This window comes from Wolbachia endosymbiont of Wiebesia pumilae (genome assembly GCF_017869285.1).
Classification (GTDB): Bacteria; Pseudomonadota; Alphaproteobacteria; order Rickettsiales; family Anaplasmataceae; genus Wolbachia; species Wolbachia pipientis.
This window is the reverse complement of the sequence record NZ_CP054557.1, coordinates 1,211,103-1,268,773: the sequence shown is the minus strand read 5'-3', so window position 1 is coordinate 1,268,773 and position 57,671 is coordinate 1,211,103. Positions and strand designations below refer to the sequence as shown.

General features: G+C 35.5%; 46 protein-coding genes and 6 pseudogenes (2 of these 52 cut by a window edge). 24 read left to right on the top strand and 28 right to left on the bottom strand.

Annotated features, from left to right (window positions below; translation table 11 throughout):
• The 3 genes from glmS to HUB92_RS06580 form a co-directional block, all read left to right on the top strand.
• On the top strand, positions 1–648 hold the final stretch of the coding sequence (gene glmS, locus HUB92_RS06590; protein ID WP_209472778.1) for a glutamine--fructose-6-phosphate transaminase (isomerizing). It extends 1,173 nt beyond the left edge of the window; the window shows 648 of its 1,821 coding nt (coding positions 1,174–1,821); its start codon lies beyond the left edge, outside the window; it ends in the stop codon at positions 646–648.
• Positions 649–955: 307 nt separating this feature from the next.
• On the top strand, positions 956–1,888 hold the full coding sequence (locus HUB92_RS06585; RefSeq protein ID WP_015589057.1) for an Rpn family recombination-promoting nuclease/putative transposase: 933 nt from the start codon (positions 956–958) through the stop codon (positions 1,886–1,888).
• A 314-nt stretch (positions 1,889–2,202) separates the two neighbouring features.
• Positions 2,203–3,035 (top strand): IS5-like element ISWpi1 family transposase gene (locus HUB92_RS06580; protein ID WP_209472412.1). Its coding sequence is split into 2 segments (ribosomal slippage): positions 2,203–2,572 and positions 2,572–3,035, totalling 834 coding nucleotides; the frame shifts between segments, so codons are not numbered across the junction.
• 174 nt (positions 3,036–3,209) lie between these two features.
• Here HUB92_RS06580 and murB read toward each other — a convergent pair.
• On the bottom strand, positions 3,210–4,097 hold the full coding sequence (gene murB, locus HUB92_RS06575) for a UDP-N-acetylmuramate dehydrogenase (RefSeq protein ID WP_209472776.1): 888 nt from the start codon (positions 4,095–4,097) through the stop codon (positions 3,210–3,212).
• On the bottom strand, positions 4,088–4,966 hold the full coding sequence (hemC, locus tag HUB92_RS06570) for a hydroxymethylbilane synthase (protein WP_010962666.1): 879 nt from the start codon (positions 4,964–4,966) through the stop codon (positions 4,088–4,090). The genes murB and hemC overlap by 10 nt, the downstream gene beginning before the upstream one ends.
• Positions 4,967–5,858: 892 nt before the next feature.
• Between hemC and odhB the strand changes: the two genes are divergently transcribed.
• Positions 5,859–7,031, top strand: coding sequence for a 2-oxoglutarate dehydrogenase complex dihydrolipoyllysine-residue succinyltransferase (odhB, locus tag HUB92_RS06565; protein ID WP_010962667.1), 1,173 nt, complete (start codon positions 5,859–5,861; stop codon positions 7,029–7,031).
• Positions 7,032–7,069: 38 nt separating this feature from the next.
• Here odhB and HUB92_RS06560 read toward each other — a convergent pair whose 3' ends face one another.
• From HUB92_RS06560 to HUB92_RS06550, 3 genes are read right to left on the bottom strand one after another with little or no spacing between them, the layout of a single operon-like run.
• Positions 7,070–8,668 (bottom strand): tetratricopeptide repeat protein, encoded by a 1,599-nt coding sequence (locus tag HUB92_RS06560; protein ID WP_209472774.1) that lies wholly within the window; start codon positions 8,666–8,668, stop codon positions 7,070–7,072.
• Entirely contained in the window at positions 8,656–10,122 is a 1,467-nt protein-coding gene (locus HUB92_RS06555; protein WP_209472772.1) for a tetratricopeptide repeat protein, read from the bottom strand. The genes HUB92_RS06560 and HUB92_RS06555 overlap by 13 nt, the downstream gene beginning before the upstream one ends.
• 9 nt (positions 10,123–10,131) lie before the next feature.
• Positions 10,132–11,325 carry a hypothetical protein gene (locus HUB92_RS06550; RefSeq protein ID WP_209472770.1) on the bottom strand — a complete coding sequence of 398 codons (1,194 nt, stop codon included), beginning with the start codon at positions 11,323–11,325 and terminating at the stop codon, positions 10,132–10,134.
• Between the two features lie 219 nt (positions 11,326–11,544).
• On the opposite strand from HUB92_RS06550, the gene secA reads away from it, so the two are divergent.
• Complete coding sequence (gene secA / locus HUB92_RS06545) at positions 11,545–14,205, top strand: preprotein translocase subunit SecA (RefSeq protein WP_244663065.1); 2,661 nt, start codon at positions 11,545–11,547, stop codon at positions 14,203–14,205.
• Between the two features lie 9 nt (positions 14,206–14,214).
• On the opposite strand, the gene HUB92_RS06540 is transcribed toward secA, so the two are convergent.
• From HUB92_RS06540 to HUB92_RS07030, 3 genes are all read right to left on the bottom strand, one after another.
• A complete protein-coding gene (locus HUB92_RS06540; RefSeq protein WP_209472768.1) occupies positions 14,215–15,324 on the bottom strand; it encodes an ankyrin repeat domain-containing protein in 1,110 nt (369 codons plus the stop codon).
• Positions 15,325–15,660: 336 nt separating this feature from the next.
• Positions 15,661–16,302 carry a fructose-6-phosphate aldolase gene (fsa, locus tag HUB92_RS06535; protein ID WP_007552982.1) on the bottom strand — a complete coding sequence of 214 codons (642 nt, stop codon included), beginning with the start codon at positions 16,300–16,302 and terminating at the stop codon, positions 15,661–15,663.
• 730 nt (positions 16,303–17,032) lie between these two features.
• Positions 17,033–17,167, bottom strand: coding sequence for a hypothetical protein (locus tag HUB92_RS07030; protein ID WP_256437785.1), 135 nt, complete (start codon positions 17,165–17,167; stop codon positions 17,033–17,035).
• Here HUB92_RS07030 and HUB92_RS06530 point away from each other — a divergent pair.
• A protein-coding gene (locus tag HUB92_RS06530; protein WP_410543339.1) for an IS5 family transposase occupies positions 17,142–17,908 on the top strand; the annotation gives its coding sequence in 2 pieces (ribosomal slippage) (positions 17,142–17,469 and positions 17,469–17,908; 768 coding nt in all). The two genes, HUB92_RS07030 and HUB92_RS06530, sit on opposite strands and share 26 nt — an antisense overlap.
• Positions 17,909–17,927: 19 nt before the next feature.
• A pseudogene (locus HUB92_RS07335) lies at positions 17,928–18,902 on the top strand (IS3 family transposase); the annotation flags it as partial.
• 480 nt (positions 18,903–19,382) lie between these two features.
• On the opposite strand, the gene folD reads toward HUB92_RS07335, so the two are convergent.
• The 5 genes from folD to HUB92_RS06490 all read right to left on the bottom strand — a co-directional run bounded on the left by folD (position 19,383) and on the right by HUB92_RS06490 (position 23,643).
• A complete protein-coding gene (gene folD, locus HUB92_RS06510) occupies positions 19,383–20,261 on the bottom strand; it encodes a bifunctional methylenetetrahydrofolate dehydrogenase/methenyltetrahydrofolate cyclohydrolase FolD (RefSeq protein WP_209472766.1) in 879 nt (292 codons plus the stop codon).
• Positions 20,245–20,820, bottom strand: a complete 576-nt coding sequence (locus HUB92_RS06505) for a UbiX family flavin prenyltransferase (protein WP_010082294.1) — start codon at positions 20,818–20,820, stop codon at positions 20,245–20,247. The genes folD and HUB92_RS06505 overlap by 17 nt, the downstream gene beginning before the upstream one ends.
• Positions 20,813–21,079 carry a DUF2312 domain-containing protein gene (locus tag HUB92_RS06500; protein WP_010082293.1) on the bottom strand — a complete coding sequence of 89 codons (267 nt, stop codon included), beginning with the start codon at positions 21,077–21,079 and terminating at the stop codon, positions 20,813–20,815. The genes HUB92_RS06505 and HUB92_RS06500 overlap by 8 nt, the downstream gene beginning before the upstream one ends.
• Before the next feature lie 13 nt (positions 21,080–21,092).
• The gene (locus tag HUB92_RS06495; RefSeq protein ID WP_209472764.1) at positions 21,093–22,376 is read right to left on the bottom strand and encodes an HlyC/CorC family transporter; all 1,284 of its coding nucleotides are present in this window, start codon (positions 22,374–22,376) and stop codon (positions 21,093–21,095) included.
• Positions 22,377–22,464: 88 nt separating this feature from the next.
• Positions 22,465–23,643, bottom strand: a complete 1,179-nt coding sequence (locus HUB92_RS06490; RefSeq protein WP_209472762.1) for an aspartate aminotransferase family protein — start codon at positions 23,641–23,643, stop codon at positions 22,465–22,467.
• Between the two features lie 275 nt (positions 23,644–23,918).
• Here HUB92_RS06490 and HUB92_RS06485 point away from each other — a divergent pair, with 275 nt between their 5' ends.
• Positions 23,919–25,091 carry an NADH-quinone oxidoreductase subunit D gene (locus HUB92_RS06485; RefSeq protein ID WP_010962676.1) on the top strand — a complete coding sequence of 391 codons (1,173 nt, stop codon included), beginning with the start codon at positions 23,919–23,921 and terminating at the stop codon, positions 25,089–25,091.
• Between the two features lie 27 nt (positions 25,092–25,118).
• Here the strand turns inward: HUB92_RS06485 and HUB92_RS06480 are convergent, their stop codons facing one another.
• Positions 25,119–25,262 carry a hypothetical protein gene (locus HUB92_RS06480; protein WP_153296793.1) on the bottom strand — a complete coding sequence of 48 codons (144 nt, stop codon included), beginning with the start codon at positions 25,260–25,262 and terminating at the stop codon, positions 25,119–25,121.
• Between the two features lie 353 nt (positions 25,263–25,615).
• Here HUB92_RS06480 and HUB92_RS06475 point away from each other — a divergent pair.
• Positions 25,616–26,382, top strand: a protein-coding gene (locus tag HUB92_RS06475; RefSeq protein WP_410543338.1) for an IS5 family transposase whose coding sequence is annotated in 2 segments (ribosomal slippage) — positions 25,616–25,943 and positions 25,943–26,382 — 768 coding nt in all. Because the reading frame shifts where the segments join, the coding sequence is not laid out codon by codon here.
• Between the two features lie 323 nt (positions 26,383–26,705).
• Here the strand turns inward: HUB92_RS06475 and HUB92_RS06470 are convergent.
• The 5 genes and pseudogenes from HUB92_RS06470 to HUB92_RS07325 all read right to left on the bottom strand — a co-directional run.
• A pseudogene (locus HUB92_RS06470) lies at positions 26,706–26,900 on the bottom strand (IS256 family transposase); the annotation flags it as partial.
• Positions 26,901–26,984: 84 nt separating this feature from the next.
• Positions 26,985–28,316 carry a DNA recombination protein RmuC gene (locus HUB92_RS06465; protein ID WP_038199773.1) on the bottom strand — a complete coding sequence of 444 codons (1,332 nt, stop codon included), beginning with the start codon at positions 28,314–28,316 and terminating at the stop codon, positions 26,985–26,987.
• Positions 28,317–28,489: 173 nt separating this feature from the next.
• Positions 28,490–29,470: pseudogene (locus tag HUB92_RS07330) on the bottom strand (IS3 family transposase).
• A 209-nt stretch (positions 29,471–29,679) separates the two neighbouring features.
• On the bottom strand, positions 29,680–30,609 hold the full coding sequence (locus HUB92_RS06445) for an AEC family transporter (protein WP_209472760.1): 930 nt from the start codon (positions 30,607–30,609) through the stop codon (positions 29,680–29,682).
• A gap of 304 nt (positions 30,610–30,913) precedes the next feature.
• Positions 30,914–31,056: pseudogene (locus tag HUB92_RS07325) on the bottom strand (N-acetyltransferase); the annotation flags it as partial.
• Between the two features lie 16 nt (positions 31,057–31,072).
• On the opposite strand from HUB92_RS07325, the pseudogene HUB92_RS06440 reads away from it, so the two are divergent.
• Positions 31,073–32,232, top strand: a pseudogene (locus HUB92_RS06440) (multidrug effflux MFS transporter).
• Between the two features lie 27 nt (positions 32,233–32,259).
• Here HUB92_RS06440 and prfA read toward each other — a convergent pair.
• Positions 32,260–33,339 carry a peptide chain release factor 1 gene (gene prfA / locus HUB92_RS06435; RefSeq protein WP_209472758.1) on the bottom strand — a complete coding sequence of 360 codons (1,080 nt, stop codon included), beginning with the start codon at positions 33,337–33,339 and terminating at the stop codon, positions 32,260–32,262.
• A 98-nt stretch (positions 33,340–33,437) separates the two neighbouring features.
• On the opposite strand from prfA, the gene yihA reads away from it, so the two are divergent.
• From yihA to HUB92_RS06415, 4 genes are all read left to right on the top strand, one after another.
• Positions 33,438–34,031, top strand: a complete 594-nt coding sequence (gene yihA / locus HUB92_RS06430) for a ribosome biogenesis GTP-binding protein YihA/YsxC (RefSeq protein WP_010962460.1) — start codon at positions 33,438–33,440, stop codon at positions 34,029–34,031.
• A 4-nt stretch (positions 34,032–34,035) separates the two neighbouring features.
• Positions 34,036–34,947, top strand: coding sequence for an acetylglutamate kinase (gene argB, locus HUB92_RS06425; protein WP_209473400.1), 912 nt, complete (start codon positions 34,036–34,038; stop codon positions 34,945–34,947).
• A 414-nt stretch (positions 34,948–35,361) separates the two neighbouring features.
• Complete coding sequence (dut, locus tag HUB92_RS06420) at positions 35,362–35,823, top strand: dUTP diphosphatase (RefSeq protein WP_006279458.1); 462 nt, start codon at positions 35,362–35,364, stop codon at positions 35,821–35,823.
• A 63-nt stretch (positions 35,824–35,886) separates the two neighbouring features.
• Positions 35,887–36,540 carry a hypothetical protein gene (locus HUB92_RS06415; protein WP_182282568.1) on the top strand — a complete coding sequence of 218 codons (654 nt, stop codon included), beginning with the start codon at positions 35,887–35,889 and terminating at the stop codon, positions 36,538–36,540.
• 121 nt (positions 36,541–36,661) lie between these two features.
• Here the strand turns inward: HUB92_RS06415 and HUB92_RS06410 are convergent, their stop codons facing one another.
• From HUB92_RS06410 to yidC, 5 genes are all read right to left on the bottom strand, one after another.
• Complete coding sequence (locus HUB92_RS06410; protein ID WP_167471207.1) at positions 36,662–36,829, bottom strand: hypothetical protein; 168 nt, start codon at positions 36,827–36,829, stop codon at positions 36,662–36,664.
• A 40-nt stretch (positions 36,830–36,869) separates the two neighbouring features.
• On the bottom strand, positions 36,870–37,811 hold the full coding sequence (locus tag HUB92_RS06405; protein ID WP_208571731.1) for an IS5 family transposase: 942 nt from the start codon (positions 37,809–37,811) through the stop codon (positions 36,870–36,872).
• Between the two features lie 172 nt (positions 37,812–37,983).
• Positions 37,984–38,466 carry a transcription antitermination factor NusB gene (gene nusB, locus HUB92_RS06400; RefSeq protein ID WP_007549265.1) on the bottom strand — a complete coding sequence of 161 codons (483 nt, stop codon included), beginning with the start codon at positions 38,464–38,466 and terminating at the stop codon, positions 37,984–37,986.
• The gene (locus HUB92_RS06395) at positions 38,466–38,894 is read right to left on the bottom strand and encodes a 6,7-dimethyl-8-ribityllumazine synthase (protein ID WP_006279647.1); all 429 of its coding nucleotides are present in this window, start codon (positions 38,892–38,894) and stop codon (positions 38,466–38,468) included. Before HUB92_RS06395 ends, nusB begins: the two co-directional genes overlap by 1 nt.
• Positions 38,872–40,581: a membrane protein insertase YidC gene (gene yidC / locus HUB92_RS06390; protein ID WP_095742636.1), complete on the bottom strand. Its 1,710-nt coding sequence runs from the start codon at positions 40,579–40,581 to the stop codon at positions 38,872–38,874. The genes HUB92_RS06395 and yidC overlap by 23 nt, the downstream gene beginning before the upstream one ends.
• Before the next feature lie 134 nt (positions 40,582–40,715).
• On the opposite strand from yidC, the gene HUB92_RS06385 reads away from it, so the two are divergent.
• Positions 40,716–41,231 carry a TIGR02281 family clan AA aspartic protease gene (locus HUB92_RS06385; protein WP_006279648.1) on the top strand — a complete coding sequence of 172 codons (516 nt, stop codon included), beginning with the start codon at positions 40,716–40,718 and terminating at the stop codon, positions 41,229–41,231.
• 6 nt (positions 41,232–41,237) lie between these two features.
• Here the strand turns inward: HUB92_RS06385 and secF are convergent, their stop codons facing one another.
• The 3 genes from secF to ccsA form a co-directional block, all read right to left on the bottom strand.
• Complete coding sequence (secF, locus tag HUB92_RS06380) at positions 41,238–42,113, bottom strand: protein translocase subunit SecF (protein ID WP_209472756.1); 876 nt, start codon at positions 42,111–42,113, stop codon at positions 41,238–41,240.
• A gap of 200 nt (positions 42,114–42,313) precedes the next feature.
• A complete protein-coding gene (locus HUB92_RS06375; RefSeq protein WP_209472755.1) occupies positions 42,314–44,524 on the bottom strand; it encodes a hypothetical protein in 2,211 nt (736 codons plus the stop codon).
• Positions 44,525–44,698: 174 nt separating this feature from the next.
• Entirely contained in the window at positions 44,699–46,768 is a 2,070-nt protein-coding gene (ccsA, locus tag HUB92_RS06370; protein ID WP_458695331.1) for a cytochrome c biogenesis protein CcsA, read from the bottom strand.
• Between ccsA and HUB92_RS06860 the strand changes: the two genes are divergently transcribed.
• The 9 genes and pseudogenes from HUB92_RS06860 to clpB all read left to right on the top strand — a co-directional run.
• The gene (locus HUB92_RS06860) at positions 46,725–46,913 is read left to right on the top strand and encodes a hypothetical protein (protein WP_022626229.1); all 189 of its coding nucleotides are present in this window, start codon (positions 46,725–46,727) and stop codon (positions 46,911–46,913) included. The two genes, ccsA and HUB92_RS06860, sit on opposite strands and share 44 nt — an antisense overlap.
• Positions 46,914–46,993: 80 nt before the next feature.
• The gene (locus HUB92_RS06365; RefSeq protein WP_209472751.1) at positions 46,994–48,256 is read left to right on the top strand and encodes a hypothetical protein; all 1,263 of its coding nucleotides are present in this window, start codon (positions 46,994–46,996) and stop codon (positions 48,254–48,256) included.
• 37 nt (positions 48,257–48,293) lie between these two features.
• Entirely contained in the window at positions 48,294–49,244 is a 951-nt protein-coding gene (locus HUB92_RS06360) for an IS481 family transposase (RefSeq protein ID WP_209472749.1), read from the top strand.
• Positions 49,245–49,315: 71 nt separating this feature from the next.
• The gene (locus tag HUB92_RS06355; RefSeq protein WP_022626228.1) at positions 49,316–50,641 is read left to right on the top strand and encodes a dihydroorotase; all 1,326 of its coding nucleotides are present in this window, start codon (positions 49,316–49,318) and stop codon (positions 50,639–50,641) included.
• A 198-nt stretch (positions 50,642–50,839) separates the two neighbouring features.
• Positions 50,840–52,024 (top strand): dicarboxylate/amino acid:cation symporter, encoded by a 1,185-nt coding sequence (locus HUB92_RS06350; protein ID WP_209472747.1) that lies wholly within the window; start codon positions 50,840–50,842, stop codon positions 52,022–52,024.
• Positions 52,025–52,027: 3 nt separating this feature from the next.
• Entirely contained in the window at positions 52,028–52,624 is a 597-nt protein-coding gene (gene pyrE, locus HUB92_RS06345) for an orotate phosphoribosyltransferase (protein WP_209472745.1), read from the top strand.
• A gap of 105 nt (positions 52,625–52,729) precedes the next feature.
• The gene (typA, locus tag HUB92_RS06340) at positions 52,730–54,559 is read left to right on the top strand and encodes a translational GTPase TypA (protein ID WP_209472743.1); all 1,830 of its coding nucleotides are present in this window, start codon (positions 52,730–52,732) and stop codon (positions 54,557–54,559) included.
• A 62-nt stretch (positions 54,560–54,621) separates the two neighbouring features.
• A pseudogene (locus HUB92_RS07055) lies at positions 54,622–54,867 on the top strand (PD-(D/E)XK nuclease family transposase); the annotation flags it as partial.
• 969 nt (positions 54,868–55,836) lie between these two features.
• Positions 55,837–57,671 carry the 5' portion of an ATP-dependent chaperone ClpB gene (gene clpB, locus HUB92_RS06330; RefSeq protein WP_209473398.1) on the top strand. 727 nt of this gene lie beyond the right edge of the window, so only the first 1,835 of its 2,562 coding nucleotides appear in the window; its start codon is at positions 55,837–55,839; the stop codon falls past the right edge of the window.

Genomic DNA, 57,671 nt, shown 5'->3' with positions numbered 1-57,671 from the left:
CCAGAAATTGGTGTTGCTTCAACAAAAACCTTTTCTGCGCAACTTGCAACTTTAGCATGCTTTGCCGTGGAGCTTGGGAAAATAAAAGGTGTACTGGGTGGAGAAAGAATAAAACAGCTAAGCAACGCTATTAACTCTATTCCCGAGTATGTTGAGCACGTTTTGAATGTGATGAAAATACAACATATATCGGGCAGTATATTAGAACACAATAACGTTATTTTAATCGGCAGAGGAAGTTCATACGGAGTTGCAATGGAAGGCGCATTGAAAATAAAAGAGCTTTCATATATCAATACAACTGGTATTGCAGCGGGAGAAATGAAGCATGGTTCTATTGCTTTAATAGACTCTACTGTGCTTGTTATAGCAATTATCCCTTATGATGATTTATTCTTTAAAACGCTATCTAATATACAAGAGATTATTGCAAGAAAAGGCAAAGTAATTGCCTTCAGTGATAAACAAGGAGCGCCATTCCTAAGGGGAGTTTGCGCAGATGTGGTGCAACTTCCAGACACTGATAATTTTATCTCTCCAATCATCTACAGTGTTGCTATGCAATTCCTTGCTTACTTTACTGCAGCAAAAAAAGGGTTAGATGCAGATTGTCCAAGAAATTTAGCTAAGTCTGTCACGGTTGAGTAGTTCATTTAAAGTTAAAGCTAAACTTCTAATTAAGGTAACCAGACTGCATTCTGTGATTTTTAGCAAAACACGATACACAATCGTCATTCCGCTACTTGTTAGCGGAATCTATGCCGAGATACCGCGGCGGTATGACGGTTCGCGGTGGTATGACGGTTAAGTAATTCGTCATCCCGCTGCTTGTTAGCGGGATCTAGAGATACCGCGGCGGTATGACGGTTCGCGGCGGCATAGCTATCTTCAAAAATATGGTTGAATAATTGTTAATAATAGTGTATAATTATTAATATTTTTAAGCACTTTGGCTATGGCTTTATCTAAGTTTCTCGACCCTAAGCTGGATTTAACCTTCAAAAAAATATTTGGCACTGAAAAAAATAAGAATATTCTCATACATTTTTTGAATGATATTTTAGGGTTTACCGAGATAAATACTATACAAGAAGTGGAATTCCTCAGTACTATAATGGATCCTGAAATTGCCTCTGATAAGCAAAGTATAGTTGATGTTCTTTGCAGGGACTCTAGTGGGGCTAGGTATGTGATTGAAATGCAGCTCACTCGCGATAAAGGCTTCGAAAAACGAGCTCAACTATATGCTGCTAAGGCTTACTCAAGGCAAGCTGATAAATCTGGTAAGTACATTGATTTAAAGAAGGTTTTCTTTATTGCTATCTCTAATTGTAATTTATTTCCTGATAAGCTTGATTATATATCCAGCCACACTATAAGAGATGAGAAAACCAATGAGCATGACTTAAAAGATTTTCAATTTGTATTTATTGAACTACCTAAATTTCCTAAGAATAAGGAAGAACAGCTAGAAAGCATAGTGGATCGTTGGTTATTTTTCTTCAAATATGCAGATGAAACTACGGAAGAAGACTTAAGGAAAATAGCAGAAAAAGCACCAATAATAAAGTTAGCCTACGATGAATTAGACAGGTTTAGCTGGAATGAAAAAGATTTAGTAGCTTATGAAGAAAGAATAATGGATCTACGGAAAGAAGAAGCCATTCTTGAATACAGACTTGACCTTGCTACTGAAAAAGGCATCCAAATTGGCGAAGAAAGAGGCATCAAAATCGGTAAAGAGGAAGGGAAAATTGAAGGAAAAATCGAAGGAAAAATCGAAGTCGCAAAAGCAATGCTGGCTAACAATGTTGATGTCAACACTATTGTCAAATTTACTGGCCTTTCTATTAGTGAGATTGAAGAATTAAGTGTGAACGGTTACTAATTAAGAACTTTAATTATCAATCATAAATCACTGAATTTCGCTAGTAAATTTGTTGCCATTGTCCATATTGCACAATTGTATATAAGATATAGTATAACAATAGTGTCCGTTCAGCTAATACCAATTCCCACTGCACAATAAACGGATAGATAACAATGGAAAAAAAGCCATACTATTGCCTTTCTTTCTCACTCCACAATTAAATAACTCTACAATATCGCTTATTTGATTCACTAATAATGAGAATTGGTATAAGAGGTTGTCCGGAAACAAGTAAAAGGCTATAATATCTGAAATTTTAGTACGGGGTAAGGATGAGAAAAAAGTATCCAACAGATCTAAGCGAAAGGGAATGGGCAAGAATAGAAAAACACTTCAGAGTATCATACAAGAAAGGAGGAAGGCCGCCAAAGTATAGCAAAAAAGAAATATTAGAAGCAATTTTCTATGTATTGCGTACAGGGTGTCAATGGCGGTATTTACCAAATGATTTTCCGCTATGGAAGACTGTGTATGAGCAGTTCAGGCAATGGAAGAAGCAGGGAATTTTTGAGAAAATGAATTATGAAATTACAAAATATAGTAGAAGAAAAATAGGAAGGAATGAGCAGCCGAGTGCCTGTATAGTAGATAGTCAATCTGTAAAGACTACAGAAAAGGGGGGATCAAAGGCTATGATGGAAGTAAAAAAGTAAAGGGTAGAAAAAGGCATATAATTACAGACACTCAGGGTTTTATACTAGGTTGTTACGTAGGCGCTGCTAACGAAAATGATAGAGATGGTATTAAAATAGCATTAAACAATATGAGAACAAAATATACTAAAGTTAAAAAAATGTGGGCTGACATGGGATACCAAGGAAGAAATTTAAAGAATCACATAAAGGAAGAATATGACATAGATATTGAAATTGTTAAAAGGCCTCCATGTAGATTTTGGGTGCACAAAGATACGCCACCTGAGCTACTACCAACAAGAGAACAAGGGTTTAAAGTACAGCCAAGAAGATGGGTTGTAGAAAGGACTTTTGCTTGGGTTAATAGGAATAGAAGGCTATCGAAGGAGTATGATTTACTCACAACATCCACTGAGAATTTCATATACCTAGCTATGAGTAGGGTTATGTTAAAGAGGGAATATGCTTGAATTTACTAGTTTCCGGACAACCTCTAACTTTGCTATTTTTCTCTCTAGATTCTTGCAAAGTTCTACAAGATTAACCACATTACCTCACGGTTTCTCTATGATTATTTTTTTAGATTACTTGTTTACCTTATTTGCCGTTCTCCTGAACGAATATACATAAGCTATAAAAACTATCTAATAGCTACCCAAAACCCTTATTTCCCACTCAAGTTCAACATTAAATTTATCCTTTACTGCATCTTTTACTTTGTTGCCAAGGTTTTCCAAGTCAGATGCAGTTGCATTATCGTAATTGAGCAAGAAGTTACAATGTTTCTTAGAGATTCTAGCTCCACCAATATTTAACCCTAGGCAGCCAGATTTATCAATTAACTCCCATGCTCGGTAGTTTTTTGGATTTTTGAATATGCACCCAGCAGTTTTTCCTCTTATTGGCTGGCTTTTATTTTTCCTCTCAATAACTTCCTTTAACCTTTGCAGTATAAGCTCATACTCTGAGTTTACTCCTTTAAACTCAGCTTCAACAAAAATCCAATTTCCTTTTAGGCTATGTCCACGGTAAAAATACCCCATTTCTTCGTTGGAGAACTCATATAGGTTTCCATCCTCTAGATTCACTGCTTTTATGGATTGTACAACACTTGCGATATCACTACCATATGCACCTGCATTCATTTCTATTCCGCCACCAACTGTTCCTGGAATTCCAACTAGAAACTCCAACCCACTAATCTGCTGATTTCCCGCAAAGTGAGCAAGGTTGCTGAGCAGCACAGCTCCCCCAGCTACAATAGAGTTGTTACCCTTACTTTTAATATATGCAAACTCCTTACCTAATTTTACTGTTATTCCTCGAATGCCACTATCTCGCACTATTATGTTGGATGTTGCACCAATAACGCTAACTGGCAGTTCAGTATTTTTAATCAAGTATGTTAAATCTTCAATATCACATGGTTTAAATAATACATCAGCTCGTCCACCAACATTTAACCACGTCGCTTTAGACATTAAGACATCATAACGATAGATTCCACGTACTTTAGGTAAGCTTATAAGCATTTTGATTTCAACTCTAATCCTGCATCCATACCCATTTTCTCCGCATCTTCTATAAATGAAGTGCGCTCAGTGAAGTATATATTTTTTCCACTTGCTAACATACAACGAAGGTGTAGCATATTTTCGCTCACATATTCAGCCAAAGCTGCAAGTGGTGTAAAACATGAACCATTCACTGTCTTCATAAAACTGCGCTCTGATTTCACTCCTATAAAAGACATATTATTATTAATTTTCTCTAAAAGATCGATAATTTTTACATCATTCCTTCTACATTGAATACAAACCGCCCCCTGCCCCACTGCACTTAACATAACTTTTGGTGGCAATACCTCTGTAATCAAGTGATGTTTTTCTAATCTTATGAGTCCTGCTTCAGCTAGAATTATTCCATCAAAACTTTGATTTTGCAATCTGGTTGTTACATTTCCACGTAGCGGTACTATATTTAAATCTGGTCTAACATTTAACAACTGAACTTTTCTTCTTATTGAAGAAGTGGCAATAGTAGCCTGCTGTGGCAAAGACTCAAGGCTATTGTGTTTATGAGAAATAAACGCATCGCATGAACTTAGCCTTTCTAAAACACAAGGAATTGTTAAACCCCCTGAGAAAAACGCAGGCATATCTTTTAGCGAATGAACTGCCATATCTATATTATTTTCGAGCAATTCAGTCTCAATTTCTTTAATGAATAATCCTTTGCCTCCTATTTCAGCAAGATTTGCGTTTGCATACTTATCTCCAGAAGTTTTTATTTTAACAATTTCAATAGATAAGTTAGGAAAAGAATCCAGCAACTTTTGTTTTGCTTCCAAAGCCTGGGCAACTGCAAGCTTGCTTCCTCTGGTACCTATTTTGACTAGCATGTGTACGATTGTTTGTCTGATGTCATTCAAGTAGCTGACTACTTGGATCCAGTTTAATTCATTATATAAACCTTTGCATTTATTGTACTTTAACTTAAAACCAAAAGCAACTTTGACTTTACAAAATAATAACCTTTTATATGCATAAATAAGCTTACTGGATTCTAGTACTTGCATGACAAGGTATAAACCTTATCGTCATACCACCGCGAACCGTCATACCGTCACGGTATCTCTAGATCCCGCTAACAAGCAGCGGGATGACGGTTGTCGTTTAGCTATAAATATTAAAAAATTTACCAAGCGAAAAAAAAGGCAAAAGAAGCCCCGTGGTGGTTGGCTATTTACTATGTACTAAAATATCGGCGTTTTTTTTATTCTAAAACGCTTGATTAAGAGCGATTTAGCTGCTTTTAACTTGCAACTAACCTACATCGCAAGTGTTTAAGAAATTTACTAAGCAGGAAAAAAGGCAAAGAAACCCCGTAGTAGCTAGCATTCAAATTCTCCCTTGTCAATTTGACGTTTTTTGCTGTCTTAAACGCTTTGTAAGCGCGTTTCGGCTTATATAGGTAAAAACCTAAAAATTTTTAAAGACATGCGATGCACGTAGTGCGAAAAATTAAACATGAGACGCCAAATACCCTAAGTTTTTTGTCATTAACCTGCACAGATTGCGAAGATAAATAAATAGCTTCAGTTTCATGATAGGGGGGATGGCAAAGCTTGTCAAGGAATTTTTATGGCCTAGCGTCACGTGCTGGAATGACATTTGGGAATATGTTATCCGTTTGTCACTTCTAAATGATAAGAGCCTCAATGAATTTATTAGTTTATTACATGTCTCTTTTCATGTATAAATCTATAGAAAGTTTTATACGGAAGTTGTTTTATGAGCAAAATTATAGAAATCAGAGCACCAAAAACTCTTGGTGGTGAATCAGTTACAGAAGGTATAGTAAAAATAAAGAAGGGTATTGGAGAAGCAGTAAAAGTAGATGACTTGATCTTTGAAATTGAAACTGACAAAACAGCACTCGAATTAACTGCAGAAGCTTCAGGGCAAATAACTGAATTTCTTATAAAAGAAGATGATGTAATAAGTCCTGATCAATTGTTAGCGAAGCTTTCCATGGGAGAAGTAAAAGAGGAAGCGAGAAAAGAAGATAAAAGCGAAAGTGCTGCTAAAAAAGATGCTCCATCAGCTCGTAAAATTATGGAAGAAAATGCAATCAGTGCAGAAAGCGTCAAAGGAACTGGCATGGGAGGCAGAATAACAAAAGCAGATGTGATAGGCCATATGAACAAAGCTGAACAACCTGCAATAAAACAATATGAATTGCCAAAAAGTGTAGTAAATGGAGAGCAAAGAGAGGAACGAGTAAAAATGAGCAAAATAAGGCAAGTAATTGCCGCTCGTTTGAAAGCATCGCAAAATACTGCTGCAATACTGACCACGTTCAATGAAATTGACATGAAGAATGTCATGGATCTAAGAGCAAAATATAAGGACGCCTTTGAAAAAAAATATGGAATAAAACTTGGTTTTATGTCGTTTTTTATAAAGGCAGCGGTGCAAGCATTGAAAGAAATTGCTGAAATTAACGCTGAAATCTCAGGCGATGAAATCATATATAAACATTACTATGACGTAGGTGTTGCTGTTGGCACCGATAAAGGTCTTGTTGTACCAGTTATTCGGGGTGCCGATCAGATGTCATTTGCAGAAATTGAGTTGACTTTAGTTGCTCTTGGCAAAAAAGCTCGTGAGGGTAAATTACAAGTATCAGAAATGGAAGGTGCAACATTTACCATCTCAAACGGTGGAGTATACGGTTCACTTCTTTCCACTCCGATAATAAACCCTCCGCAATCTGGAATACTTGGAATGCATTCAATACAAAACAGGCCAGTTGCTGTTGGTAATGCAGTAGAAATCAGACCTATGATGTACATTGCTCTCTCTTACGATCACAGAATAGTTGACGGCAAAGGAGCAGTAACTTTCCTCGTTAAAATAAAAAATTATATAGAAGATCCAAATAGATTAGTTTTGGAAGTGTAGCTCAAATGAATTGTTGTTAATCCAGTATTGCTAAAAACCTAAATGTCATCTAGTTCTGCCAGCAGTTTAGCAACTTCCGGATGATCAGGGCCATAATGTTTCTCAAAAATAGGCAAGGCCTGTTCAAGCAATTCCTCTTGTTTCTTGTGATCGCCCAAAGCGCCATAGGCAATACCAAGATTTGCCAGTAGTTTGGCAACTTGAACATGACCAGAGCCATAATGTTTCTCAAAAATAGGTAAAGCTCGTTCAAACAACTCTTTTGCTTTCTGATGATCGCCAAAAGTGCCATAAACGATACCGAGGGTTGCCAGTAATTTAACAACTTCAAAATGGTCGAGGCCGTAATGTTTCTTTCGAATTGCTAGAGCCTGCTCAAGCAACTCTTTTGCCTTCTGGGGATTACCTAAAACCCTATAAGAATTACCGAGGTTTGCCAGTGTTCTAGCAACTTCAAAATGGTCAGGCCTGTAATGTTTCTTTTTGATTGCTAAAGCCCGTTCAAGTAACTCCTTTTGTTTTTTATAGTCACCTAAATCCACATGAGAGATACCAAGGTTTGTCAGAGTAATAGCGACTTCAAAATAATCGGGGCCATAATGTTTCTCTTGAATTACTAAGGCTCGTTCAAGCAACTCTTTTGCTTTCTGAGGATTACCCAAATCCCTGTAAGCGTTACCTAGATTCACTAGTGTCCTAGCAACTTCGAAATGGTCGGGGCCATAATGTTGTTCATTAATTGCTAAAGCCCGTTCAAGTAACCCCTTCTGTTTCTCGTAGTCATCTAAATCCCCATGAAAGACACCAAGGTTTGTTAGTGTAATAGCAACTTCAAAATAATTGGGGCCATAATGTTTCTCTTGAATTACTAAGGCTCGTTCAAGCAACTCTTTTGCCTTCTGAGGATCACTTAAATTCCTGTAAGCATTACCTAGATTCACTAGTGTCCTAGCAACCTCAAAATGATTAGGTTTATAATATTTCTCTTGAATTACTAAAGCTCGTTCAAGCAACTCTTTTGCCTTTTGAGGATCACCTAAAGTACCATAAACGATACCCAGGTTTGCCAGTGGTTTAACAATTTCAAAATGGTCAGAATCGTAATGTTTCTTAAAGATAACTAAAGCCCGTTCAAACAACTCTTTTGCTTTCTGAGGATCACCTAAAGCATAATGAGCGGTGCCGAGATTTGTTAGTATGGCAGTAACTTCGAAATGGTCAGGGCCATAACGTTTTTCATTAATTGCTAAAGCCCGTTCAAGCAATTCCTTTTGTTTCTTATGATCACCCAAATCCCCATAAGCGATACCGAGGTTTGTTAGTGCTATAGCAATTGTGAAATGATCGGGGCCATAATGTTTCTCAGAAATAGGTAAAGCCCGTTCAAGCAACTCCTTTTTTTTCTTGTGATCACCTAAATCTCCATAAGCATTACCTAGATTTATCAGTGTTTTAACAACTCCAGAATGACCAAAGCTATAATGTTTCTCTTGAATTATTAAAGCTCGTGCAAGCAGCGTTTTTGCTTTCTTGGGATCGCCTAAAACTATGTAAACGCCACCTAAGTTTGTCAGTAGTTTAGCAACTATAAAATGATCAGGGCCATAATGTTTCTCTTGAATTATTAAAGCCCGCACAAGCAACTCCTTTTTTTTTCATGATTACCTGACGCACCATAGGCAATACCAAGATTTGCAAGTGGTATAGCAACTTCAGGATGATCAGGACTGTAGTGTTTCTTAAGGACGGGTAAAGCCCGTTCAAGCAACTCTTTTGCTTTTTGAGGAGTACCTAAAGCCCTATAAGAGTTACCAAGGTTTGCCAGTGTCCTAGCAACTTCGAAATGGTCAGGGCCATAATGTTTCTCTTTAATTGTTAAAGTCCGTTCAAGAAGCTCCTTTTGTTTATCATGATTGCCTAAAGTCCCGTAGGAACTACTTAGGTTTGTCAGTATGGCAGCAACTTCGAAATGGTCAGGGCCATAATGTTTCTCAGAAATAGGTAAAGCCCGTTCAAGCAACGTCTTTTTTTTCTTGTGATCACCTAAATCCCCGCAAGCGATACCGAGGTTTGTCAGTGCCGTGGCGACTATAAAATGATCAGATCCATAATGTTTTCTAAAGATAGGTAAAACCCGTTCAAGCGACTCCTTTTGTCTTCTAGGATTACCCAAGTAATAATATCCATCACTCATTCGTATTAACAAATCCACAAGATAATCCTTCTCTATTGTTTGCTTTTCTAAAGGATTTTTTCCTAGCCAATCATCTATATGTGATAAGAACGTTTCTAAATGTGGTAACAACTGTCGTTTCTTAGCATAATCTTCTAATTTGTCACTGTCGTCAGGGAAGCTTTCTTTTAATAATTGAAAAACGGTTTTTATATCTTTTTTAATTTTTCCACTTTCCTTTGACTTTAGCCTAATTACATCTTGTACTAAACAGTAAATAGAAACACTACTACTCTGCTCATTGGACACTAGCATCGAATATCTCAATAATATACCTAATACTTCTTCAAAAGGTTTTTCTTCAGAATTGTTCTCTACAATCTCAGGAAATATTCTTAACAAATCTTTAGGAATATCATTGTCTAAATATGCACAAGCTACTAACAACTTGCTTGCTAGTTTAGACTCATTACGAATTGCGTCCATTGTAATATCCCAAGTAATAAACACAGGCTCATGGTTAGAATCCTTAGGTAGTGTTTTATGAGATAATAAATAAAGCTTCCTTTCTGCATAAATTTCTAAGTAACGTGAGATAGTCATTTTGTTTTCTTTGATGTAAGCGCAAGCCTGAGCTAATGCCAAAGGTAATCTACCTAACTTTTCTGCCAATATACCTATATTTGGCCTATCGCTTTCTGAAACCTGGCCTAGAATTTTCTTAACATATAATTCTGATTCTGGGGGAGTAAAAACGTCTACACCTATACTCCCTTGTGGCCATTCAGTATTACGAGACGTAACTATTATTTTGCCGCCTTTTGTAGGTCTGAGCTTAGAAATGACTTCATAATTTGATACATTATCATAAATCAACAACCAGCCTTCACGTTTAGAATCTTCTAGCCAGTTTTTCACATAATAAGCTCACTGTGCAATAGAAATGTTGTCTTCATCGTGAATAATATTTAATTTTCTTCCTAAATTAACATATTCACTGAGTAGTTGATCTTCATCTTTTGCATTAAACCAACATATTGCCTTGTATTCTTTCCCATGTTTTTGAATAAAATCTAGCACTGACTGTGTTTTACCTACTCCACCTAACCCGTACAAAGCAGTTAATATAACTGGCTCATTTTTTGTCTTTAGATGATTTACTATTTCTTCATTGAGATATTCTCGTTCAATGAAATTTCCACTAGCTATTTTAGGTGGAATGTTCCACCGTTCAAATAGATCTTCTCTAGGTTTGAGACTATAAAGATGTTCTATAACTTCCCTAAAATAATCGTCTTTTCTTGTTAGATAAGAAACTTTGCTACCCTGTTGTGCCCACCATTTCCCTACCTTGTCATATACACGGACAAAAACTGTATCAATATCTTCTTCCCCTGATATTTTGTATATATTCCCTATTTCTTTCTTAATAATATCATCTAATTTTGAATGATTAGGTTGATCAACTACAAACCTTATTCTAAGTAAAAAATCTTCTATTTCATCGTCACTACCACAACTGAAGTATTTTTTCAGTTCAGTATGATTTTTTATTTTGTAGCACGTTCCTTTTTGACCTTCATAAATATTTAAAGTGTTATCATTTGTTAACTTTGACTCTTCCAGATACTTCTCTAATGTTTCTACGCTTCCTTGTTTCTCTGCACCTTTTTTTAGGTTCACATTGACATTAGTATGAATGACAAGCGTAATATCACTGTTCTTACACTCAGGGTTTTGCTTAATCTCAGGATGAGATTCAAAATATTTGTTTAACCCGAAATCTTCTTTCTGTTGCTTTCTATCATTTCCATCAATAAACAAATCTTCAAAAGTAATATTCTTCGAAGAGCGATGTGTATTGCAGTACTTAGCTTGAACCAAGATAATTCTCGATTTGTTCTTCTGATCTTTATACTCAAAAAAAATATCATCAAAGGCTCCAAAACCTTCTATGTTTGATGCTAACCAAAAGTCAATTTTACTACTTAACCCATGAAGTAGATACAGCATTAATAATTTTACTTCATACTTGCGACCATGATCACCTGTTGATGTGCCATCTCTCTTCTTAAATGTACGATTACTAAGTACTTCAGACTGTTTGTTTTCTACATTCATACCCTACTAAACCTACGAATAACTTCTTTCTATAAAAAATTAAAGTCACCAAGTGCCTAAGATAATGCAACAGATTCTTTAACATTGTAATAACAGTGCCGAACAGGGTCAATTTTGTTTGCTGTCTTAAGCATAAAGATTCCCTGAATCTAATATGTCATTGCTGTAGGCTGCATTTAGTAATATAATCTCATATTAAATAAGACTTTACTTAAGTTTATGCTAGATTCTCCGCTAATTTTGACAGCCATTCTTATATTTTTTATTTTTACGTTGTCATTCTTTTTTATAAGAAAGATATTTGGATCAACAAACAAGAAGATAATAAAATCCTTTAGGAAAATTGTTCAGCAAATAAATGCATTAGAAACAGAAATGCAGAGCTTATCTGATGAGGAGCTTGCTGGTAAAACTGAAGAATTCAATCGAGAATTGAAAAATGGGAAAACGTTAAATGATCTTCTCGTACCTGCATTTGCAGTTGTGCGTGAAGCCTCTCGAAGATTTCTTAACATGAGGCACTTTGATGTTCAACTGATTGGTGGAATGGTGCTCCACAATGGCATGATATCAGAAATGAAAACAGGAGAGGGAAAGACACTCGTTGCAACTTTAGCAGCATATCTAAATTCCTTAGAAGGGAAAGGCGTACATGTCGTAACTGTTAACGACTATCTTGCAAAACGAGACACAGAGTGGATGAGCAAATTATATAATTCTCTTGGGGTTTCTGTTGCGTTTATTACGAATAACTTGACAGACGAAGAGAGGAAAGAGGCTTACAGTGCAGATATCGTGTATTCCACAAATAACGAGCTTGCCTTTGATTACCTGCGAGACAATATGAAATTTTCTCAAGAAGACATGGTTCAGAGAGGCTTTCACTACGGAATAGTTGATGAAGTGGACTCAATACTCATTGATGAAGCTCGCACTCCGCTTATTATTTCTGGCCCGGTTGAGGAAAACAATCAGATATATAAGCATATCAATAAAATAGTAACCAAATTAGTTGACTCCGATTATGAAGTAGATGAAAAAGGTAGAACGGTATTCTTGACTGAAGATGGTATTTCACGAGTGGAGGAACTACTAAGGTCATACAATCTCATTCCTGAAAATTCCTCGCTCTATGATACTGACAGCATGATAATGACTCATTATATAGACCAAGCATTACGTGCATATAAGCTGTTTACTGCTGATAAAGATTATATAGTAAAGGATGGCAAGGTAGTGATTATTGATGAATTTACTGGGCGTATGATGGAGGGCAGAAGATATTCCGATGGTCTTCATCAGGCACTTGAAGCGAAGGAGAATCTTGAAATTCAGCATGAAAACCAAACTTTAGCATCGGTCACATTTCAGAATTACTTTCGTATGTACAATAAACTTTCCGGAATGACGGGAACAGCAGCAACAGAGGCAGAAGAGTTTCGTGATATATACAGATTAAATGTAGTAAAAATTCCAACCAATGTACCTGTAAAAAGAGTTGATATTGATGATGAAATTTACGGTACAGAAAAGGAAAAATTTAATGCTGTGTTGAAGTTTATAGAAGAATGCTACAAACGCCTTCAACCGGTCCTTGTTGGCACGGTGAGCATCGAAAACTCTGAGAAGCTTTCTGCGCTTTTGCAAAGCCATTCTCTTAAGCATTCAGTATTAAATGCTCGTTATCATGAACAAGAGGCGTACATAATAGCGCAAGCTGGAGTGCCAGGTAGTATCACTATAGCAACTAACATGGCAGGACGTGGAACTGATATTCAGCTTGGTGGAAATGCTGAAATGATTGCAAAGGTGGAGCTAAAGAAGATAAAAAATGCTGATGAAAGAGAAAAAAAATACCAAGAAATAGTTGAAAGAGTAAAAAAAGATAAGGAAATTGCTATAAAAGCTGGTGGTTTATGTGTGGTTGGAACCGAAAGACATGAAAGCAGGAGAATAGATGATCAATTACGCGGCCGTTCTGGTCGTCAGGGGGATCCTGGACTTTCTAAGTTCTTTTTATCGCTCGAAGATGACCTAATGAGAATATTTGGCTCTGATAGAATGAGAAGCTTTTTACAAAAAGTAGGGTTAAAGAATAACGAAGCTATTCATCATCCATGGATCAATAAGGCACTCGAGAAAGCGCAAAAGAAAGTTGAAGCTAGAAACTATGACGTGCGGAAATCTCTACTTAAGTTTGATGACGTAATCAATAACCAACGTAAAGTTATTTTTAAGCAGAGAAACAATATCTTAGGCAACGAAATTAATGATATATTTGAAGTGTATAGCGAAGTAAATGAGAGCGTAGTAGAAGGTATAATCCAAAGTGGCTATTACGAAGATTATGTTGAAGATATAGCCAAAGAATTCCATACAAGGTATGGAATAACGCTTGATAAAGAAGACTTGGCAAAGTTTTTGAATAAACAAGAAGCTTTGAATTATATAAATGATAAGATACAAGAATTTTTTACTGAGAAAGAAAAATATTTCAACAGTCAGCACACTACAGATTTGTGGAATACGATCGTGAAGCAAATGATGATAATGACACTTGATCATTTATGGAGGGAACACCTTTCAGTTCTAGAGAGCCTAAGACAAAGCATAAGCTTACGTGCTATGGGGCAGAAAGATCCACTGAATGAATTTAAACGCGAAGCTTTCTTGATGTTTGAGTCAATGCTTGAAAAATGGAAGGAACTCACCATTCACCGCTTAGCACACTTTAAGTTGGCAGACAACCAAGAGATAGGCAATAGGTTACATTCTGCTAGAAATAGCAGACTTCCCAAAGTCTCAAGAAATGACAAATGTCCTTGCAACTCCGGAAAGAAATACAAACACTGCCATGGTGCGGTTACTGTGGTGAACTAATAATTATGGTTATACAGTTTGTTTATTTCCATCAACATTACTGCAGCTAACCTCACTTAGCTTACTGTTTAATGAATGCTCTGATGACTTATATGCAACTCCATAGGTAATACCACCAACTATCAGTACAGATGCTACAGTAATTCCAATTATTGCTAGTGCAGGTAATGCAGTGGCATAGGCAAGTACTAGTGGAACTACAACAGCAGATATAACACCCACAGTAATTCCTGCTGTTATAGCTTTAGGTCTATGGATGCATGATGGATTTGCACCATAATTTAGCAGGAGTTTTGCCATCCTTGGACTAGGTTTGTAAGGTTCATAAAAATTACCTAGTAAAGTTGTGTCACAATCTAGTAGCAGTTTTCCTCCTAACCTTATATTACGGTAACTATAATTAAGAGTAGCATAGTATAAAGGTGCCCTTCCATCCTTGTCTTTTATATTAGCATCTGCACCTTTTTTTAATAGCATTTCTATTGTTTGTATAAGTTCATAACCAATAGCATAATGCAAAGGAGTTTTTCCATCCTCGTCTTTTATATTAACATCTACTCCTCTTTGTAATAAAAGTCCCGCTATCTTTGCTGCACTATCATCCTTCATAGGAGTACATATGTTAGCATTACATGTAGCATAGTGCAAAGCAGTTCCTCCAGATTTATCCTGTAGATTAACATTTGCCACTTTCTCCAATAACATTTGCACTATTTCTATATCTCTTTTGCCAGCAGCTACATGTAAAGGAATCTCTTTATCTTCATCTTGTGCATTAACGTCTGCTCCCTCTTCTAGCAAAACTTCTACTACTTGCGTATACCCATACTGAGCAGAATAATGTAAAGAGGTTTTTTTCCATACATCTTGTACATTAACATTAGCCCCGCTTTTTATTAGGTGTTTTACTACTTTTCCACAACCATTTTTAGCTGCTATAAGTAATAAACCACAATTAAGTACTTCAAATGTGTGATTTATATCAAACTGGTTACTTTCCCACTCACTGTAGATATCTGGAAGCTTCTGCTGTAGTTCATCTTTGATTTTCTCAACTACATTTTCTGCACTCAGGTCTGGACTACTGTTGACTTCTTGTAGTATTAACCTTAATGTCATTTCCTTCTCCAAGATATAAAATTTTATTATGGCATATGGAGTGGATTATGTCAATGAAGAACTAAGAAACTGGTTCTTCTTTTTTTCTATAGCTTTAGGTTTACCTACAATTTGAAAAACAACAAATTCGTCATTCCGCTACTCGTTAGCGCCGCGGCGGTATGATGTAGGGAAACCTTTCTTGGGTTAGCTATAAAGTTAAAATTCGACCAGGGCAGCCGCAATAAGGTAGCAAACGCCATCATGTCTTTAGGAGAGTTTGCTAATGAAGGCTCTTAAGTTGACGCCATTGCCTGAACGGATACGCCAATTTTTATGTTCATTTGTAACCGTCTATTATTTTACACCCCAGTCTTTTTCAAATATTGCTAGCCCTTGGTCAGTAAGTGGGTGATTAATTAATTGTCTAAGTACTTTTGCTGGCACAGTAATTGAATCAGCACCAAGCCTTGCAGCTTCTATTACATGCGCTGGGCTTCTCACTGATGCAACAAGAACTTTAGTATCAAAACCGTAATTAGAATATATAGTACATATATCTTCTATTAGCGATAAGCCATCATAGCTTATATCATCAAGGCGACCAACAAAGGGGGAAATAAAACAAGCACCGACCTTAGCGGCAAGCAGTGCTTGTCCAGGAGAAAAACATAATGTGATGTTAACAGGTATTTTATGCTCTGTCCATAACTTTTTACAAGAAATTAATCCTTCATGTGTAAGAGGTAATTTGATCACAACATTATCAGCAATTTTTGCTAAATTCAGACCTTCTGTGATCATCTCTTCATGGCTATCTGCAACAACTTCAACACTAACAGGCCCTTTTATAATAGAGCATATTTCACGCACTAAATCCTCGTATTTATCTTTACGCCCGGACTTTGCTATTAAAGAAGGATTAGTTGTTATGCCGTCAATGAACTCCTTTAGTCCTTTAATTTCATTTAAATCAACGCTATCAAGAAAAATTTCCATATTAATCTCCTATAAAAAAAATACCCTTGCAAAATCTTGTCATCCTACCGCTTGACTTACAACCGTATGAACTTTCTGCGTTGTAAACATCAAACAGCCGATAACACAACTGTACAAATATTGAGACATAAGAGTAATTTGTACCAAGAAAAAAGATGTCATCCCAGTGCCCAGACCCCTTAGACAATGTACCATCTTTTGATTTTGTCCATTCTGGGCGGGGTTTTCAAGTTCTTTGATCTTAAATACTACATCTACTTTATCAAGATCAATGTTGACTTCTTTTACTAATGTTCTAATAAGACTACGTTTGGCTTGCCAATCTAGGTCCGATTTAACACTAGAATAAAAGCCCTTTATGCTATTTGTAATAAGATTCATTTTCTGCCGTATTCCCTTTTACCTTTTTCTTCTCTCCTTCAATCTCTTTTAAACGTTACTTCATTTTTTTTATTGCCTGCTTAAAGTCTTCCTTACTTATAGTTAGTGCATACTTTGTTGCCGTAAAAACTTCTGGTACCCAAACAATTGTAATAAGTATACACAATCTTTGTCAACTATTTTCGGCACTGGTATATTGACCTTACCCAGAAAAAGTGGAGAGAAAGAAAGGAGTTTTTTCGGGTAAAATAAAATTTTGGAGGATTAGAAATGGTAAGAGAATATACGGCAGAATTCAAATTGGAAGCTGTTAAGCTGGCAAATGAACAAAGAAAGGCAGGTCAAACAATTACGAAAATAGCAAAGGATTTAGGAATAAAGGGTGGTTTATTAGAGCCTGTCTTGAAAAGAAATGAGAAAGAGAATATGATGAGATAAGTAAAAAATAGTAGGTAAAAATGTATCCAAGTGATATAAGTGACAAAGAATGGGAAATTTTGGAGCCAAGTGTTGCACAAGGTGCAGTAGGACGGCCAAGAAAGCACAATATTAGAACAATTATTAATGCAATAAGATACATAATGAAAGGTGGTTGCCAGTGGAGAATGCTGCCAAAAGATTTTCCGCCATGGAAAACGGTGTATGATTATTTTCTCAGGTGGCGTAATAGTGGCAAATTGGAAGAAATACACGATATGTTAGTAAAAAAGGTAAGAAAAATGGTTGGCAAAAATGAAATACCTTCGGTAGGAATAATTGACAGTCAATCAGTGAAAACCACTCAAAAAGGGGATCCAGAGGATATGATGCTGGCAAGAAAATAAAGGGTAGAAAACGTCACATCATTGTGGATACAATAGGCCTAATTATTACAGCTGATGTTCATAGTGCAGGCATTCAAGATCGTGATGGTGCTCTAAATCTTTTTACTCAAGCTAAACGAAAAGCTTCAACGCTACAAAGGTTTCTCGCTGATCAGGGATATATTGGTAAATTGCAAAATTACTGTTTATTGAAAACAGGATGTTTATTGACGATTACTAAAAAAGCAGCTGATGCTGTAGGATTTCAAGTTATTCCTAAACGGTGGATTGTTGAAAGAACTTTTGCTTGGCTTTCCAATTTTAGACGTATGAGCAAGGATTATGAGCATTCTCCTCTTACTTCAAAAACTAATATCTCCTTTAATATGATTACTATTATGCTTGCTAAATTAGCTGCTTAGTTCCTTTCAAGACAGGTTCTTAGGAAAATGGATAAAGAAACACAACGAAAAAAAGTCGGCAGCAGATGCATTTCCAGGTAGAGGTAACATGGCTCCTTACGACAAAGAGAGGTTTGATTTACAAAGAGAGTTAGCAAGAGTAACAAGGGAAAGAGACATTTTAAAAAAAGCCCTGGCCAGTCAAAAAGAGTAAAATATTTTTTTATATAGTAACTGCTATAAAGTACAGGAATTATGTAGGATTTTCTGCTAGTGGCTACTATAAGTGGACCACAAGAAAAATAAGCAGTAGAGAATCAGCAAATAAAGAGTTATTAGCAGATATTCAAAAAATATATCAAGCTTCTAAATGTAGATATGGAGCTCCTAAAATTCATGCTGAATTGAAGGCTTTGGGTAAAAGTTGCAACTTAAAAACAGTGCAAAGTATTATGCAGAAAAATGGTATTCAGGCTATATTGAGAAGAAAATTTAAAATTAAGAAACAACAAACGGACAGTAGCTCCCAATATATTAGACCAAAACTTTATTGTCGATCAACCAAATAAAGTATGGGATTACTTATATAAAAACCAAAGAAGGATGGCTATATTTGGCAACAATAATCGATCTATATTCACGCATGGTAGTTAATGAGCAGTTCAATAAATAAACAATTGGTTATGGACTCTTTATTAATGGCCGTTAACAAGCGTAAACCTGCCAAAAATCTACTATTACATAGTGATCAAGGTTCACAATATACTTCGCAAGGTTATCAATATCTCTTATCCATAAAAAACATAGATGAGTTATAAAGGTTGTTGTTACGACAATTCTGTTGTGGAAAGCTTCTTCAGTTCTCTAAAAAGGGAGTTACCAATAGACACCTCTCGGCACTCTAAACAGCATATCAAAACTGCTATATTTGAATATATAGAAATTTTTTATAACAAACAACGTCACTATTAACTATTGCATTCCTGAGCATTTTGATTCATCATTCTCTTTGTGAAAAACATTCCAAACTTTCTCTCCACTTTTTCTGGGTAAGGTCAGATACTATAAACTATAAAAAAATTTCTCCGATAGTTCATATAGCAAGTAAATTCACAAAATGAAGACTATTATTTTTATTACAGGTGTATCTACGGTTGGAAAATCAAGTTTGGCTCATATATTAGGTTCAAAGCTTTTTATGCCTAGAAACTTTGCAATTCCACTAACTATAGCTAACCCAAGAAAGGTTTCCCTACGTCATACCGCCGCGGTATCTCAGCATAGATTCCGCTAACGAGTAGCGGAATGACGAATTTGTTGTTTTTCAAATTGTAGGTAAACCTAAGCCACTTTAGCTATACTTGTAGAGAAAAAAGAATAGATGATGATCCTAAATATTTAATAAATTTGACTACTGAGGAATTTCAAAAATCTCAATTTTTTATTAATTGTGATATGGTACATTCTATCTTCATATAGCTTTCCTCTTCATACCTCAACTAATGAAATCAGAAGCATCAACTCCCTTTTGCAAGCAAGCAGCAATAACAGTGTTCATCATTAGAAATGCAATGGTCATTGGGCCAACGCCCCCGGGTACTGGGGTCATAGCTTTGGCTTTCCCTTTTATTCCTTCAAAGTCAACATCACCTACAAGCTTTCCTACGTTAACGCTATTTATGCCAACATCGATCACTATTGCACCTTTCTTTATCCAGTCTGCTTGAACAAAATTTGGCTTTCCGACTGCTGCAACTACTATATCCGCTTTAGAGCAATATTCAGCTAAATCCTTGCTTTGTGAATGCAAGATGGTGACAGTGCAGTTTTCTTGCAATAGCAGGTAAAACATTGGCTTGCCCACGATATTTGACCTACCAATTACCACTGCGTTTTTACCGGAAAGGTTCTCTTCAATTGACTTAATTAAATGCAAAGAACCTTTAGGAGTGCAAGGTATAAGGCAGTTTTTTTCACCTTTAACTAATTTGCCAACGTTTTCATCATGAAAGCCATCTACATCTTTTTCAACACTTACTGTGTTAATTACTCTGCTTGCACTAATATGATTTGGTAAAGGCAATTGCACTAAAATGCCATGCACAGATGGATCTTCATTTAATTCATTGATTTTTTCAATTAATTCATCTTCTAAAATATTATTAGGCAAAACAATGGTCTCAGAACTTATGCCTATTGATTCTGCTTTTTTCTGTTTGTTGCGAACATAAACCTGACTTGCTGGATTGCTACCCATGAGAATTACTTTCAGGCAAGGAAAAATGTTATACTCTCTCTTTAAAATATCAATTTTTTGTGATAGCCTCTCACATAGGTCGTTTGCTATTTTTTTACCATCAATAATAATTGTCACTTCCTTGCCACTCCTTAAAGTCGGGTAATTTGATATCAAATAAATCCAATACTTTGCCAACAGAATGATTAATAATATCATCTAACGATTTCGGTTTAATATAAAAAGCAGGCACTGGTGGAGCAATAATTGCTCCCATCTCCGTTAATTTTAACATATTTTGTAAATGCCCAAGATGCAGTGGTGACTCTCGCACCATAAGAACTAACTTTCTTCTTTCTTTTAGCGTTACATCTGCAGCCCTTGTCAATAGATTGGAAGTAACACCTGATGCGATTTCAGACATTGTCTTCATAGAGCATGGTGCTACAATCATCCCTGAGGTTTTAAATGAGCCGCTTGCTATTTTTTCTCCAATCTTTTCTTCAGAATAGTAAAAATCTGCAAGTGATGTAATATCTTCAAGTTTTTCTTTAATCTCGTGAGCTAAAGTTACTTTCCCAGCACGACTTATCACTAAATGAGTTTCATAATCGACGTCTTTCAACGCTTCTAAAATACGCACACCGTAAATAGAACCAGATGCTCCACTTATTCCAATTACAATTCTGCTATTCACTTAACTCTTCTTCGTAGCTCATTCCCAATGCACGTTTATAGGTATCAAGCAATATTTCTTGTTCCTCTCTGTCATCATCATCCATCTTCCTCAGCCTAATAATTTGTTTCATCACTTTTATATCCCAACCTTCATCTGCGGCTTTTGCATATACATCACGAATGTGATCTTGCACATCCCTCTTTTCTTGTTCAAGTTTTTCGATTCTCTCTATGTAACCCTTCAACTCTTCAGCCGTTATTTTTACTGTATCTTCCATGAAACTCCACTAATTAATTGCTGCCACTAATATTACCAATTTTTACTTGCACTTCAACAACAGTAATAATATTTTTATCTTTTTTTAAAATCTTAAAGCGAAAACCATACATGGAAAACTCCTCGCCTTCGTCAGGAATGCGCTCTATTTCATTCACAATCATACCTGCTAGAGTTGTAGCTTCTTCATCAGGGAGATTCCAGTATAACTGCCTGTTAATGTCCCTAATAGTAGATTTTCCTTCTATGTGATACATATTATCAGATATTTTCTTTATAAAATTCTCCGTAATCAAATCATGTTCATCCGAAATTTCTCCAACTATTTCTTCCAGTATATCCTCAAGAGTTACAATTCCCTGCAGTGCTCCATACTCATCAATAACAAATGCAAGGTGTTTCCTGTTCTTACGGAAGTTGTGAAGTTGCACGCTGAGCGGTGTACTTTCTGGTATGAACCAAGGCCTTGACATAACTTGGGTAATGTCAACTTCTTCCGCTTTATTATTCTTTTCACGCAAAGCATTTATTAGAGCTTTCACGTGAATTACACCTACAATGTTATCTGGTTCCTTCTGCCATAAAGGTACTCTACTGTGACTGCTGGTTAAAATCTCTCTTATTAACTCTTCTTTATTCCGATCTATATCAAGAGAAAATAGGTTTCTTCTATGGGTCATAATTTGTGATATCTCTGTCTCAGCCAAATCAAGTATGCTGCTTAGCATATCTAAATCCTGTTGCAACATAGTTCCTTCACTGCGGTGAAGAGTAATCATATTACGCATTGCATCCGCTGCAGATATCACTTCCTTATCTTTATGCAGCCCACATAATTTTAGGATGAGGTTAACAATAAATTGAATACCTAGTGTCAATGGAGAAAAAATCTTTACAAAAAACAATACAAAATAAGCAGAAAATGATGCAAATTTTTCAGGATTTTGAATAGCATAAGTTTTTGGTAGAACTTCGCAGAACAATAAAATACAAAATGTCATTATAATTGTTGATAGGAGAATGCACTCATTTCCAAAAAGATTGATAAATATTGCTGTAAATAAAGCAGAGCAAGTAATATTAATAATTGTATTGCCGAGCAATACCGTTCCTATTGTCAATTCTTTCCTATTTAATAAGCGATCTATTACCCTGGCTTTTTTGTTACCGTCTAGCTTTAGCTTATTAACTCGAGAACGGCTAATTGAGGTTAAGCCTATTTCTGCTCCTGAGAACAAAAACGATAAAACTAACAAAACAAAAATTGCTGATGATACTAAGACCAATAACCAATCCATTAAAGTACGATGTTATTGTGATAAAAAATAAAATTAATTTTACATGTTATGAGAGGCATTTGCAAGCCTGAATTTATATTGCCGAATTTTATATACCTTTAATCTTAAAAAACAAATCATAAAGCATATTACACGCTGCGTTCACATGCTCATCCTCAATGATAAGTGGTGGGGTTACCCTTACTACTTTGTTGTTTAAAATCCTAGTTATTATTAAACCTTTATCAAGAGATCGACTAATAATTTTATCAGCTACAAGAGTTGCTAGTTCTATTCCCATTAGTAACCCTTCTCCACGAACTTCTAAAATCATCTCAGGAAATTCTTTAGCTAAAAGCAACAGCTTTTCTTTTAAATATTTACTAATTCTTTTAACATGATCAAAAAAGCCTTCTTTTAGCATTATATCGAGCACTGCATTACCAACAGTCATGGCAAGTGGATTGCCACCATAGGTTGATCCATGAGTTCCTGGAGTAATTGCTTCTGCTATATAATCTTTCACTAAACATGCAGCTACAGGAAAACCGTTACCCATAGCCTTCGCACAGGTTAGCATATCAGGTTCAATGCCGACATTTTGATAATGAAATAAAGAACCGATGCGTCCATATCCGCACTGCACTTCATCAAAGCACAAAATTATTCCTTGAGCTTTTGTTATTTCCCTTACTTTTTGAAGATATTCTACGTCTAGTGGATATACTCCACCTTCGCTTTGTATGGGCTCTAAAAATACAGCAGCTATTTCATTGTTGATTTTTTCTTCTAATGCTTTAATGTCATTTCTTGGCACTTTATCAAAACCAGAAAGGAGCGGAGCAAAACCTTCGCGTGATTTTTCATTGCCTCCAGCAGAAATTGCAGCAATACTGCGGCCATGAAAGCCTCCTTCAATTGTAATAATACGATTACGTTTTGCTTGCCCTTTTGAATAAAAGTAACGACGAATAAACTTAATTGCAGCTTCTGTTGCTTCAAGCCCACTTGAGCAGAAAAAAACTTTATCTGCAAAAGTAAGGGTTGTTAAACGCTCGGCAAGCCTTTCTTGCTCGGGAATAGTGAAAATGTTAGAGCAGTGCCATAATGAGCTCGATTGCTCTTTCAGCTTATCTGTAATGTATGGATGACAATGCCCTAAAGAAGTTGTAGAAATACCTGCAGCAAAATCTAAATATTTTTTACCATCTTTATCAAAAAGATATGCCCCTTCTCCCCTGACTATAGGAGTGTCAAGTCTATTATACGCATTAACAACATGATCCATTTTATAAGTATTGTGGTATTATCTATACTATACCTGAAATGAATCCATTAACACAAAGCTTTTCCTTTAACCTCTTATGCTACTTCAACTAAAAATTTGGCTAATGCAAACCTTTTTTGTCATTCTATAGCTAAAGTGACTTGGTTTTACCAACACTTATTAGCCATTGTAAAAGTTTTTGTTTCTATTGAATGATAGTTGTAGCCTATGCAAGAAGTTTATTGACTTTGAGCGCACTTTAGCCTATACAATTTTAATATCTTAAACTACTGGACATGCCCGATCTAAAGACAATGATGTTAAATTTTGGACCTCAGCACCCAGCTGCACATGGAGTGTTGCGTCTTGTTTTAGAGATGGATGGTGAAGTGATCGAGAGGGCAGATCCCCATATTGGGCTTTTGCACCGCGGTACTGAAAAATTAATAGAACATAAAACGTATCTTCAAGCTTTGCCTTATTTTGATCGCCTTGATTACGTATCACCAATGTCACAAGAGCATGCATATTCACTTTGTGTGGAGAAATTGTTGCAATGTGAAGTGCCAATTAGGGCAAAGTATTTACGTGTCTTGTTTTGTGAACTGACGAGAATACTAAATCATTTACTGAACGTTTCTTCTCAAGCACTTGATGTTGGAGCAATGACCCCTCTTTTATGGCTCTTTGAAGAAAGAGAAAAAATACTGGAATTTTACGAAAGAGCTTCAGGTGCAAGGTTTCACGCAGCTTACATCAGGCCAGGTGGAATTGCAGCAGATGTTCCAGAAGATTTGATTGAGGATATTGCAAAGTTTATAGAGCAATTTCCAAAATATATAGACGATGTTGATGAACTTTTAACAGAAAATAGGATATGGAAGCAACGCACTGTAGGAATTAGTGAAATATCAATTAAACAGGCACTTGATTGGGGCTTTAGTGGCCCAATGTTGCGCGCTGCTGGGCTTGCTTGGGATTTGCGAAAAAGCCAGCCATATGAGATATATGATCAACTAGATTTTGATATACCGATCGGCCAAAATGGCGACTGTTATGACCGTTATCTAGTTAGAATGGCAGAGATTAGGCAATCTATCAGTTTGGTGAAGCAGTGCATAGAGAAAATGCCTGAAGGGCAAATAAAAACTGAAGATAGAAAAATTTCTCCACCGTCAAGAGCAGAGATGAAAAAATCTATGGAAGCTCTGATTCACCATTTTAAGCTCTATTCAGAAGGATATCACGTACCAGAAGGTGAGGCTTACGCAGTTGTTGAGGCACCAAAAGGTGAGTTTGGAGTGTATATAGTTTCAGATGGTACCAATAGACCTTATAGGTGCCGAATAAGAGCACCTGGCTTTGCGCATTTACAAGCCTTAGACTTTATGGCAAAAGGACACATGCTTGCTGACGTTGCAGCAATTATTGGCTCACTCGATATAGTTTTTGGTGAGATTGATAGGTAATCATTGGTACCCGTTCAGGCAATGGCGTCATGCAAGTAGCTGACACATAACTGTACGAACATTTGTTTGCAAAGGCAGTATGTTAAGTGTTATAGCCGATTTTGCCTCAAACACAAAGGCAGTGCCTTGACTACTTGGATCCAGAAAAATTGATTGTGTACTATACAACATTTTTGATCAAAAGCGTAACCGTTCACTGTTAGACTGCATTCTGTGATTTTTAGCAAAACATGATCTTTCATTTGAGCTTCCTTCAATTTAAAATAAATACAGAAAATTGCTGCCTATAGCTAAACTGACTTAGATTTACCAACAATCGTCATCCCGCTACTTGTTAGCGGCTAAGAGATACCGCGGCGGCATAGCTATCTTCAAAAATATGGTTGAATAATTGTGTGTATAATTATTAATATTTTTAAACACTTTGGCTATGGCTTTATCTAAGTTTCTCGACCCTAAGAGCCTGTCTTGAAAAGAAATGAGAAAGAGAATATGATGAGATAAGTAAAAAATAGTAGGTAAAAATGTATCCAAGTGATATAAGTGACAAAGAATGGGAAATTTTGGAGCCAAGTGTTGCACAAGGTGCAGTAGGACGGCCAAGAAAGTACAATATTAGAACAATTATTAATGCAATAAGATACATAATGAAAGGTGGTTGCCAGTGGAGAATGCTGCCAAAAGATTTTCCGCCATGGAAAACGGTGTATGATTATTTTCTCAGGTGGCGTAATAGTGGCAAATTGGAAGAAATACACGATATGTTAGTAAAAAAGGTAAGAAAAATGGTTGGCAAAAATGAAATACCTTCGGTAGGAATAATTGACAGTCAATCAGTGAAAACCACTCAAAAAGGGGATCCAGAGGATATGATGCTGGCAAGAAAATAAAGGGTAGAAAACGTCACATCATTGTGGATACAATAGGCCTAATTATTACAGCTGATGTTCATAGTGCAGGCATTCAAGATCGTGATGGTGCTCTAAATCTTTTTACTCAAGCTAAACGAAAAGCTTCAACGCTACAAAGGTTTCTCGCTGATCAGGGATATATTGGTAAATTGCAAAATTACTGTTTATTGAAAACAGGATGTTTATTGACGATTACTAAAAAAGCAGCTGATGCTGTAGGATTTCAAGTTATTCCTAAACGGTGGATTGTTGAAAGAACTTTTGCTTGGCTTTCCAATTTTAGACGTATGAGCAAGGATTATGAGCATTCTCCTCTTACTTCAAAAACTAATATCTCCTTTAATATGATTACTATTATGCTTGCTAAATTAGCTGCTTAGTTCCTTTCAAGACAGGTTCTAAGCTGGATTTAACCTTCAAAAAAATATGTAGGGTCAAGAACTGGCGCGCCTACTTTAGGGTTTGGTGGCTGATCCATTGTTTTCACAATAGGCCTCAATCCAAATTCCCATGTTAACGTTTCCAGCTCCCGCCTCGTCAAACGCAGCATCCGCACTACGCTTTCCTAGCAGATTCTTTACCAAAGTTTATAACATATTGTGCTGGTGATGCTTTCGGTTTGTAATACCTTATTCTATAGTCTGAATATAGACCCAGCGTTTTGTATATCCATTCGCTACTCCACTTCTTCCAACCAAACCCTCTCTTCACTTTCAGCTAATAAGTGATTTTCTATTTCACCTTCCAAACTTGCCTCCAGCAGCTTTTTTATAAATGGTGTAAATGCTCCATCCCTTCCTGTTAATGGTCTGCCTTCCCTTATTGATGACAGTATATTTGCTTCCAGTTCTTTGTAATCTACCAAACCGGTAGTTCTGTTTACTACTTTCTGACTCATTGTCAAACCTCCATTTTTTTTATATCAATTTATTACTTTTTTTTTGGTTTGACACACTTTTTTGAACATTCCCTGTTAAGATGCCTAATCTACTTTCAGCTCCTCAGTATGTAAACTGCGTGGTAAAGACTCTAATTCCTTTGCAGCACTTAAACTTTTATTTTTTGCATGTATACCAAGCTTATTGAATTCTCGAGCAGCAGGAAACACCCTTGCTTCAAGAGAGCCAGCAGTTTTATTATAATGATCAACAGCACTTTTTAAGCTCCTGCGCAAATTATCAAAGTTTTCACCCATTGTGCAAATGCGCTCATATAAAATATGACCTAGTTCACTGATTTTCTTTGCGTTTTCAGCTATCATCTCTTGCTTCCATCCATACGCTATTGCTCTCAGCAACGCAATTAGAGTGATCGGTGTTGCAATGATCACTTTTTTTTCCACTCCAATCTCTATCAAAGCAGGCTCATATTCCAGTGCTGCGCTAAAAACCCCCTCCCCTGTTAAGAAAAGCACCACAAGTTCTGGCGTATTTTCAAATTGATTCCAATACTCTTTTTTACCCAAATCATTTATGTGTTTTTTTATTGCCAGGGAATGATTCTTTAATTTCTCCTTTTGTATTTGCAAATCATTTTGTGATATAGCATCCATGTAAGAATCAAGCGGCACTTTAGCATCTATTATTATTTGCTTTCCAGATGGCATTTTGATTATTAAATCAGGACGCAATAAATTATCCTCGTTTTTATCAACCACTGACGGCTGAGTAAAAAAATCGCAATATTCAATCATTCCCGCCATTTCTACCACCCTTTTGAGTTGCATTTCACCCCACTTTCCTCTGATGTGAGGCTTTCTCAAGGCATTAGCAAGGCTGGAAGTTTGGTTCATCAGCGCTCCAATTTGCTCCTTTAAACCTTCATAGGCCCCTACCCTCTCTTTTTCCAGCTCGCGTATTTCATTATCAAATTTTTCTAATTTTTCTTTTATTGGAGTTACAACTTCGTTGATCGTTGCTTGTCTTTTTTTGAAATCGCTTTCCGTTTCTTTTAATTTACTATCGATTACTTCCTTTGCTAAGTTCAGAAAATTATTGTTATTTGTCTGCAAAGCATCAAGAGAGAGCGCTTTAAAAGTGTTTGTTAATCTCTCCTCTGCTTTTGTTAGTAATTCTATTTCCTTTTTCTTTTCCTCACGTTCTTTTTGCAGAGTTACTTCAAGTTCTGCTTTTTTGACCCTTAAATCAACTATTTCTTCATTCTTCGTAAGCAAAGTTTGCTTTGTTTCTTGAAGTTCTTGCTCTAATTTACATAAATTACCCTCAAGGTTTGCTTTCTTTTCGCTCAGTTTTTTTACGATAATGTAGAAAAATAGTAATAGAGAGACAACCAGAGCTATAGAATTGAAAAGCATCAGAATAAAAAAGCTGTATTTACAATTCTATATGATTTTTGTGTGTATAAGAAAGAAAAAAGGAGCACCTAAAGAGGTGACCTTACCCAGAAAAAGTAGAGAGAAAGTTAAGACGTTTTTATCATGAGAATAAATTGTGCAGGAATGCAATAGTTAATAGTAGAATGTCTACGTTATTTGTTATAAAAGATTTCTATGTATTCAAATATGGCAGTTCTGGTTTGTTGAGCGAGAAGTATCAATAAGCAGCTCCCTTTTAAGTGAACTTTTCTGCAACAGAGTTATCGTAACAACAGCCCTTATGGCTCATGCTGGAAATGATGTTTTTTGTATTCAATAGAAATTGGTAATTTTGAGAGGTATACTGTGACCCTTGATCGCTATGTAACAGCAGATTTTTATCGGGTTTGCGTTTATCAACGGCCATCAATAAAGAATCTATAACTAATTATCATGTTACTCATTAACCACCATGCGTGAATATAGGTCAATTATTGCCGCCAACAACCTTCTTTAGTTTTTATGTAGGTAATCCCAAACTTTATTTGGCTGATCAGTAGTAAAATTTTGATCCAATGTGTTCGGAGCCACAACTCGGTTGCTTATTTGCTGTTTTTTATTTTTGAACCTTCGTCTAAACTTGGCTTTAATGCCATTTTCTTGCATAACACTTTGTACTGTTTTAATTTTTGCCTAAAGCTTTTAATTCAGCGTGAATTTTAGGGGCTCCATATCTGCATTTAGAAGCTTGATGTATTTTTTGAATATCTGCTAGAAGCCCTTCTTTTGCTAATTCTTTACTGCTTTTTTCCTTAGCAACCCATACCACCAGTACAAGACCCTACATAGTTCCTGTGTTTTATAGCAATTTCTATATAAAAGAATACTTTACTCTTTTTCTTTGCCCAGGGCTTTTTTTAAGATGTCTCTTTCTCTTATTAGCTCTTTTTTTAGATCAAATCTTTCTTTGTCATAAGGAGCCTTTGCCTGGAAATGCGTATGCTCCAGACATTTTTCCATCATATTTTCTTACTTAACATACTGCCATCTATACCTAGATCTTTTGCTATTTTTGTACTTGCTTGACCTGTTTCTTTAACCAGCTTAACAGCTTCTAATTTGAATTCTGCTGTATATTCTCTTCTATTTGTCATATTTTGAAAAAACGTTTTATTTTACTCCAAAAACGTCTTAACTTTCTCTCTACTTTTTCTGGGTAAGGTCAATTTACCGCCGCGGCGCTAACTAGTAGCGGGATGACGGGTTACCAAATTGTAGAAGTTGCTTTAGCTATAAATTCAAGTTTTATCAATGTCTTGTGTTGTTACCCAAATAATGGTTGTGCAAGCGCTTAATTTTTTGATCAAAAAGGAACAAGTTTAGTAAAAAATAATGATATTATTAGTGGAACATAAAACAGTCCCACTGCAGTACTGATTAGAAGCAACAGAGTAGCTTTATCTGGTTGATAATTCAAAATATTAGCAAGTATTATACTGGACCCAGAAACTGGAATAATAGCCAGCAACATCAGTGCTTTATATATGCTCTCATCGTATATACCTATAACATGCTTGTCTAAAAGGACAATTCCTAAAACAAACAGTGGCCAGAATACGTACTTTGCTGTAATAGTGATCAAAGCAAGCTTCCAATCTATTTTAAAGCTTGCAATATTCGCAATGCTCACTCCAAGTAGCACCATTCCTAATGTGACAAATGTACTTCTAATATTCATCATAACATCTGTTAAAAAAGTAGGTATTTGTATATCGTATATACTTAAAAAGAAGCCCAGAACCATCGCATAAAGCGAAGGAAGTTTGAACAACTTTAATATGCATTCTTTTGCGGTATAAATACCATTTGCAGCTATGTAAAATCCTAAGCTGTTTTCAAATAGCGCCATTCCTATATAACAAACAACATATACAGATACTGAATCTTCATCAAATAAAGCCATGGCAATCGGCAGGCCAAAATAACCCATACTTGTGCTGCCCGAGCTAAATGCTAATATGTTTCTTGTGTTATCCTTAAATAAAAAAGAAGAAAGATAATACACTGATAAGGACATAGTGTTACCTATAAACCATATCAAAATCGGCAGAGAAATTACTTTTAAGTTAACTTCTGTATGAGAGACTCCATATAAAATCACTATTGGATTAGCTATATAAAAAAGTATTTGAGATATAGTGTTTCTATCAATTTTAAGATATTTTCCTGCTAAGTAACCAATAAATATTGTAATATAAATAGGTAATATTTTGAGAAAAAGAGTAAGGAACATACTAGCCTATTGTAATATTTTTGATTGATAAAGTGACATTAGATCTTAAGGTGTTGTAAAAGTAAACAAAATTTATTTTCCAATTTATCCAGCTCATAGTTAATTAAATTAGTGCCAAAATTTGTTTTTACATAGGACTTAAGAATGACATTTGTATGATAAAATTATGTTAAGTTTCTGTAAAGCTTCTTGCATATTTTTGAATAATGACATATTTACTAAAAATTAAACTGCTTGTAGTAATTTAGACGGACTGTTGAAAAAGTAAGAGGAAATAAGTAAAGTTAGGACAGAGAGTAAGAGCTTTAACATAGTTGTCATATTTTTCTTTAATTAACCCTAGTGTCCAATTTATCCACCATTCCTTCACATGAGGTGTTTCTAACCATTTTAATAACAGTAAAAAATGTTTTCTTTCAACGCTTTAAATGTGATATTTTTATTCATTAATTAAAAATCTCAAATGTTACTACCATTTCTGTTAATCCTGTCTCTCATTGCCAAGTTCATTGAAATTGACATTTCCGTACCTAGTTTTCCTGATATGGTGCACTATTTTAACGTACCGGAAGGCATAATTCAATTAACTATTGCTTATAATTTCCTAGGCTTTTAGGAGGGTTGTTTTTTGGTCCATTGTCTGAATGCTATGGCAGAAGGAGAATTATGATCATAGGTAACACTTTGTTATTAATCGGCGCTGTTGGTTGTGTTTTTGCACCGTCGATTTTTTGGCTTTTAATCTCTCGCTTTGTTCAGGGCATTGGTGTTAGCACATCTGTAGTTGTGTTTGCAATCGTTGCAGACAGCTACAAAGGCGACGAAGCGGTGAAATTTATTGGAATCATGAATTCTGTTCTTACAGTTGTCATGGCAATTGCGCCAGTGTTAGGCAGTTTCATCAATGAAATTGTAGGATGGCGTGGTAATTATTCAACTGTTGCAATACTTTGTTTGATCTCTTGGGTTTTGCTGCTTTTAGCGTTACCAGAAACAAAAAAGAACCGCGATATTTTCAGTTTGAAAAAAACGATGAAAGATTACAGAAAACTACTATCTAATCCGAGGTTTGTTACGTTGTCTTTGATGTCAAGCCTCTTTTCTGCTGCGTATATGTCATTCATTACTTGTGGACCTTTTCTGTATATGAAGACTTTTGGTTTATCTAGCACTATTTATGCACTACATCAAGGTGCAATAGTTGGGTGCTTCTCACTCATCAGTCTATTTGCTGGCAAAATCTTGCAGAAACTTGGAGCAATAAAGTGTGTAATTTCTGGTACGAGCGTGGGTGCTATTGGGTCTCTATTGCTTGCAATATTCAGTATAATTGTACCCCACTCTTTCTACTTAGTAACACTGTCTATGATTATTTTTTCTATCGGTTGTGCAATTTTCCAGCCAGTGATTTTTAATGCATCAATAAATGTTTTCCCTGAAATTAAAGGCACAGCTTCTTCTGCAGTCTCGTTCATTAGAGCTTTTATCATGGCTATTTTTATCGGCTTAACAAGCTACATTTACAATGGTCAAACAATTAGTGTAGCTGTTCTTGTTTTATCCGCGATAGTACTAGAACTTGTTTTTACTGTCTATCTATTGCGTTTAAAAGATCCTATGTAATTAATAAAGATATTCCATTGTAGGCTGCTAACTTTCCCCTGCCAATCTTTCTGCTTCATTACGTGAGATTAATGCCTCAATAAATTCATCTAGTTCGCCTTCTTTCATAATCTGCTCTAGCCGATGTGAAGTTAGATTAATTCTGTGGTCTGTTATTCTTGATTGTGGGAAATTATATGTTCTTATGCGCTCGGAACGATCACCAGAGCCAATCTGACTTTTCCTCATTGTTGACCTTTCCATTTCTTTTTTTTGTCTTTCAATTTCGTATAGCCTTGCCCTCAATACTTTGAGCGCTTTAGCTTTATTTTTATGCTGCGATTTTTCATCTTGCTGTATCACAACTATCCCTGTTGGCAAGTGGGTGACCCTTACTGCGCTGTCAGTTGTATTCACTGATTGCCCTCCAGGACCACTGGATCTATAAACATCTATTCGTAAGTCTTTTTCTTCTATTTTAAAGTCAACTTCTTCTACTTCAGGTAATATCGCAACAGTAGCGGCAGAGGTATGCAACCTTCCTGAAGATTCAGTTTCTGGCACTCTCTGTACTCTGTGCACTCCTGATTCAAATTTCAACCTTGCAAAAACTTCTGTTCCATTAATGAGTGCAGAAGCTTCCTTATATCCACCTATACCTGTATTAGAAATGCTTATTGGCTCGAACTTCCAATTTCTTCTTTCTGCATATTTTTGATACATACGAAATAACATTGCTGCAAATAATGCTGCTTCTTCTCCGCCTGTACCTGCTCTAATTTCTAATATTGCATTTCTTGAGTCATCTTCATCTTTGGGCAATAATGCTAACTTTAATTTTGCTTTTATTTTTGGTAATAATACCTTGTGCTTTTCGAAAAATTCTTCTTTTGCTAACTCTTTTATATCACCTTCGCTGTTTTCATCTTTCATTATTTCTTCTAAGTCTGAAATTTCCTCTTTCAGCGTGTTATATTCATCAATTATCTTGATTATTGGCCTGAGCTCAGAGTATTCCTTTGAAAGGGTAATGAATTCTTTTTGACTTAAATTGGTAGGATTTTCCAAATTCCTCTCTATATCATTAAATTTTTTCTTTAAGTCTTGTAAATTATTTTCCATATCCATATAGCACAGATCTAGCTAAGTAATATATACTGAAATAAAAAATTTCTTATATCAAGCAATAACACTATAATATACCTACTACCTTCTAGTTGAATATAATGGCAAAACAGATAACATCAAACTGCAATTTCATATTTGGAGCTTCGGATATAAAATCATTACCAAATGAGTCGGCTCCAGAGATTGCGTTTGCTGGTAGATCAAATGTAGGAAAATCCAGTCTGATCAACTTACTGATAAACAGCAAAAAAGCTGCCAGAGTTTCCTCTAAACCTGGATGCACTAGACAAATAAATTTTTACTCTATGTACGATGATAAGTTCAGACTTGTTGATCTACCAGGGTATGGCTACTCTCATGCAGGCAAGGAGGAAATTATACAATATTTAAACTTAATTGAGTATTATCTAATTCAAAGAGAAAATCTAAGAAGAGTGTTTGTGTTGATAGATAGCAAGGTAGGATTAAAAGAAATAGACAAAGACTTCATTTATTGGTTAATATATAATAACATTAACTTTAACATTGTGCTAACAAAAATAGATAAAGTAAGTCAAAAAAGCTTAGGTGCTGTTATAGAAGATATTCAAAAATGGATTAATAATGAGAATGTGTCAATTCATCAAATGAGCATCCGTGTTAAGCATAAAATAACCAAGGTAAGAGATGAGTTTTTCAAGTTTACAAGATAAAAAAATGAAGAGTAGTGAATTTTTAAAGGGTGAGGTATCATTTGAACAAAAAGCAGAAATATTACTTGAAGTGCTATCTAACATACCTAGCTTTGTAGGCGAGACTTTTGTCATTAAATGCGGTGGTACAATAATCTTAGATGAAACACTATTTAATACTTTTGTGCATAATGTTGTCTTGTTGAAGCAGCTTGGTATAAATCCGGTAATAATTCATGACGGAGAATATGAAATTAACTCAGTGTTAAAAATGCTGGATATGAACAGTAAGTTTGTGAATGGTATCAGACTTACAGACAAAGACACTATGAAAATCATTGAAATGGCACTGTGTGGTTCAGTTAATAAAAAAATTGTTCAGTATATAAATTCTGCTGGTGGTTCAGCTATTGGATTATGTGGAAAAGATGGTAACTTAATTAAAGCCGAAAAAATAACCGCTACGCTTAGAGAAGATAGATCAAATAATATCGAAAAGATATTAGACATGGGGTTCATCGGTAGACCCACTGAAATCAATCCTGATATATTATTTTTTATTGAAGAATCAGATTTTATACCAGTTATTGCACCAATTGGTCATGGAAAAGATGGGGAAACATATCATATTGATGCCGATAGCACTGCAAGCGCAATCGCAATCGCAGTTTCTGCATCTAAAATGATAATCTTGAGTGACACAGATGAAGAAATAGATAAAATTGGTGGCAGGAAGATATCTGTTAAAAATTTAAATGCATCGATTGATTGTGGGAAAATTAAAGGGGAAAAATTTATTGAAAGGCTTATGGCATACGTTAAAATGGCGGAGGAATGTGCTGGAGTTGTTCACATAGTTGATGGTAGAATACCTAACATTATGCTTGATTTATTTACTGAGAGTAATTCAAGCATATCGATTGTGAGTGATTTATAGCTATACTGCTTGCAACTACACGAATACCAAGAGGGTGTCATTCAAGTAGCTGACACTGGAATGACAACAATCTACGTCATACCGCGATTCATTCGCGGTATCTCTAGATCCCGCTAACAAGTAGCGGGATGACGGTTGTCAGGGTGTCATCCCAGCGCCCTTATGATGTCATCCCAGTGCCCAGACACTGGGATCCAGAAGACTTAATTTCAACCAAGTGGCTGCATAATAAGGACTAGATTCCAGACTGGAATGACATCATAGAGGCACTGGGACGACAAAAAAAGGAGCACTGAACTTGTCAAGGAATTTTATGGCCTAGCGTCACGCGCTGGAATGACATCATTTACATTTATCACTTTTGCAGATACAATTTACATGCTATAATTGAGTCTTCATAGATGGTAAATTGGAGTGCAAAGAAGTAAAATTAAAGTAGAAATAAAAAGATTATCACACGGAGAAGACTTGTCTCTTCCATGTTATGCAACTACGCAGAGTGCTGGCATGGATCTTTATGCTGCATTGAATGATTCTGCTGTTTTAAATCCACTTGAAAGATTACTTGTTCCAACTGGAATTGTGATTGCAATACCAAACGGTTTTGAGGGGCAAATCCGCCCACGTTCTGGTCTTGCTGCAAAACATGGAATCACTGTCTTAAATTCTCCGGGCACTATAGACTCTGATTATCGAGGTGAAGTTAAAATTTGTCTAATTAATCTAAGTAATCAGCCATACGAAATAAAAAGAGGAGATAGAATCGCACAAATCCTTATTTCTCCTGTATCTCAGGTAATTTGGGATGACAGAGAAGAATTCTGCGCAGAAGAAACCGGTCGCAATGCAGGGGGCTTTGGCTCAAGCGGCAGGTAGCTTACGAAAAAGCTTGACTATGACAGTTTTTTTATTTAAGCATATTAATATTTGAGGTCGTTTATGCTAACTTTCAAAAATCACTGTGGTCAATTCCACAAAACAAATACTGCACTTGTTGCACTTACTTCTTTGTATGTCATAGGCGCAGCAGTAGCACTTTCAGCACCATATTGGGTGTCTTCAACTTGCACGCTTGCTCCACTTGCAGCTTTTGCAGCTACACCACTTGGAATCGGTATATTAGCAATTGTTGCTGTTGCACTGGTTAGTTCAGCAATGTACGCTATCAGCAAAAACAATGAAATATCTGAGTTGAGAGCTCCGAAGATTGTTGTTAATAACGATAGAAAAAACGGTAAAGAAACAGCATTGCTAGTAACAAAAGACACATTTAAGGAAATGGCAAGGAATAACCAAGTTAAAGATGAAGAAGGTAAGGTAGAAAAGGGTAAACATTATATAGCCTTCAGCTTAGAAGGCAAGAACTACCGTATTATTGTTGATATTAATCAGCTTACCAATACGCTAGGCAATACTTTACTCTTCGAGATAGGTTCACTAAAAGAGAAAAACGATGAAGGTAAGTTCGAGGCAGTAAATGAAACAAAGTGGAATAAAACATTAGGTTTAGACAAAGATGGTGCTAAAGGGGTTAACACTTATTTAGGCTCACTTATTGTTGAACAAGTTGCTTCTCAACAACAGACAGTATAGCCAAGTGAAATAAAAGAGGTAGATTAAGTCTGCCTCTTTGTTTTTTTTGATTTTTAGTGTTACGCGCATAACTGCATGGATGTTGCGATTCTCAAGGCAACGTATCTGTTTAGATGCATGGCTAATGCTGAAACAAAAATTCCAGTGTTCCCTTTCTTGTCATCCCAGTGCTTGACACATAACTGTACAAACATTCATTTTTGAAGGTAAATTGCACAACAGATAATGTCATTCCAGTGCTCCCTTTCTTGTCATCCAAGTAGCTGACACTGGGATGGCTTTGTTGCATCACACTTTATGAGATGGTGATTTATGGTAAATTCATGTAACTATCTCAAATTTAGCCATACCAATATCAGTGAATTTATTAAGCAAATAGCATTTAGTTCTTTTTCTCGATTTATCTCAGATTTATTCCTAAAACTAAATCCGAATATTTGCTTTAATCTTGAGAAAAACCCTTCAATATAAGATCTTTTCCCATAATTTACTTCTTTTTTCCATTCTTTCATGCCATCTTCACCGTATAATTTTATTAACCTAATAGCAGCATTCCTGTCAGACATATAATCTATTTCTGGATGTTCTGCCGCATTGTTTATTGGTGGAATTTTTGTCTTTATATCATATTCGTTACACAACTTATAAAACTTGTGCCTATCACATGCCCTATCTGCATATAGTACTTTTATGACATACTGAAAATCGACTTCTTTTAGCAAATCACAAGCTCCATAGTGATCAGAGTAGACACCGTTACTGTATTTTACAGCTATGGCTTTTTTGCTGTTTGTATTCAACATTACATGCAATTTTCTTGTCTGTTCATAGCTGCGATACTTTCTATCTTCGCTATTTTCTTTGCTATGACCAGGAGTGTTGTTGTATATACTAATTCCTGTACTGTCTATAGCAATTTCGATATCTTCCATATTATTTTTATCAATTCTGCAATCATTGATCTTAATATTGAGTTTCTTAAACCTTCTTGATGATTGTGAATAGCTGATAACTTGCAAATTTTTCCCAATTTGCTCAAGGTATCCTGCTATAAACCCAACTGTTTGCCTCAGGCCTATTCTAAATAAACAAGTTATTATGTGCACCAAAATTACAACTTTATCGCTATAAATATTGTTGCCACCTGGTATTTTTGGACCATTCTCGTACCACTTTTCTATGGCTTCGTTGATATAATGAAAAATATTTCCTCTTTTTTCTAGAAATTTGTTATATTCGCTATGGTTACTGACCCTCATTTTTTGTGGCATATTTTTTCTTTCAAGGTTAAATGGCTATTTTATAATGAATTTTGTCAGTAGCCACCAGATTTTTTCAGTTGCTATGCAACAAAGCCATTCCAGTGTCAAGCACTGGGATCTGGTAGACAATGTTCATACAGCAGCTACTCGGATGACACCTTGTGCTTGCTGGCTATAATTGCTAAGGATTTTTATTTAATTTAACTGCATCTTTTGCCTTATCCAATAACCCATTAATAAAACCAATTTCGCTTGGTTTATCAAGTAAATCAGATGCAATGTTAGTATATTCATTAATGACAACTGGAACTGGCGTATCACAATTAGCTAACTCACATATTGCAACACGCAAAATAGATAAGCTTATAAGATTTAACCGTGAAAGGGACCAACTTGGGTGTAAATAAGACTCTATTATTTTATCATATTCTTCACTGCTTTTTATAACCTTATATAACAAGTTTTCTAAGAACTGATGTTCAAATTCTTCACATTCAAATATATCTTTCAACTTATTTATGTAGTCCTTAAGCTCACAATTTTCCAGTTTAAAAGTGCTTTTGTTGTAACCTACGAAAATATTTGAATAAGCAATTTGTACAGCAAGAAATCTTGCCGTGCTTCTTTTTATGCGCCACTTTTTATCTACTGGTTTTTCCTCCATTATTTTAATTTATTGTGTAAATCTATCATACGCAAAACAGTTGAGGCTGCATGGCCACCAACGTTCTTTTTGTTTTTATCAGCTCTAACTAGTGCTTTATCTTTGCTGTCAGCGGTAATTACACCCATACCAAGGGGTATTGCATAATGCATAACAACCTCATTTAAGCCTTCAATTACTCCTTTACAAACATATTGATAATGATCGGTTTCACCGCGAATTACGCACCCAAGAGCTAAATAACCATCATAATTAGTATGCCCACTCTTAACTGCAAAAAGAATTGTAGCTGGTATCTCAAATGTACCAGGAACCTCAACTACATCGTAACTGGCATTACTGCCTTTTAATTTATCAATTGCACCTTCAAGCAAAAGGTTCGCTATTTCAGTATAATAAATCGAATTAACTATTAGTATTCTCGACATTTACTACCACTTTTTTTGTTAAAAACAACTTTATTAATGACTGTTGAATTAGAGTTATAATATTACTAAATATCCAATATATTACCAGGCCGGCAGGAAAAGAAGAAAAAATAAAGACAGAAATGTAAGGTAAAAACTTCATAACATTTACTTGAATATCATCTTTACTGGTTTGATCTTTCTCACTTAGCTTCTGCTGAATTATCATGGTGGCACCGAAAATTATAGGTAAAATGCCTATAGAAATAGGAAAGTTATAATTAAACAACCCAAATAATGTAAAGATGTTCGTTGGGTCAGGAGCTGAAAGATCCTTAATCCATAAAAAAAAAGGAGCATGCCTCATCTCTATAGTAACAAATAATACTTTATATAGAGCAAAAAATACCGGTATTTGTATTAGCATGGGAAAAATGCTCGACATTGGATTTACGTTGTTTCTCTTAAACAATGCAATTGTCTCTTTATGCTGCTTTAAGCTGTCATTTTTATACAACTCTTTTATACGAGTTAATTCAGGCTGCAGGCTTTTTACCTTAAACATCGAAATATATGATCTATTAAATAAGGAAAGCATCAAAAGTTTGATTACTAAAGTCAGCAATAATATTGCTAAGCCAAAATTTTTTAAAACGAAGTTAAAATATTCAAGCAGTAAAAACACTGGTTTAGTTATAAAGTAAAGAACACCAAAATCTACAGCTTTATCAAACAGGGGTATATTGAGAGTGTCCTTATAAGAATCCAGTAAATTCAACTTTTTTGCTCCAGCAAAAAAATAATTCACATTAGAAACGCTTGCACCAGGAAGTATGCTCTTGTAAGGTTTGACAAAATCTACTTGGAATTTATCAGTATTATTAACGTTTGTGTGTTTAATGCTTACATTTATTTTATCAGATTTTTCAGGTATGATGGCTGTGAGCCAGTATTTATCAGCAAAACCAAACCAATTTTTTTCACTCGTGCTTGCTTTTATTAAATGTTTTTTGGAAATATCCTTATATGTCCACTCCTCTAGTTTATTATCAAATGCACCCAGTACTCCTTCATGGGATATCCAATAAGATTCGTTGATATTGTCACGTTTACGGTTAATTTTACCATAAGGAACCAAAACTACATTATCCTTTGTATTATTTTCAACAACTTGCTCAACTTTAAACATGTAATTATCGTCGAGGTTAATTTTCATTCTAAATAAAATGCCATTCTCATTGTCCCAAGATAAATTGACCTCTTTTTGATTAAGTTTATCTGCTCGCCAGACTGCTTTAGAATCTGGAACTTTAATCTTGTTACTCGGATCGAGCCACCCAAATTCTGCAAAATATACATCTTTTGATTCTGCAGGTGACAGTAACACCACTTGTGGAGAAGAAGAACTCGGTTCTAAGTGGTAATTAGTTAAAATTAAGTCATCAAACCTTGCACCTTTCAGAGAAATTGATCCTTTAATCATGTTATTGGTTAAACTAACCCTCTGTTCTCGAGTAGAATTAATAATTTCAGAACGATTTTGGTATATTATAGGAGCAAGGTCGTTAAAAGATTCGATATGTTCAATATTTTCAATCAATGGCTGGTTTTGGTTTGTACTAAAAAAATTATCATAAATAATACGCCAAGACACCATGATTAACATGGAAAGGATAGCTGCCAAAATTAAACTTTTTGCTTCTGACATGAAATTAAATCAAACATATCTTCTTAAAGTGTATACTAAATATTGTACTAAAACAATGAAATTTACTTATTTTTAATAATAACTTTTAACGCTGATCTTTAAAATTTATTTTAATAGCTTCAAATTTTAACAATATGAACGCGGTGAAAAATCTAGTTATTTGGTTGCTAATAATAGCCACTACTGCAATGCTTATTGATTCACAAAGGGACAAACTAAGCGACAGATTTCTCAGTACTTTTTTACCATATAAAGGAAGAATTCAAAATAGCGGTCAGAATAGTGGAAGTATTGAATTTACGAAGTCATATGATGGACACTTTTATATTCAGGCTCAAGTCAATGATCGCAATATAACGTTTTTGCTTGATACTGGAGCAACCGATATTGTTCTATCACAAAAAGACGCATTACATGTTGGTATTAACTTACAAAATGTTCAGGATTTTAAAATATATGAAACTGCGAAAGGTCAAATAAAAGCTGGAGTGGTTCAAATACCTCAAGTTAAAATAGGAAATTTTTTGATTAATGATGTACAGGCAAGCGTTAACACTCATTCTATGTCTCATTCACTACTTGGAATGAGCTTTTTAAGGTATTTTCATTTCACTATAAGAGATAATAAGTTGATATTATACCGCGACTAAACACTTCTACAATCTACTTATCAAAGCTCTGTAGGTCAATATAGGAGCAGAAATAAATATTGCAGAACAAGTGCCAATCAAAATACCAAAAAAAATGATCAAGCTGAAGTCTCTCACTGCATCTGTGCAGATTAATACCAAAGGAAGAGCAGCAAGAAGGGTTGTACCAGAAGTTAATATAGTGCGAAATAATGTAGCGTTGATACTTGCATCTACTACCTCACTCATCCGCCCACCTTTACCACTCCTGCGATACTCTCGAATCCGATCATATATAATTACTGAGTTATTGATTGAATAACCAATGACAGTAAGGAGAGCTGCAACTGATGAAATATTAAACTCAATGCCAGTTAGGCTAATAAAACCAACAGTTAAAATCACGTCATGAATCAGTGCTGTTATTCCACTGAATCCACATTGCCAATTAAATCTAAACCAAACGTAAAAAAATATTCCAACAATCGCGATCAACATGGATAACATTCCTTCAAATATTTGTGTTGAGCTTATTTGTGGGCCAACATAGTCTATTTTACGATAGCTTATTGAGCTCCCCAGCTTTTCTTCTAGTATGCTTTTTATCTTTTTGATTTTATCTTCATCTCCTTCATCTTTAAAACGCATGACTAAATTATCACCCGCTTTTGAACTCTGCACTGTAAAACCATTTTCTTTTAATGCATCGAGAATAGAGTGATTCTCATCTGAAGATTTTATCTCTATCAAAATTCCGCCTGCAAAGTCTATGCCTAAGTTCACTCCACGCAGCACAACAGTGAATATTGAAAAGATGATAAGAATAATGCTAATTAATGCAGTCAAATCCCTATATTTACTAAACTTGATATCGAGGTTGTCTGGAATGAGTCTAAGTGCCATGCTATTTACTTAAACTTGAATTTTATATACTTTTCAAAAAATTCACTAGTTTATTCTGTGATTGTTTGATTATGTCAATTTTTCCATCAGTTAATTCTTGTCTGTCAATTAAGTTCTATCTAGCTTGCATACTACCATTTTGAAGTACATTACAAAAGCGAAATACTGCCAATTTGGCCCATCATTTTATCTCTGCAAGCTTATCCCCCCCTTGCTATGTTAGCAACGCAACCTAAGCTAGGTTCCTTCATAGCAGTGTTAGATACACTGCCATATCTTTCAAAACTTTCATGCTCTATAGCTTCCTCAACACTTTTTCCTCCTAAAAGACAGTTTTCCCCTAAACTTTTTCCCCTATTTTTTAACTCATTAAGCCTTGCTCTGTTTTCCCCATCAATCTCCACTTTTATTTTATTGCTGCCTTTCTCACTAGGACTTAGATAAATACTTATCTCTCCTACCTCAGTAGTAAAAGACATTTCAATACCACCTTTTGAGACATCCATGTAATTTCTTTTTCCCCCTATTTCTTCTACATTTTCAACTCTTACTATACTTTCTCCAATTTTGAGTATGCCAACTCTTAAATTTAAGTCTTTGGCTTTTTCATTGTTTAGGATTTCTGCAACTTCAACAATACTATCTTGCGAGTACTCTATACAAAAATATCTATTATCCTTGTCTACTCCTAATACATTTTGAGTCTGCTTGCTTTTGTTTACAATACTTTCATATGCTAAACCTTTTAGCTTGCTTTCAATTTCCTTACATTTCTCAGAAAGACCATCATCAAATCCATTACAAGTAACTATCTGCTCAAACTCATTCCCATCGAAAAAATTATGGCGTTTTACTTTCCCACCTTCTAACAATAAATTACTAACAATGCTTTTGATAATGTCCTCTTCGGACACTTCATTTTTTTTGTTACAGTTTTGATCTTCACTTTCTTTATTACAGTTTTGATCTTCACTTTCTTTGTTACAGTTTTGACCTTTACTTTCTTTGTTACAGTTTTTATCTTTACTTTGATAGGGAAAGTTATCAAATACAAAAGTGTTACTTCTGTTACTTATATGACTACCACTAGTAAGATCTTTTATTTCTTCAAATACTGTATTTGTTACAGTTTTGTTACAACAACTACATTTTAAATTTAACATTACTTCTTTTTCTAAGTATTTAGCTACTATGCACTTAATACTTTCTGGAGTATTTTTTATATCTTTTTGTTCATTTTGTTCTGTTATACCTCTCACCTCCCCACAGCATTTATCAATCAGATCCTGTTTACTTTGAGTTAACGACATTTTTAGTTTCATAAAAAGTGAGTCTTTTAGAAAAGGATTATCATCTTCTAGGTCCCGATCATTTTCTGAATCCAAATCATCTGTTAACTCCATTGAATCAAGATTACCTGAACTATAGTACGAACCCTTTTTTGAGTCCGAACTATCTTCTGAGTTCCCATCACTATCTGACCAATTGTCAACTTTCGGAAATTCTGAGCTTTTCTGTTCACCTTCAAAAGTCTGATTACTACCACCAGCGCCCTTTGTCAAATTTTCTTTATTTTCACAAGAACCACCTAAAGAATAGCCTTGACCCTCTTCTTGATCTGAAGCACTTAATTTACTATAAGTTGCTTGACTATAACCATTGAAGTTATAACCTAAACCATTACTACCATGCTGTAAAGGATCGCTTTCAAAAGTTTGTGGATTATCACTTTCACCTAACAAACCACCATTTGTTGGATTACATACATTTTCTGTATATTTTTGATTATTTTGTGCTTCTATTTTCCTCTTCTTGTACAACGGTTCAAACTGATCAATTTCAATCGATCGTACTCGTTTCCTTGAAGGAAAGTCCTCTGGAATCTGATCCTCATCGTCAGAATTGTGACCTGAATCACAAATTACATGATCATTGCAGGTAGAATTATGCTCTTGACTAATCAAGGAAAGCTGAATTAGATTGCTAAAAACAATATTATCTAGCTGTACTGAATCAGTACTTTCAAAAATTTGTGGATTATTACTCACGTCTGGCAAATCACCTGATAAACCAGTCTGATGATTATTTTCACCTACCCAACCATCAGTTGGTGTTGGAATGCATATTCCTGTATATCTTTGGCTATCAAGAGAATCATTAGTTAATTGTACTGCTGTATAAGTTGTCCGGTCATCCTCATCATCGGAACTAATACCTGAATCATGGCCATCACCTTCTTCAATCTTTTGAGTTTCTATATCGTGTTCATTTATTTCGCTCGACGAATCATAGTTGGAAGGGTTATACTGTTGATTAGGACGTTTAAAAATTTGACGCCAATCGCTGTAAGGCTCCTTAAAATCGAAAGGAGTGCGTATAACTTTTTCCTTGCCTGATACCCCACCATTCATATTGTATAACCATTACTCACTAATCCCTTAGTGAATATCTTAATATATAGGTCTGTCAATAAAAAAATATAACTTTCTTTGGTTCTAACCTTTGCAAATCAGTATCTATAGCTCGGTAATTTCTCATACGTTGCACTCTGGACCTAGGAGCGTTGTTAATAAAATCCACGACAGCTAGACAATCCTTGCTCGTCCACTAAAAGGAAAAGCAGCAAGGAGCGAACCAAAAGCGATAAGAAAGGATCCAAGCCAGATTATAGACATTCCAGGTTTATAGTGCACTTTGGCTGCGATTTTGCTCTTACTCTTATCAATCTCTCCAATTACAACATAAATATCAGAAAGCAAATTGTGGTAGATACTGCTTTCAACATTTTTCTGACCTTCCGCAAGGTAAAATCTATATTCAGGAGTTACTTCACCTAATATCTTATTATTCAGCAAATTCCTGATATCCATTGTACCCCTCACTGCATGGAAATTTTTTTCTTTTATTAGCTCAATATTGCGTAAAGTAACTTTAAATTTATTGACTGTTATGCTATCCCCTATTTTTAAGTAATTTTCTTTTTTCTCCTGCCAACCAACTGAATAAGCTATACCAAGCACTAGAATTGCCACTCCAGCATGAGCAAGCATCATTGCATAGTAGGACTTAGAAACTCTTCTTGCTAATAAAATTGATTCACCAAATGCTACCTTAAATAAACGAATTCTTTTACTGTATGCTTCTAAAACAAAGATTAATAATGCTATGGAGATAGTAATTGATAGCACAATTATTAGCTCCATGTGAAAGATAAACGGCAAAATAGCTGCAGCACTGCAGAATGAAAATCTATATTCACGGAATATTGGCAATAGACTATTTCCCTGCCAACTGCAGTATTGCCCGATCATGGTGAGCACTAGAATAGCTAGTGCAATAGAGTTAAATAAAGAATTGTAATATGGTGCTCCAACTGAAATTAATTCACCGGTTAAATACTCAAGCACTGTAGGGTATAAATTGCCAACGAATACGATAAAAAAGGCAGTGATGAATAATAAATTGTTCATCAGTATCATCGTAAAGCGTGAAAAGAATCTTCTACCCTCTGTCACTTGAGTAGCAAGTTTCTTTCTGGATTCCAGTGTCAAGCATTGGAATGACATCGCAGGCGTGTGATTTTTTCTCGTAAATACTACAAATATTACTAAGCTACTGACTGTAATTACACCAAGTAGAGCTAATATATATAGTCCATATCTTGGGTCATCTGCAAACGTGTGCACTGAGGTAAGTATTCCTGAGCGGACTAGAAATGTTCCAGTCACACTCAATATAAAAGTTGTAAGCGTAAGTAAAATAGCAAAGTTCCTTAAAACATTGAAATTCCGTACCACGAGCAACAAATGTGTCAGCGCTACTGCAATTAGCCACGGCATCAAAGAAACGTTTTCCACTGGATCCCAAAACCAAAATCCACCCCACCCAAGTTCGCGATATGCCCACCAGCTACCCAAGCTGATGCCCAAAGTGAGCAGCGACCAAGAAATAAGTACCCAAGGCCTGACAATTTTAGCCCAAACATTTCCTTCAGTATTTAAAATTAATCCAGCTATAGAGAGCGAAAAAGGAACGCTAAATCCAAGGTACCCCAAATATAATATCGGTGGATGAATAGCAAGGCCTATATCCTGCAATATCGGATTAAAACCCAATCCATCTGTTTCAATGCCTGGCATTTTAGTGAAGGGGCTGGATTCAATTAAAGTGAACAGCAAAAAACAAAAGCAAATCAGCCCATGAGTGATAAGAGATATTTTTTTTAATTTACTACCATTAGTTCGTTCTGGTGTCATTCCAGTGCTTGACACTGGAATCCAGTTTTTATTACACTGCCATTTGATGTACTCATTTGCAATTAAATTGTCTGGATCCCAGTGTCTGGGCACTGGGATGACAGAAGAAGAGACTGGGATGACAGAGGGGGAAACTGGGATGACAGAAGGTATATAAATATCCATTAGTAATAAATACATGACAAGCACTAAGGTCCAAAGCAACATGGACCCTTCTTTGTTTCCCCAAACACCACAAATCTTGTAGATCAAAGGTTTTGTTGTGTGTGAGTGGTAGTATACGTTTTCAAGTGAAAAATCATTTGTAATGTGGCAGTAGATCAAAATAGCCATTGACGCTGATACACAAAAAAATATGGCAGTGGTAATAAACCGACAAGAACTAAGCGGTAAAAACAAATATGTCAAAGACAATAAGCAGGCTAGCAATAGCAATATATTCCCAAGTTCAGGCATAAAAAATTATAGTTTTTATATAAACAATATTACTGATGACAAGTTAGAAGTTAAAGTGTTAATTGATGCTAGCATAATGCTCCCGTAGTTAGCTGTGCTAGTATTAATTAAAAATTAAATATTAAATCTTTATACTTTTATAGATAGCGTTAATATTGAGGTAACATTGTGGGTACAACTAAGATTAGTAAATTTCCATTCAATATAAAAGGTAAAGTGGCAAAACAACATGCCGAACCAATAATCGAAAAAAATCTCTATACTATTTTAGGATTCAAAGATATAGAAGATTTTGAAAATAAGACAAGTAAACTTGTTAATAAAAAAGTTTGGCAATCATTTGTTGACTGCTTTGCAAAAGAAATAGATTATGCAGCAACCGAAGAAGTTGTAAAAAACATCGTTTGTAACATTGCAAAGAGTGATCAAGGTAATGCTTTTACCAAAACTGAACATCTCATATTAAATGAAAAGCAAGATAATAAAAAGAGAGAAAAAGCGATTAGAAAAGCTATTAGTATTTTGAGAAAAATCAATCCAGAAAAAGCCTTTAATGAACTTTCAGTAATAAAAAAACAAGCTGAAGATTTTTTACAAACCGATTTTTGTAAAGCACAGAGTAAATCACTTCAAGGATTTGCTCCCTCTGGTGGACAGCTCTTTGCGGAAACTCTGAAATATATAGAAACACTAGAAAGATTATCCGAAGTAAAAAAAGAAGGGCTAGTTAGAGATTTCTTGTTAAATCATGTTAGTTTATTGAATAAAAAGTATCCTAAATCACAAGGTAAAAGGGAAGATGCTATAACAATACTATCAAGTGATGAGTTGAAGAATTTTTACAATAAAGGTGTAAAAGAAGGAATGTTACAACCAATGGCATCTTACAAAGGATGCAGAAACCTGTATGACAAAATGAACCAGATAAAAAATGAATCCAAAAGTATAATTAAAAGAGAAGAACGGGAAGAAAATTTAAAGAAAATAGATAAGTCGATAATCAGCGCAATTAATGACATAAAAAAACATAGAGAAGCAATCCTTAACTGTAAAGACTTTCAAAATTCTTACATAAAAGAGAAAAAAGAACATCCATTTAGAGGCAACGCATGTCAAAAAATGATTGATATATATCAAGAGAGAATTGTTGGATATCAGGAGAAAATTCGTCAAAACTTAAACCAAATAAAAGCGATATTAAAAAGTGCGCCGCAAGAAATGGATGATGTGGAAGAATTCGAGGAAATAATTGATGATATACATGAAGCAAAGCAGTGTGATGAAATTTTTGATTCAGCTTTAATTTGTTTATCGAACATACAGAATGAGCTAGATATTCAGCTGGAAAATCCTTCAACAGAACTCAGAGCTTCACACATTAACGTTAAAACTGAGCTAACTAGTGTACAGTCCCAGAGTGTGATGGTATGATAAAATATGAGAAAAAAATACCATCAAAGGAGGAGTTATGGGACAAATATTGCATGGGTGCGCCAAAACAACACAGACGATTCGTAGAGCAATACAAAATAGAAAAGAGAGCATAGCAAAACTCTCCAAGCATTATAACCTTAATCCAAAAACTATTATTAAGTGGAGAAAACGTTCATTTACGAAAGATGCTGATATGGGTCCAAAGCGTCCAAGATCGACTGTTTTAACGCTAGAAGAGGAAGCTATAATAGTTACATTTCGCAAGTATACACTACTGCCACTAGATGATTGCCTTTACGCTCTGCAGTCTACAATTCCGCATTTGACTCGCTCTAGCTTGCATCGTTGTTTACAAAGACACAACATTAGCAGATTACCAACTGTTGATGGAGAAGTTAAGTCAAAAAAGAAATTCAAACAATATCCTATCGGTTACTTTCATATTGATATTGCTGAAGTTAGAACTGAGGAGGGCAAATTACATTTGTTTGTTGCTATTGATAGGACATCCAAATTTACCTATGTTGAGTTGCGTAACAGTGCTACAAAACCCATAGCTGCTGAGTTCTTACGTAATTTGATTAGAATTTTACCGTATAAAATCCATACTATTTTGACAGATAACGGTATACAATTTACAAACCAGAAGCGTCATAAGTATGCTTTCCAACATATATTTGATAGAGTTTGCGAAGGGAATGTTATTGAACATCGTTTGACAAAAGTTAGCCATCCTTGGACGAATGGGCAAGTCGAGCGTATGAATAAAACTTTAAAGGATGCTACAGTTAAGAAGTATTACTATCAATCGCACCAGCAACTTAAAGAACACCTTTATAACTTTGTTATGGCTTATAATTATGCAAAGAGACTCAAAACTCTTAAGGGTCTTACTCCTTACGAATTTATATGTTATCAGTGGACACAGTCTCCAGAATTATTTATACTAAATCCACACCATCACACTCTGGGACCATACACTTAGTCTGTGTTTTAATTTGGTTGTGTTTTATTAAAAAAACTTTAGATTTATTTTATAATCGATACTCAAATATAATGACTCAAACTTGGGATTTGTTGCAAACAGGGCAAAAGGAAGGCTATAAAATTGCGTATACTAATGCTCGTATTATCGACCCGGAAACTAAACTTGATATAAAAGGTTCATTATTGACTGAAGGGGATAAAATTGTTGACTTTGGTGAATCATTATTTTCAACAAGTGGAGTTGATGAAACAATAGACTGTAAAGGGCTTGTTCTAATGCCAGGCCTTATTGACATTCACGTACATTTTCGTGAACCAGGCCAGGAACATAAAGAAACTATATATACAGGCAGCAAATCTGCAGCTGCGGGGGGAGTTACAACTGTAGTTTGTCAGCCAAACACTGTTCCAGCAATTGATAGCGTTATTTTGGCTAAATATTTGAAATATAGAGCACTTGAAACTTCACATGTAAACGTTGAATTTTACGCTAAAATCACCACTTCGGAAGAACACCTGACTGAAATGGCACTTTTAAAGGAAGCAGGTGCGGTTGGGTTCACCGATGATGGCATGCCAGTTATGAACCCAATGATTATGAGACAGGCGCTGCTTTATTCAAGTATGCTGAATGTTCCTATTGCTCAACATGCAGAAGATTTAAATTTATCTGCTGGTGGCGCAATCAACGAAGGTAAAATTTCTGAAGAATTGGGAGTAAAGGGGATCTTGAGTGCGTCAGAATCGGTTATGGTAAATCGTGATATACTGCTAATGAAGGATATGGAAAATGTGCACTACCATATTCTACATGTCTCTTCAAAAGATTCACTTGATGCTATTAAACGTGCAAAAGATTTGGGATTAAATGTTACGTGCGAAGTAACCCCTCATCACTTCACTTTGACTGAAGATATAGTAAAACAACATGGAGCAATTGCAAAAATGAATCCGCCGCTTCGCACTGAAGAAGATCGTTTAGCTATGGTTGAAGGTTTAAAGACAGGTGTGATTGATTGCATTGCAACTGATCACGCTCCGCATGATCGTAGTTCTAAAGATCTACCACTTGAAAATGCTGCATTTGGTATTGTTGGTCTTGAAACAATGCTGCCCCTTTCACTTGAACTCTATCACAGTGGGCAAATGGGTCTACTTGATGTGCTTGCAAAATTGACATATAAGCCTGCAGATATAATACACATACCACGTGGTCGTATACAAAAAAACCTTGCTGCAGACTTAATTTTAGTTGACCTCAATCATGAATGGGAAATTAAAACTGACAACTTTGCTAGTAAATCAAAGAATTCTCCTTTCGATGGTCGCAAAGTAAAAGGACACGTAGTACGTACTGTTGTGTCCGGCAAAACTATATACTCGCAGAAGAGTTAGTTATCATATCTTATCTATTCCAATTTGTTATCACCAGAATGGGCTAAGTGCACCTAAATTTAAATTAAGAAATCTTACACTGTCTCCGAATAAACACATCCTCTTATCTTTCCCTAATCTGTAAAGTTATTTTGTCTATCAATCTGATTCCAAAACAGCAAAATTATTGTATAATGTTACTTTGAAGTTTTATTTTCAATGCACAAGTTTGCAATACTTTTTTCTATACTGCTTGCAATAGTTGCTTACTACCTAAACAATGAAATCATATTTGAAATAGCAAAGCTATTTAGTGATATCTTTATCAGCTTGCTCAAATTAATAAGCTTACCTCTGGTTTTTTTATCCATAGTTTCCACAATTTCCGGGCTCAAAGACTCAATTGAAATCAAAGTCTTAGTTAAGAAAACACTATTTTATACTCTGCTTACAACTATTATAGCTGCGTTTGTTGCATTATCGTTTTATTTGTTAATAGATCCAGCAAGAAAAAATTTCATAAGTAATACAATAGGGAGTATTAACAGCAATAACCACAGTTATTTTTCATATTTAAAATCACTCATTCCTTCTAATTTTGTGCAAGTTTTTCTTGAAAATAATATGATTGGTAGCATATTAATCGCTTTTTTGATGGGTGGAGCTATTGTTTCACTTTCAAAAGAAAAGCAGGATATATTATATCAAGTATTCTCTGCACTTTTTGATACGCTACTTAAAATTGCTCAAGGGTTATTAAAATTTATTCCGCTTGCTGTTTGGTCTTTTATTACATGTTTTTTGCATGAATTAAAAGGCGGTAGTGAGTTCTACAATCTTTTATGGTATTTTGTTTGCATAATGTCTGCAAATTTTGTGCAGGCATTTCTGATTTTACCGCTATTTATGTGGTATAAAGGCATATCACCAATTCAAACGCTGAAAGGGGTTATGCCAGCACTCACACTTGCGTTTTTTTCTAAATCATCCAGTGCAACATTGCCAACAACTATAGAATGTGTGCAGAACAAGCTAAAGGTGCCAAAGAAATTATCGTCTTTTATTTTACCAATATGCACAACAATTAACATGAATGCATGTGCTGCATTTATACTAATCACTGTAATGTTTGTTGCAGAAATGAACGGATACGTATTTTCCTTAAGCGAAATGTTGATATGGATTTTTTTAGCTACAGGGGCTGCAATTGGTAACGCTGGAGTGCCGATGGGGTGCTATTTTATGGCAACCAGTTATCTCATGTCGATGAATGTTCCTCTGCATATTATGGGACTGATTTTGCCTATTTATACAATCATCGATACGTTTGAAACTGCAATAAATGTGTGGTCTGATGTTTGTATCACTCAGATAATTAATAAAGAATGTAATAGTGAAACTTAAAAAATGATATTAGACGAAAATAACCTAATAATAAAAGAATTTAAAGAAGCAGAAGCAATTTTGCATGGGCATTTTGTTTTATCATCCGGGCTGCATAGTGACACATACATACAGTGTGCGAAGATTTTTGAAAATCCAAGCAGAGCCATGAAAGTTTGCGTATTATTAGCAGATAAAATAAAAAAAGAATTAAATAGCTCCATAGATTTAATATTATCTCCTGCAATTGGTGGAATAATTGTGGGTTATGAGATTGGCAGGCAGCTTGGAATAAAGACAATGTTTTGCGAGCGCGTTAATGGTAAGTTTGAATTACGCCGTGGATTTAAGATCAAAAAGGGTGAGAAAATATTGCTCATTGAAGATGTAATAACCACAGGTAAATCTTCACTTGAAGCAGTGGAATGTGCAGAAGGGGAAGGAGGTAAAGTTGTTGCTGAAGCTTCTTTGATAAAGAGAAATAGTGAAACGAAACTGCCTTTTCCTGTCATATCTTTGATTGAACTGAACATCAAAAACTACAGCGAGGAAGAACTTCCAAGTGAATTAAAACAACTACCCATAACAAAACCTGGGAGTAGGGAATATTTAACAAAGTAATCCTATAATATCTTGGAAACACAGCATTTATACACAGCTTTAGTTATTTACTCCAAGTGTATTTTATGTATACTTATTACTAAATTAATTTTGAAATGATAGAAAATGAACGAATTTAAATCGATCCGAAATATAGCAATAATCGCACACGTTGACCACGGTAAAACTACTTTACTTGATAACATGTTAAAACAAAGTGGCACATTCCGCGAGAATCAAGAAGTTCAAGAACGAGTGATGGATAGTGGTGATCAAGAGCGTGAACGCGGAATTACAATACTTGCAAAATGTACATCAATAATGTGGGGCGATGAAAAGATCAATATTATTGACACGCCAGGGCACGCGGACTTTGGTGGGGAAGTGGAAAGGGTATTGTGCATGGCAGATGGTGTGTTGCTGCTGGTTGACGCTGCAGAAGGTCCCATGCCACAAACAAAATTTGTGCTCTCAAAAGCACTAAAAGCAAATTTGAAGCCAATTGTGATAATCAATAAGGTCGACCGACCAGATAGCAGAATTGATGAAGTATTAAATGAAATATATGAGTTATTTTTTAACCTTGATGCAACCAACGAGCAGCTAGATTTTCCAGTGTTGTATGCTTCAGGTAGAAATGGCTGGTGTGCTAAGGAGCTTTCTGATGAAAGAAAAGATTTAAGCCCATTATTTTCAACGGTTATAGATTATATAAAACCTTCTGTTTATAATCAAAATGCACCTTTTGCTATGTTGGTCACTCTACTTGAGTCTGATAAGTTTCTTGGCAGAATATTGACAGGAAAGGTTTATCAGGGCATTGCAAAAGTCAATTCAGATCTTAAGGTGTTTGACCTCGATGGCAAAGTAATTGAACGAGGAAGATTAACTAAGTTGCTCTCATTTTCTGGCTTGAAACGCATTCCAGTAGAACAAGCTGTGGCGGGAGACATAATTGCAATTGCAGGACTTGAGGAAGCTTCGGTTTCAGATACTATAGCAGCACCAGAAGTTACAACTGCAGTAAGCTCAACTCCAGTTGATCCGCCAACAATGGCGATTACTCTGAGCGTTAATGATTCACCTTTTGCTGGGCAAGAAGGTACAAAGCTTACTTCAACTGCTATAAAGGATCGTTTATATGCGGAAGCAGAAACAAATGTTGCAATTACTGTGACTTTGGCACCAAGCGGTGAAGCATTTGAAGTAGGTGGGCGTGGTGAGTTACAGCTTGGAGTGTTAATTGAAAATATGAGGAGAGAAGGTTTTGAGCTTTCGGTATCACGCCCTCGCGTGTTATTTAAAGAAGAAGGCGGTAAAAAACTTGAACCTATAGAGGAAGTAGTAATTGATGTAGATGATGAATATAGTGGAATCATCATGGAAAAACTCAGCTTCCGTAAAGGTGAAGTAACTGACATGAGACCTTCTGGTAATGGCAGGACAAGATTAACGTTTTTAGTGCCATCAAGAGGATTAATCGGTTATCAAGGAGAGTTTTTAACTGATTCTCGTGGCACAGGCATAATTAACCGTTTATTTCACAGTTATGCTCCACATAGAGGTCCAATTTCTGGAAGGCGCAATGGAGTTTTAATTTCTACAGATAAGGGTGAGGCTGTGGCATATGCAATTTTCAATTTGCAAGACAGGGGAATTATGTTTATTAAGCCACAGGATAAGGTATATTGTGGCATGGTTGTCGGCCAGCATAGCCGTGACAATGATTTGGAGGTAAATGTGTTAAAGGGTAAGCAATTAACAAACGTAAGAGCTTCAGGTAGTGATGAAGCTATAAAGCTCACTCCACCAAAGATAATGACACTGGAGGATATGATAGCGTATATAGATGATGATGAATTGGTGGAAGTAACTCCAAAATCTATACGTTTACGCAAGAAATTCCTTGATCCAAATGAACGTAAGCGTGCAGGAAGGGCAAAGAATAAGGAGTAATCAGAGGTTGAACATTTGCGAAAAATAGTGTATAATTATTCGTCTCCTAATTGTATTTAATTATGGCCTTTTCGAAATTTCTCGATCCAAAAAACAATTTCGCGTTCAAGAGAATATTTGGCACTGAGAAAAATAAAGATATTCTCATTCACTTTCTCAATGATATATTGGGCTTCGCTGGCAAAGATGAAATAGAAGAAATAGAATTTCTCAGCACTATCATGGATGCTGAGATTGCCTCTAAAAAACAAAGTATTGTTGATGTTTTCTGTACTGATTCTGCTGGAACCCAGCTAATTATTGAAATGGTGCGACCTGAAAGTCTTCGGTCATATTGTTTAAAAGGAGAGGAATTCCTTCAGAAAGAAACTAAAAGAGTTCTAAAACTTATTAAACCAGATGTTTTGCCATCTGAGTCTATGCATCAGTGCGAATCGGGTAACCAGTTGGTGCCAAGCGATGCGGACAATGAACCTCCTCTTGAAAAAGAAGATGCTCAATCGTGAAAGGAGCATAAACTACAAGCATCATGTGGTTGGAGAGCTAGGCTTAGTGGTATGGTGAACGTAAGTGAAGCTTCATAAGTATCGTAACGATTAAAGAGCTAAAGATGCTGATAAGCTCCGACCAAAAGGTAATGTGACATTTTTCATTTCTGGATGTACGCAAATCACCGGTATAGAGAAGTCACCTAACTCACTGTTGTATGACAGAAGGAACAGGGTAAGCCTGTACTTCCGCCTATATGGCAAGCAAACCGCAAGGAACGCTGATGAAAATGCAGGTAAAGGATAATGGAGAAAGCGAATGCCATTTTGTAACGAAATGTATAGAATTTGTAACATTAATTCGCGTGAAAACGAGCAGATTTCCATTTGGTCCCTCGTGACAAGAAACTTTGTTAACCACTTGAGGTAGAGAAGCAGATGACCTTACCCACAGAAATGATGAAGAAATTAGGAATATTTTTTACAAAAAGGACAATACTAACAAAAGAACTTTATTCTATTTAAAATATAAAGTTACAATAAATTTTCCTGTCATCTCCAAATAAATTACATTAACTTAGTATTGTATATTGTTAATAACTTAAATAATACAACCATTTTCAGCAACAAAAACCAAAGGTCTTGAGATACAAGATATTTGTATGGTTACTATGATAGTTCCTTTTTTAAGAAAGTTTTAAATTTCATACCTAACAATAAACAACTTTAGGTTTAAATTTATGAAATCAGTTGTTATATACATCAGCAAATACGAATTTAACTGGTGTTATGGACTTAAATAAATTTACCGAAAAAGCAAAAAGTCTAATTCAAAGTGCTCAAATGAAAGCGTTGGGAGCTGGGCATCAGATTTTTATGCCTGAGCATTTACTAAAAGTGATGCTTGAAGATGAATCAGGTTTAGTTCAGGATTTGATAAACGCTTGTGGTGGAAGTGTGCAAAGTATTTCTGATGCTGTGGATAGCGCAATAAAAAAGTTGCCAGTAATTGAAGGTCCAGGAAGTGGTGGCCTTCAACTTTCAAGAGAAATAGCAAAAGTTTTTGAAGATTCAATTGGTATTGCAAAGAGAAATAAAGATTCATTTGTTGCTGTCGAGCGTTTACTGCAGGGCCTCACTGCACAAAAAGATGATACTGTAGGCAAAATTCTGGCAGAGAATGGTGTGACTCCACAAAAACTGAACTCAGTTGTTGCAGAAATGAGAAAGGGCAGCAGTGCGGACTCGCCAAACAGTGAGGAAAAATTAAACGCGGCAAAGAAATATACAAAAGATGTTACAGAGCTTGCTATGCAAGGAAAGCTTGATCCTGTAATTGGTCGTGATGAAGAGATCAGAAGAACTATGCAGGTATCACTGAGGCGGACAAAAAATAATCCAGTGCTGATCGGTGAACCTGGTGTTGGAAAAACTGCAATAGTTGAGGGGCTTGCAAATAGAATTGTTGCAAACGATGTACCACTTGGTTTGCATGATGCAAAGGTCTTAGCTTTGGATCTTGGTGCATTAATCGCTGGAACAAAGTTTAGAGGAGAATTTGAAGAAAGGTTAAAAGCAGTTATTAATGAGCTTTCGAAAGCGGAGGGAAAAGTTATCTTGTTTATAGATGAGCTTCATACTTTAGTTGGAGCAGGAGCAACAAGTGGTGCAATGGATGCCTCGAATCTGCTGAAGCCTGCTCTTGCGCGTGGAGAAATTCGCTGTATAGGAGCCACAACTTTAGATGAATATCGTCAGCATATAGAAAAAGATCCTGCGCTTGCAAGGCGTTTCCAGCCTGTGTTTATTTCTCAACCAACTGAAACTGATACCATTTCAATACTCAGGGGTTTGAAGGAAAGATATGAGGTGCATCATGGTATAAGAATTACAGACGGTGCAATAATTGCTGCTGCAACGTTGTCCAATAGATATATAACAGATAGGTTTTTACCTGATAAAGCAATTGATTTGATTGATGAAGCAGCAAGTAGGGTGAGAATTGAAATGGATAGCAAGCCTGAAGTTATTGATGAACTTGAGAGAAAGGTTATACAGCTAAAGATTGAAGCAGAGGCTTTAAAAAAAGAAAGTGATGAAAATTCTAAACAGCGTTTAAAAAAGATAAATGAGAAGGTTGAAAACCTAAATAGCAAATTTGCTGACTTGAACAGCAAATGGCAGATGGAAAAGAATAAAATAGCTAGAATACAAGAAACAGCCGAAAAATTAGATAACGCTAGAAAAGAGCTGGAATTGGCTCAGCGGAGTGGAAATTTAGGAAAAGCAGGAGAGCTGATGTATGGTGTGATCCCTCAGCTTGAGAATGAATTAAAAAATCAGGAAAAGGTTACTGATAGTTTCTTAAAGAAAGAAGTGACTGGAGATGATATTGCAAACATTGTTTCAAAGTGGACAGGAATTCCAGTTGATAACATGATGCACAGTGAAAAGGAAAAACTTCTTAACATGGAGAATGAAATAGGAAGAAGAGTAATAGGGCAGAAAGATGCAATAGAAGCGATAAGTAATGCAGTTAGGCGCTCCCGCTCTGGGGTGCAAGATACTAATCGACCTTTTGGTTCATTCTTATTCTTAGGCCCAACCGGGGTTGGTAAAACCGA

What these genes read in the sequence shown, in the direction of transcription:
- HUB92_RS06585 (WP_015589057.1), top strand. Translation starts at nt 956, where the DNA reads ATGGCTTTATCTAAGTTTCTCGACCCTAAGCTGGATTTAACCTTCAAA.
- murB (WP_209472776.1), bottom strand. Translation starts at nt 4,097, where the DNA reads ATGCTTATAAGCTTACCTAAAGTACGTGGAATCTATCGTTATGATGTC.
- hemC (WP_010962666.1), bottom strand. Translation starts at nt 4,966, where the DNA reads ATGCTAGTCAAAATAGGTACCAGAGGAAGCAAGCTTGCAGTTGCCCAG.
- odhB (WP_010962667.1), top strand. Translation starts at nt 5,859, where the DNA reads ATGAGCAAAATTATAGAAATCAGAGCACCAAAAACTCTTGGTGGTGAA.
- HUB92_RS06550 (WP_209472770.1), bottom strand. Translation starts at nt 11,325, where the DNA reads ATGAATGTAGAAAACAAACAGTCTGAAGTACTTAGTAATCGTACATTT.
- secA (WP_244663065.1), top strand. Translation starts at nt 11,545, where the DNA reads ATGCTAGATTCTCCGCTAATTTTGACAGCCATTCTTATATTTTTTATT.
- HUB92_RS06540 (WP_209472768.1), bottom strand. Translation starts at nt 15,324, where the DNA reads ATGACATTAAGGTTAATACTACAAGAAGTCAACAGTAGTCCAGACCTG.
- fsa (WP_007552982.1), bottom strand. Translation starts at nt 16,302, where the DNA reads ATGGAAATTTTTCTTGATAGCGTTGATTTAAATGAAATTAAAGGACTA.
- HUB92_RS06500 (WP_010082293.1), bottom strand. Translation starts at nt 21,079, where the DNA reads ATGGAAGATACAGTAAAAATAACGGCTGAAGAGTTGAAGGGTTACATA.
- HUB92_RS06495 (WP_209472764.1), bottom strand. Translation starts at nt 22,376, where the DNA reads ATGGATTGGTTATTGGTCTTAGTATCATCAGCAATTTTTGTTTTGTTA.
- HUB92_RS06490 (WP_209472762.1), bottom strand. Translation starts at nt 23,643, where the DNA reads ATGGATCATGTTGTTAATGCGTATAATAGACTTGACACTCCTATAGTC.
- HUB92_RS06485 (WP_010962676.1), top strand. Translation starts at nt 23,919, where the DNA reads ATGCCCGATCTAAAGACAATGATGTTAAATTTTGGACCTCAGCACCCA.
- HUB92_RS06480 (WP_153296793.1), bottom strand. Translation starts at nt 25,262, where the DNA reads ATGTTGTATAGTACACAATCAATTTTTCTGGATCCAAGTAGTCAAGGC.
- HUB92_RS06465 (WP_038199773.1), bottom strand. Translation starts at nt 28,316, where the DNA reads ATGCTTTTCAATTCTATAGCTCTGGTTGTCTCTCTATTACTATTTTTC.
- HUB92_RS06445 (WP_209472760.1), bottom strand. Translation starts at nt 30,609, where the DNA reads ATGTTCCTTACTCTTTTTCTCAAAATATTACCTATTTATATTACAATA.
- prfA (WP_209472758.1), bottom strand. Translation starts at nt 33,339, where the DNA reads ATGGATATGGAAAATAATTTACAAGACTTAAAGAAAAAATTTAATGAT.
- yihA (WP_010962460.1), top strand. Translation starts at nt 33,438, where the DNA reads ATGGCAAAACAGATAACATCAAACTGCAATTTCATATTTGGAGCTTCG.
- argB (WP_209473400.1), top strand. Translation starts at nt 34,036, where the DNA reads ATGAAGAGTAGTGAATTTTTAAAGGGTGAGGTATCATTTGAACAAAAA.
- HUB92_RS06415 (WP_182282568.1), top strand. Translation starts at nt 35,887, where the DNA reads ATGCTAACTTTCAAAAATCACTGTGGTCAATTCCACAAAACAAATACT.
- HUB92_RS06410 (WP_167471207.1), bottom strand. Translation starts at nt 36,829, where the DNA reads ATGCAACAAAGCCATCCCAGTGTCAGCTACTTGGATGACAAGAAAGGG.
- HUB92_RS06405 (WP_208571731.1), bottom strand. Translation starts at nt 37,811, where the DNA reads ATGCCACAAAAAATGAGGGTCAGTAACCATAGCGAATATAACAAATTT.
- nusB (WP_007549265.1), bottom strand. Translation starts at nt 38,466, where the DNA reads ATGGAGGAAAAACCAGTAGATAAAAAGTGGCGCATAAAAAGAAGCACG.
- HUB92_RS06395 (WP_006279647.1), bottom strand. Translation starts at nt 38,894, where the DNA reads ATGTCGAGAATACTAATAGTTAATTCGATTTATTATACTGAAATAGCG.
- yidC (WP_095742636.1), bottom strand. Translation starts at nt 40,581, where the DNA reads ATGTCAGAAGCAAAAAGTTTAATTTTGGCAGCTATCCTTTCCATGTTA.
- HUB92_RS06385 (WP_006279648.1), top strand. Translation starts at nt 40,716, where the DNA reads ATGAACGCGGTGAAAAATCTAGTTATTTGGTTGCTAATAATAGCCACT.
- secF (WP_209472756.1), bottom strand. Translation starts at nt 42,113, where the DNA reads ATGGCACTTAGACTCATTCCAGACAACCTCGATATCAAGTTTAGTAAA.
- HUB92_RS06375 (WP_209472755.1), bottom strand. Translation starts at nt 44,524, where the DNA reads ATGAATGGTGGGGTATCAGGCAAGGAAAAAGTTATACGCACTCCTTTC.
- HUB92_RS06860 (WP_022626229.1), top strand. Translation starts at nt 46,725, where the DNA reads ATGGCAGTGGTAATAAACCGACAAGAACTAAGCGGTAAAAACAAATAT.
- HUB92_RS06360 (WP_209472749.1), top strand. Translation starts at nt 48,294, where the DNA reads ATGGGACAAATATTGCATGGGTGCGCCAAAACAACACAGACGATTCGT.
- HUB92_RS06355 (WP_022626228.1), top strand. Translation starts at nt 49,316, where the DNA reads ATGACTCAAACTTGGGATTTGTTGCAAACAGGGCAAAAGGAAGGCTAT.
- HUB92_RS06350 (WP_209472747.1), top strand. Translation starts at nt 50,840, where the DNA reads ATGCACAAGTTTGCAATACTTTTTTCTATACTGCTTGCAATAGTTGCT.
- pyrE (WP_209472745.1), top strand. Translation starts at nt 52,028, where the DNA reads ATGATATTAGACGAAAATAACCTAATAATAAAAGAATTTAAAGAAGCA.
- typA (WP_209472743.1), top strand. Translation starts at nt 52,730, where the DNA reads ATGAACGAATTTAAATCGATCCGAAATATAGCAATAATCGCACACGTT.